The following is a 57,671-nucleotide window of genomic DNA, read 5'->3' on the forward strand; positions in this document are numbered from 1 at the left end:
GGAAAAAAATCCGTTTTTCACCGCCGGTCTGCGCACGCAGGGCGAGAAAAGCGGCTTCTTCTTCCACCCACACATCCGGGTTGGTGGTGTCGGAGAGAATGAACACATCAAACGCATCGACCTGACCTGTTTCACACAGGCTGGTATAAATGGCTTTCAGCCCCGCCATCACGCGGTGCGGGGGTTCATTATAAGTCGGTAGCAGCAGCGCTGTGCGGGAATGCAGGGTCGGGAGCGGGCCTGACCGCGTAATCCCCAAACCCAGACCACCGCGCGTTATCAGTGAGACAAAGCCAGCCAGGGATGACGTAAAGGCCAGCGCAATCCACAGGAACAGGGCGACGAACAGCACCAGCATCACCACCCCGAGGATGGAGGTGCCGTTGGCATCCAGCACCTTATGCGTGCGCCATGCGCCAAAGGCTGTCAGCGCGAGCGCTGACCCGATAACCAGAAACCGCCGCAACCCGATGGTTGCCGGAGAGGTTGAAGGCGTTCTGGCTCGTCCCTCCATGTCCGGCATGGCGTGCAGATCCTGCACCGGCATCGCCAGCGGAGCTTCCGGGGGAAGAGCCTGAAACGGCACGGCCTGCTGACCAGACTGCGTCATTACGGCGTCCAACGGTACACCCATTCTTCTGAAACCGGACCACTATCCGCTGCCAGAACACAGCGGAGCTCAACAACCTTTTCGTCACCGGGGACGAATTCAAAGGTTGTGCGCCAGCCATTGATATTCGGGTTTGGCTCCACCACCACATTCCGAATTTTGCCCGCCGAAGACTGGGGTTCCAGATGGAACTTCGTATCCTTCGGCAGCCGTTCAAACGGCACACCCATGAAGTCGATCGCGAAGAAGCGGGCGTTTTTATCATCGACCACCGCGCCAACACGGGTAGCCCCCACGCGGGCCAGCGGGGTGGGGAAGGGGGCATCCCACCCCCAATACATCCGGTAGGTAAAGTTGTATTCCTTCCCGGCTTCCAACGGTGTCTTTGGCCGCCAGAAGGAAACAATGTTGTCATTCACTTCATTAGGCGTCGGGATTTCCACCAGATCTACCCAGCCCTGACCCCAGTCGCCAATGGGTTCAATCCACAGAGACGGGCGTTTCTCATAATTCAGGGCCAGATCTTCAAAATCATGGAAATTCCGGCGGCGCTGCATCAGGCCGAAACCGCGCGGGGAATCATCTGAAAACGCCGAGAACTGCAAATCAAGCGGGTTACGCAGCGGGCGGAACAGTTCCTGCCCGGCTCCCGTCCACATTTGCAGGGCTTCACTGTCATGCGCGGCCGGACGCCAGTCATCCACATGGGTGCGGTCATTGGCGTCAAAATAGAACATGCCCGTCAGCGGCGCGATGCCGGACTGGTCAATTTTGGTGCGCGGGTAAAGGGTGGACTGCACGTCAAACACCGTTGCGTCACCGGGGCGGATGGTAAAGCGGAAGGCACCGGCAACAGAGGGACTGTCCAGCAGGGCATGCACGACCACAGCTTTCACACCCGGCTGCGGTTTTTCCAGCCAGAAGGCGCGGAAGAGTGCAAATTCCTCGCCTTTGGGGTCGCCTGTCCCATCTGCAAAGCCGCGTGCGGACAAGCCATAGCTCTGGCCCTTGGCAACGGCACGAAAATAAGATGCGCCCAGAAAGACGCAGAATTCTTCCATCACACCCGGCGTGTTGATGGGCGTGCGCAGACGCAACCCCGCAAAGCCGAGATTATCGTCCACCCTCAGAGACGGATCACCATAGGTGAACAAGTCCGGAGAGTAGGGAACAGCTTCAGACTTGCCGTCCGTTATTTCAAAAATCTCAATCCGGGGGCGGTAGAGGAACCCACGCGGAAAGAACGCGACATCAAAAGCCAGATTGTCGTCATGCCACAGGGTCTTGTCTTCCCGGTAGGCAATGCTGCGGAACTGATCAAAATTCAGATTATCCAGCGCCTTGGGCAAGGTCTGCGACGGGCCGTGGTACGGCGCACTGGCCAGACGACGGGCAATCTGCCGGACCGTCATATCGTCAAATGTACCCGTTGCCCCTTCAAGCCCCTCTGCTCTGGCCTGACGGGCAACGCCCCCGGCCAGAGTAGCGAGTGTCGCCCCCGCGCCAATCCGAATTAAGTCTCGTCGCTGTACAGATGAAGACACTCCAGACTCCCGAATTCCCATGAAGGGCTAAAAATTTCTTTAATGACAAAATTGCCGTGCGATACGGCTTTTTAAGGGCATTACACGATTTGTGGTGTTAAGAGTTTTTCAAGTTCTGCCAGACGGGTCTCTGCTGCCTGAGCTGCCTCTTTTTCGATCTCCCGATAGCAGCGCACTACAGCCTCGCCTTCGGCTGTCAGAAAAGCGCCGCCACCGCCGCCGGGACGGGTGACGACCAAAGGCTCCCGGAACAGCTGGTTCAGGCTATCCACCAACAACCATGTCCGGCGGTAGGACATGCCCATGGCGCGTCCCGCCGCTGAAATGGACCCTGTTTCTGCCAGTTGCTCAAGCAGGCGGATTTTCCCATGCCCAAGGGCGGGTTTTTTATCCGCATCCACCCGCAAGGTCAGTCTTAGCCGCTCTGTCATTCGCCTGCCCGCGTTCGCGTTGTCATTTTATGCGTGATATCATGAAAGCATCATGTCTCTTCTTACCAAGGGCCACGCCCCGGCGATGTTCTCATGACATACTCCACCGCAGATACCATCTGGCGTTCCATGAGGCCAGACGATCTTGCCGCCACGATAACACTGGCGGCGCGCATTCATCCCGATTATCCGGAAGATGACGACATTTTCAGAGAGCGGCTGACCTTAGCGCCGGAAGGATGCTTTGTGCTGGAGAATGCGCGGGGCGTTCATGGCTATCTGATCAGCCACCCATGGGCAGGGCACCTCTCCCCACGCCTGAACTGCCTTCTGGGCAGTCTGCCTGCCCAGCCAGACAGTTGGTATCTGCATGATCTTGCGCTGGATGAAACAGTAAGAGGGCAGGGCAGAGCCAAAGAGGCCATTGCGCTGGCCAATAATGCTGCCCGCGCAGCACATCTACCCGTAATCACCCTCACAGCGACGGGCCCCGCGCGCACCTTCTGGCTGCGGCAGGGATTTACCCCGGAGAACATTTCAGAGGCTGAAAAAGCTGTGCTGGCTTCGTACGATCCCGAAGCCAGCTTTCTCTCCCGACCCGTATCAGGCCGGGAGTAAGTCTTAGTCTTCTGTGTGGTGTTCGGGAGCCAGCATCATGGCTTCCGCCACAATTCCGGAATGCTCGCGCACCTTGCGTTCAATCTCGGCTGCCATTTCCGGGTGGTCGCGCAGGAACTGCTTGGAGTTTTCACGCCCCTGACCAATCCGCTGGCTGTCGTAAGAGAACCATGCGCCGGATTTCTCCACCACACCGGCCTTCACACCCAGATCAATCAGTTCCCCGACCTTGCTGATGCCTTCGCCATACATGATGTCGAACTCAACCTGACGGAACGGCGGGGCCATCTTGTTCTTGACCACTTTCACACGCGTCTGGTTGCCCACCACTTCATCCTTGTCCTTGATGGACCCGATGCGGCGGATGTCCAGACGGACAGAGGCGTAGAACTTCAGCGCGTTACCACCTGTCGTGGTTTCCGGGTTCCCAAACATCACGCCGATCTTCAGACGGATCTGGTTGAGGAAGATCATCATGGTGTTGGAGCGCGCAACGGAACCGGTCAGCTTACGCAGCGCCTGACTCATCAGACGGGCATGCAGGCCGACATGGCTATCGCCCATATCACCTTCGAGTTCCGCACGCGGCACCAGAGCGGCCACACTATCTACCACCAGCACATCAATCGCGCCGGAGCGCACCAGTGTGTCGGCAATTTCCAGCGCCTGCTCACCCGCATCGGGCTGGCTGATCAGCAGGTTATCAATATCAACGCCCAGCTTCTTGGCGTAACCGGGGTCCAGAGCGTGCTCGGCGTCAATAAACGCGCAGGTGCCGCCCCGCTTCTGGGCTTCTGCAATGGCGTGCAGGGCCAGCGTGGTTTTACCCGAGCTTTCCGGCCCGTAAATTTCAATCACACGGCCACGCGGCAGACCGCCAATCCCCAGAGCAATATCCAGCCCGAGAGAACCGGTGGGAACCACATCTGCCTGTTCCTTCGGCCGCTGCCCCAGCCGCATGACAGACCCTTTCCCAAAAGCCCGTTCAATCTGCCCGAGCGCGCCTTCAAGAGCTTTTGCCTTATCCATCATTCACCTTTCCTGTGGCCCTCGACTGAGGCCGGGAGTGCTGCACTGTTTCAAGACGTGCCATAAAAGCCGCGCGCCGGGCAATGACTGGCATCAAGCCCCAGAGTTCGCTCAGGCACCTTAAGAATTTGATTTCTGTTTGTTCTTATAGAAACAAAACAAGAACACTTCAAGCCGGAAACAGGCGGCCCGAAGCCGCCTTGCCTCCTGCCGCCAACGCGACAGACCTTATTTGGTATGCCCGGACGAGACCGCAAGGCCAGACCCGCGCGGATCGGTCCAGCCGAAGCATTTTCCTGAATCCCCCGGCAGACCCGCCGGGCAGGAAACAAAGTTGGCACGCCCCACACCCTCTGTCACCGTCGGGCGCTGGCCCGCAACAGCCGCCCGCAGCGCAACGGCAGCCGTATCGGCCGCCACGTTCTGGCCGGAAGCCGTAGCGGCCGCCCGGAACTGCGTGGTGCCCTGATGTGCGATAGCCGCCGTCAGCAAGGGCAGGGGACGACGAACCGGAGACGCCGCCAGCACAATGCCGGTCGAACCCGCAACACGCCCCGTGCCGAACAGGTTATTCATGGTCAGGCCACAGCTCACCGTCTCACCCGTACGATCCGTCACGACAAAGGAAGTCGAGGCAGGCAGGGGCGGCAGAGCAGACCCGGACGGGAGATGCCCGCTCTTCAGAAGAGCTTCCGCATCCGCAACACTCACAGCTGCCCCTTTGCCGGACTGCCGGGCGCGCCAGCCAGAGACAACTGCTTCCGCCCGGGCGCTGGCATGGCCATGCTCGTCCATAGACAGGTAAGAAGCCGCAGTGCCCAGCCCACCATCAGCCGGCGGCGGCAGGAAGCTGATATCCAGACCACCAGAACGCACCGTCAGAGGTTGTTCCGCCACAGCCAGACTGCCGCGCATGTCCGCTGGTGTCAGGCCAGCGCCCGCTGCCTGAGATGCCTGCGTAAAGCTTTGCGCCAGTGAACCGTTATAAAGATCGCCCACACCGGCAATACGCAGGCGCTCCAGCGCACCCGCCAGACGGGGCTGCACCATCAGGTCATTCGCTGCCAGCACGGAGCCATTGCTATTGGCAAAAATGGCGCGGGTTTTCTCGTCCGCCAGCAGGGGGGCCTGCACAGCGGCCAGATCGGACGCCAGAAGCCCGCCAACCGGCACACCATCGGTCGCCAGATTGCGGGCCGGGACAATCACGTCAGCAAAATCGACGCTGCCGTAGCGCAGCTGCATCAGATACAGGCCACGGGCCATCATAGGCACGGCAGCAGGACGGTCAGACTGCGCATCGGTCTGGCCTGCGCGCGGCAGGAAGAGGAAAGCCTGCCCCTGCGCATCACCCGGACGCCAGGCCAGACAAGCCCCGCCTGCGCCCAGAGATGCACGGGACGGCAGGGTGACAGACAGAGCCAGCCCCAGAGCCGCCGCAGCATCCGCCGCGTTCCCGCCCTGTGCCAGCACATCCCGCGCCACCAGAGCAGCCTGCGGTTCATCCGCCACAACCTCACCCACAAACCCCGTTACGACAGGCTGAGCAGGCCCCTCATGCTCGCTGCCACAGGCAGTCAGTGAACAGGCCATCAGCAGAGCTGCCATCCGGGCAGGACCTGAAAATAACGGCGCAAGCCGGGCTGAACAGGTCTTCATGAAATGCTCGGGCACGCCTTGATGTCTCCATTTCGCTGGTCTGCCCGCATACCGGGCGTCTGAATCTCTATTCTGAATTACCGCTCTTCCGGGCAGGCAGCAACACGCGCACGCCATTTCCATCCCAACGGTTCTGCTTTAGACATAATGGCACGATGAAAAAGCTGATAACCTTTTCTTTCAGGCGCGCCGCTCTGGCCGGAGCCGCAAGCCTCCTCCTGCTCTGCGGCGGGGCAGCTTCCGCCCATGCTGCGGACAGCAGTTTCAGCCCCGCACAACGGGCAGAAATTGTTGAAATCGTACGCAATGCGCTGAAGACAGACCCCACCATTCTGTCTGACGCCATCTCCTCCCTGCAGACGCAGGCAGCCGCCAGAAAAGCGTCCTCCGCGCTGGAGACTGTGCGCCACAACAAGGCGCAGTATGGGGAAAGCACGACGGACGTTGTGCTGGGCAATAAGAACGGCAAGCTGGAAGTGGTCGAGTTTTACGACCCCCGCTGCCAGTATTGCCGCAAGGTGCTGGGCGATGTGGACCACCTGATTGGCTCAGAACCCGACCTGCGACTGGTTGAAAAGGTCATCCCGGTTCTGGGGCCAAACAGCGTGATTGACGCTGAAGCCATTATGGCGGCGGGCCTTCAGGGCAAATACGTCCCGTTCCAGAAAGCGCTGATGACCGATTCCTCAGCCCCGTCACTGGATCGCATTCGTCGTCTTGCACAGAATGTCGGGCTGGATGCAGACCGCCTGCTGAAAGACATGAAAAGCCCGGCTGTTACCACAGCGCTGAGCAAGAATCTTGAACTGGCGAAGGCGATTGATCTGGAAGGTACGCCGACCTTCATTATTGGCGACCGTGAAATTATTCCCGGCGCGGCGTCTGAGAGTGACCTGAAAGCGGCCCTCGACCGGCTGCGCAAAGCACGCTGACCCCTCCGGCCACTCCCCGGTTCCATGAACCGGGGAGGGGCTGAGAGATCCGTTTTTCAGGCCGCGTCTTCGGTCTGGCGGGCAGGCATCACGCCTTCTTCCCGCAGCAGATGCGCCAGAGCGCGCACCATTTCATCCATCATCTCATCCGTATGGAACGGCCCCGGCGTCAGCCGCAGGCGCTCCGTGCCCTGCGGCACCGTGGGGTAATTGATGGGCGTGGCATACTGGCCGTATTCCACCAGCAGGCGGCGGCTGATGCGCTTGCAACGTTCCGCATCCCCAACCGGAATGGGCACGATGTGGCTGGGCGTCATGGTGAACGGCACCCCGGCAGCCCGCAGGCGGGCGCGGAAGGTATTCACCCGCTCGAACATTTTCTCACGGCGCCAGTTTTCAGCCCGTACTTTGCGCACACTGGTCAGCGCAGCGCCCACCACCGGCGGCGGCAGAGCTGTGGTGAAGATGAAGCCGGAGGCCGTGGACCGCAGGAAATCGACAATCTCGGCCGTGGCCGTGATGTAGCCGCCATGCACACCAAAGCCCTTGGCCAGCGTGCCTTCAATAATATCTACCTGATCGGCTACGCCATCACGCTGGGAAATCCCGCCGCCTTCCTCGCCATAGAGGCCGACCGCATGCACCTCATCCAGATAGGTCAGGGCATTATATTTACGGGCCAGCGCGCAGATCCCGGCGATGTCGGAAATATCGCCGTCCATGGAATAGACGCTCTCAAACGCGATAAGCTTGGGCGCATCCGCAGGAGCCGCCGCCAGTTTGGCCTCAAGGTCCGCCAGATCATTATGTTCAAAAATGACCGTCTGAGAGCCACGTGCACCCTTGATGCCCGCAATCATAGAGGCATGGTTCAGGCGATCTGAAAAACAGATCCAGCCGGGCATGGAGGTCAGAATAGTCTGGAGACTGGCCTGATTGGACACATAGCCGGAGACAAACAGAAGCCCCGCTTCCTTACCGTGCAGCGCGGCCAGCTCTGCCTCAAGCGCTGTATGCAGCGGGCTGGTTCCGGCAATATTGCGCGTGCCACCGGCACCAGCGCCATGCTCACGGATGGCAGCAATCGCGGCTTCCTGCACTTCCGGTACGACACCCATGCCCAGATAGTCATTGGTGGACCAGACAATCACTTCCCGGCCTTCCGGCAGGGCAGGCAGTTCTTCCTCATACAGAGGGAAACGGTCTGCAAGGCGTGCCAGCGGGGTAAATGTGCGGTAGCGCCCCTGCTGCCTGATATCATTCAACGCCGTGTGACAGTGCTCATAAAACGGATGCCGGGCGTTTTTGATTGATCCCACGCTTCTACTCTCCTCGCGTCGTCAGAAACGGTCGGGGCTCGGCACAGGGCCCGTCGGCCGTCTGGCCGGTCTTCACATAAACTTGTTAGAGTTACTTCACATACACTCTGATGACTGAGTTCGTCACGGTCGAATCCGGCATAGCGGCCATTTCCACCTGAGCGGGGGAGGCTCCATCCTTGATGATAGCCTGTGTTACAGCCTGCCCATCACCCTGTACCAACTGCACCAGCGCCTGCTGATCTGTCGCTGAGTCCCCACCCGGCGGGACCAGACACTGCACCACAAACAGAATGTCGGGCTTGCTGGCCAGCGCCTTGTGCACAATCTGCTCAACCGGTCCGCTCCACTCAGCCGGAGAGGTGCCCGCCACAAGCTCAATCAGCGGCGGCACCGGCGGCGGGCCGGGCGGCGGAGGCGGAATATAAGGCACGGGCGGTTTGCCAGCACGGGCATTGAACGTTTTCTGGTCCACCAGCTTGCACCCGCTCAGGCACAGCGCAACACTGGCCACAAACGCCACCCGAAAAAACGGCCCCTTCTCTATAAAACGGGAAACAGACAGCATAACGGGCAGATCTCCGGGTCAAACAGGATGTGGTGACTCTTGCCACCTTCTTTCGCGCTCCTTTACGGCAGACGCAAGGTTAAGCTCAGCGCAAGGCTCTCAAAACTTGCTCTCACCTCTGGCCGCCTTTATTGAGCAGGGCACGAGGATGAAGACCTGTCGCACGGGCAGGCCCATCACGGAAGGCAGGCGAATGGCAGCAGTCCCTTCGACAGACCCGACCGACCAGCGGGAAGAGACCCACCTCTCCGCCCAGCAAAGTGCCGTGGCCCGAATGAGCCACGCCGCGCGCCTGCTGCTGAATGAGGAAGCCCTCCCGCCCCACGCCCGCACGCTGCTTAACAGAATGTGCCTGCCAGTCACCGCGCTCTGGTGCCGTGTGCTGCGGTTTGACCCCAGCGCCCCCAACTGGCCGGACCGGGACCGGTTTGTGGTGCCCTCCACCACCATGCTGCCGCTGCTGCGCGCGATGCTGCGCCTGACCGGCTCCCCCACAGCGGACAACATTCCGCTGGAATATGGCCGCCACCCGGCGGTGGAAGTCGCACCCGGTCCGGCAGGGCAGGGCGTGGCCGCCGCAGTAGGCATGGCCTTTGCGGAACAGACACTTGCCCGGCGCTTTGGCCGCTCACTGGTCAACCACCGGACATGGGTTCTGGCACAGGATACGGATCTCGCGACCGGCGTCGCCATGGAGGCCGCACAGCTGGCCGGGCGCTTTGGGCTGGACAGACTGGCTGTGCTCGTCACCCCACCAGCAGGGCCGGATAACGACGATTTTGCCGATTCGCTCACTCGTTTTAGCGCCTCCGGGTGGACGGTGCGGCGAGTGGACGCAGGCAGTGCTGCGGCCATCAGCTCCGCCCTTGCAGCCACCCTCCGCGCCCGTAAACCCACCCTGATTGCCTGCCTGCCCTCCAGTGCTCATGAAGGTCTGCCCGGCCCCGAGCTTCCGCCGGAAGAAGAACTGACCGGCCCGTGGAGCCCAACCGCCCGACGCGGAGCGACCACCCGGCGGTCCTGGTTGCGCCGCTTCGCCCGTCATCGGTTGCGCAATGCCTTTGAGCGGGAAGTGCAGGGCCAGCGTCCCGCCCTGTTTGATGAGGACTGGCACCGCGCCTGCCGCTGGCAGATGCGCTCATCAAGGGGACACGCCACGCAGGATGCAGGCCTTGCCGGCCTCCGCGCCCTTTCCGACGTTCTGCCCGAACTGGTGTGCCTGACCGCCTCTTCCGCCTACCGGCAGGATCTGGCTGCTCCGGTCGCCCTGCCTGCCACGTTTCAGGCCCGCACGCGCCTGCTCCCGGCGGAGCAGTCCTGTGGGATTCAGGATCATGGCATGGCAGGTATGCTAAACGGTATTGCCTTGCATGGCGGCCTGCTCCCCTGCTGTGCCGCCAGCATGATGACGGTGGATCGCATGCGCTCCGCCCTGCGTATGGCGGCCCTGATGCGCCGCAAGGTGCTGTATCTGCTCACGGGTGACGGGCTGGCACTGGGCGATGGCGGCGGGGGCTGGCAGCCGGTGGAGCAACTGGCCAGCCTGCGCGCCATGCCACATCTGGCTGTTTTCCGCCCCTGTGACGCGCGTGAGACCACCGCCTGCTGGGAGGCCGCCCTTAACTGGCAGGGGGGACCGGCCATGCTGCTGCTTTGCCCGTATGAAAACCGGTACGGTCCGCTGCCTCCGCCCGCGTTCGGCACCCCCTCCCGCGGGGGGTATGTGGTGAAGCAGGAAGACAACCGGCAGGTGACGCTGATTGCGTCCGGCCCAGAGGTTGCCATCGCGCTGAAAGCATCGCACCATCTGGCCCGGCAGGATATTCGGGCCACCGTGGTCTCCATCCCCTGCTGGGAACTGTTTGCCGAACAGCCCGCCAGCTACCGCAGGACCGTGCTGGGCACGTCCGGACTGCGCGTGGGGGTCGAGGCCGCTTCCAGCTTTGGCTGGGAACGCTGGCTTGGTGAAGAAGGAGTTTTTGTTGGCATGGATGATTTCGGCACGTCCGCCCCGGCCAACGCATTGTATGAGCGCTTTGGCATTACTGTTGAAGCGATCTGCGAGAAGGTGCGCATGCGCCTTCAGACCTCAGGCGGTGAACGGGGGCCTTCCCTGCGCACGCCGGACCAGCCCCGGACCCGCGTTCGGGGACCGTTAACGACAAGACCATAGAATAAAAAAACGGAGCTTAAAAATCATGGCAGTCAAAATTGCAATCAACGGATTCGGGCGTATTGGCCGGCTTGTGCTGCGCGGTATTATTGAAAGCGGACGCACGGACGTTGTGCCGGTGGCCATTAACGATCTGGGCAGCGTGGCGGACAACGCCCACCTGCTGAGCTATGACAGCGTGCATGGCCGCCTGCCGGCTGACGTCAAGGTTGATGGCAACAAGCTGATCATCACCGCACATGGCCGCACGTGGGACCCGATTACCGTTTCTGCCGAGCGTGACCCCTCCAAGGTGCCGTTCCAGGGCGTGGATGTGGCCATGGAATGCACCGGCCTGTTCACCTCCAAGGAAAAAGCAGGCCAGCTTCTGGCTGCCGGCGCCCGCAAGGTGATCATCTCCGCTCCGGGCACGGATGCGGATGCCACCATCGTTTACGGTGTGAACCAGGATGTGCTGACGCCGGACATGACGGTGATCTCCAACGCCTCCTGCACCACCAACTGTCTGGCTCCGGTCGCCAAGGTGCTGGAAGACGCATTTGGCATTGAGCGCGGCTACATGGTCACCATCCACTCCTACACGGGTGACCAGCGCACGGTGGACACCCTGCATAAAGACCTGCGTCGCGCCCGCGCTGCCGGCCTGAACATGATCCCGACCTCCACGGGCGCTGCCCGCGCGGTCGGTCTGGTTCTGCCGCAGCTTAAAGGCAAGCTGGATGGCACGGCCATTCGTGTGCCGACGGCCAACGTCTCCCTCGTTTCGCTCGACTTCGTGCCGAAAAAGGTGCCGGGCTCCGTGGAAGAAGTGAATGCCGCCATCAAGACCGCATCCGAAGGCGCGCTGAAAGGCGTTCTGGCATATTCTGATGCGCCGCTGGTCAGCTCCGACTTTAACCATGCTCTGGCCTCCTCCACCTTTGACGCCACGCAGACCTCTCTGGTCGATGGCGGTAAGCTGGTGCGCATCTGCTCCTGGTATGACAATGAGTGGGGCTTCTCCAACCGCATGTCCGACACTGCGGCTCTGTTCGGCTCACTCTGATGGCCATTCTTCCCTTCAACACGCTGGATAAGCTTGACCCAAAGGGCAAGCGTATCCTGCTGAGAGCCGATCTGAACGTCCCGATGCAGGACGGGAAGATTTCGGACATGACGCGCATTGAGCGCATTGTGCCGACCATCCGGGAACTGGCGGACAAAGGCGGGCGCGTGATTGTGCTCAGCCATTTTGACCGCCCGAAGGGCAAGGTTGTGCCCGGCCTGTCTCTGGAACCCATGGCCGAGGCTCTGGCCACGGCACTGGGTAAGCCGGTCAGCTTCATGCATGACTGCATCGGCCCGCAGGCAGAAACCGCAGCTCGCTCCCTGAAAGACGGGGAAGTGCTGCTGCTGGAAAACACCCGCTTCTACCCGGGTGAGGAAGCCAATGCACCGGATCTGGCCGCTGAACTGGCAAGACTGGGTGATGTGTATGTGAACGATGCGTTCTCCGCAGCGCATCGGGCTCATGCCTCCACCGCCGGTGTGGCCGAGCATCTGCCTGCCTATGCCGGGCGTCTGATGGAAGCGGAACTGTCCGCGCTGGATGCCGCTCTGGAAAACCCCGAGCATCCGGTTGGCGCGATTGTGGGCGGGGCGAAAGTCTCCACCAAACTCGCCCTGCTGGAAAACATGCTGGAGCGCGTGGACGTTCTGGTTGTGGGTGGCGCTATGGCCAACACCTTCCTGGCCGCCAAAGGGCTGAGCGTCGGCAAGTCGCTCAAGGAAGAGGATATGCTGGACACGGCCCGGCAGATCATCGCCAAGGCGAAGGAAAAGAACTGCGATCTGGTTCTGCCGGTTGATGTTGTCCTTTCTGAGGACTTCATGGCCGGTGCGCCCACGCTGGTTGCTCCCGTGACGGAAATCCCGGATGGCTGGATGGCGCTGGATGTGGGGCCGGAAACGGTCAAACTGCTGAAAGCCAAACTGGCTGACCTGAAAACGCTGGTGTGGAACGGCCCTCTGGGCGTGTTCGAGCTGCCGCCATTTGATGAAGGCACCAATGCTGTCGCACAGGAAGCCGCTCGCCTGACAAAGGCGGGCAGCCTGAAAACCATTGCCGGAGGGGGGGACACTGTTTCCGCCCTGCGTCACGCCGGTGTGCTGCATGACATGACGTATGTCTCCACCGCAGGCGGCGCTTTTCTGGAATGGCTGGAAGGCAAGGTTCTGCCGGGCCTGACCGCGCTGAGTTCCACGCTGGAACGAACCATTCCCATCTGAAAAACACTCTGACTTCAGAGCCTTTTTTCTAAGAAGACAGAAGACGCCGGGGGTCTCAGACCGCCGGCGTTTTTTGTTGGACTGCCGGAGGTCTGACACGCCCCAGCGTATTCATCAGCCCCACACCCGCCAGAATAATAGCCCCCCCCACAAGCATACGCAGGCTCGGCACTTCAGCTGTAATCAGAAACGCCAGCAGCAAAGTTGCGGGGGAAAGCAGGTAGATAAAGCCGGAAGAGCGGGCCACGCCAATCCGGCCCACAACATGCGCCCACGCTGCGTAGCCCAGAATGGCGGGAAAGACCGCAAGCTGCACAACCAGAATCCAGCCGGTGACCGGGGCAGTCTGCAAGCTCTGCACCGCCTGCGGAAGCCAAGGCGTCAGCAATACAGCGCCAATAATCAGCACATAGGCCGTTGTTGCCAAAGCCCCATACACCGCCACAAGTTTTTTCTGAACAGCATTATAGACTGCGGCAGAAAAGGCCGCCCCCAGCACATCTGCGGCCCCGGAGCCAAACGTCAGGCCGCCCGGTTGCCCCTGTGCCACCAGCACAACACCACAAAAACTGACCAGCGACCCAACCCAGCCCCAGACAGACAGCCGCTCTCCCATCATCCCGACAGCAAGAAGTGCTGCAATCAGCGGAGAAAAGCTTATCAGCAGACTGGCCGCGCCGGCGGAAACAGTCTGTTCCCCCAGATTGAACAGAATATTATAAAGGGAAATACCGACAGCCCCGCACACCACAAAGCGCGGCAGATCCTGCACACGCGGCAAGCGGGGGCGCGTCCAGCTCACCCACGCCAGAGCAATCACCGCCGCTAACGCATAGCGTGCAGCAGCCAGCGGGACAGGGGGAAGAACCTGCAATGCCAGACGCACAACAGGGTATGCGCTGGCCCACGATAAAATTGCCAGCGCCGCCGCAAAAACTGGCACCGGCGGGTGGGATGCAGGCAACGAATGAACCGGCGAGGCCGGAGCAGGCTGTGCATCCATAGGTCTGTTACTCTCTGCGTAAAACCTGATCTGTCATGAACGAGGCAATTTTTCCGGCAACGAAGTCCCGCTTCAGCGCGGCTTCATCATACTCATCGCGCACCCAGTCAAGAAACGGGATGCGTCCTTCGGCCTCAGCCTGATAACGCAGGAAAAATGCATCCAGAATACCGGTGCGGGACTGCCGGAAATGCCCGTATCGCCAGGACAGTTCTTTCAACGCCCGCTCTGCTGTGCCCCCTTCAAACAGGATGACCAGCCCGGATGCCAGACCCGCCCGATCCGCGCCGGATTTGCAATGCATCAGCATGGGGAACGCAATCTGCTGATATAGCCCGGCAAAACGCAGAATACGGTCGCGGTGAGGTGCGCCCCGGCTTTCAAACGCCATATCCACATGCGCCAGCCCAAGCCGGGCAGCGGCATTGCGGGAAAGCGCATCCGACCCGCATTTCCGGTGCCCACGCAAATTGACCAGCGTACGCAGATTAAAACGCCGCATGGCCCATTTTAGCCGTGCGGGGGTTGGATGATTGCAGCGATAAACCTTGCCGGGCACCACAGCGTGAAAATTTGTCCAGACCAGCCGGAAAATGGCGTGGTCCACAAACAAACTGTCTGTCCATGCCCGCGTACGACCGGCTACGGAGGAAAGATGGCCGTCAAACACGAACTGCTCCCGTTCTCATAGAAAGGACTGGTGTCTCACCCTGCTTCCTCAGCGTCAATCTTTTCAGCAGGCGCCGGGCCGTTAAGGACGGGGGCGGGCATCCAGCGTCAGGCAGAAAAACGTCAGATCCAGCCAGCGCCCAAATTTGCAGCCAACCTCTTTCATCACACCTGTCGCTTCAAACCCCAGTTGCTGATGCAGCGCAACAGATCCGGTATTCTGAGCATCAATCCCGGCCACCATCACATGCTTTCCCTGCGCACGGGCCTGCTCGATCAGCGCCTTCATCAGAGTCAGCCCCACGCCCTGCCGCTGCGCATCAGGGTGCACATACACAGAATGTTCTACCGTATGCCGGTAACCATCAAATGCCCGCCACGGCCCAAAGGTGGCATACCCAGCGACCTCCCCCGCAGCCGAGACAGCCACCAGCACCGGATACCCGGCCTGCTGGCGCTCCCGTAACCACGCCAGACGGTTGGCCTCATCGACGACCGTCTCGTTCCAGATCGCCGTCGTGTGCAGCACGGCATGGTTATAAATACTGGTAATCCGGGGAATATCCGCAGGCCAGGCGTCACGAAGCATCATCATCCGTCTTTTATGCGAGATGCTGCATGCTCAAGGCAAACCGAAACGCATCCTTTACAGACCAGACGAAGGCTGCTGTTCAGACGGCTCCCGAAGTTTGTAGAGCGATAAAGAAAATTTATTCGGCCTGCTTTTGTGAATATGTCGGACATTCACCGCATAAGTCTGCGTGTAATGGTCATGCAGCCACTGGCAAACGGGGGCTTCAACCTCATGTCTTTCGCAACCCATATAAGGCGCGACAACATACAAGGGGTTTTGCGCAAGGTCCTGCATATAACGCTTCCACGCGTTTTGCCGGAAGAAAATGTCAATGTGGTCACTGAACAAATACACATCAAACGGCTTTAAATCAGACAGATAGAAAACCGCATGAAACGTTCTGATATCCAGAACTTTGGCCTGCCCGACCTGCCGGGCAATCTCTGTATAATCGACCCGTGAGGTGTAGAGAGCGATTGTCACATTCCTTTTCACCTCTGTCCCCATGAAAAACAGGGAGGAAAGCCAAAGAGGCATGAGAGCAAGACGGGAAGGGAACGCGCCCTCACGGAACAAAATCGCCAGCATGAGTGTGGCAGGCGCAAAGCAGAGAATGAAATAATGCTGATACGGGTGCCCGGAGAGCAGCGTTGCCGGGAAGGATGAAGCAAACCACACCGGCAAAATCATGGTGCGACGTGCGGCCTCATCTGCCAGATTAAACGGGAAACGCCTTATCCATCCAAGAAGAATGGGCAGCATCAGTCCCAGATAAAACGTCATCCAGAAGACGCACTGCAACCGCTCTGAAAGCGCACCACTATAGTTGTGCAGAAAACTTCTCTGCATGGAAAAATAGGACTGCAACGCCCCATGCCCAACAATCAGATAGGGCGAAAACAGAGCAACCAGACTGACGACACCGCCCAGCCCAGCCATCACGCACCGGGAAAGCCGGAACCAGCCGGGAGAAAACAGAAGCAAAGCCATTGGCCCCAGAAGGCACACGCCCGCCAGATAATTCACATTTACGGCCAGAGCAGAAAGACAGCCTGCCAGAAAAAACAGACCCGTTTTGTTTGTTTCTATCCCTTTGAGCATCAGCGCCAGAATCAGCGCCTCAGCCACCACCAGAACCAGCTCGGTGTTCCCGGAGAGCACGTCAAAAATCGCGCCACATACAGTCAGAAGACCAAAGGCCAGACCGCGATTGAATGACCCGAACGCTCGGCTGATGGTAACAAACGCACCGCTCAACAGCACAGCCAGAAGCGTAAATTTTCCCAAAGTAAAGGGCGCAATGAGGTCCCAAAGCCCATAAAACAGGTAAACGCCGAAAGGTTTGTGATCAAACGCATAGTTGTAGGGCAGAATATGGTCCCGCAGCAGACCGCGACCGATCAGCACATAATAAGCCGGATCCCCGTCCGAAAACGGGATGACGCAATAGCTCAGCGCATACACCACAACCAGAGCGATCAGGAGATACTTCAAACCCGCAGCAAGTGCCGGAGGAACCGCCTTAGGCATAATCTCTGAGAAAAACAGACTGATCCTGTTATCTCTCTCTTGCACACGTGTTTCCTTATAGTTTGCGTTTATTATTTAAATATCATCTCAAGTATCAATTTTGATACCACTTAAAAAGTGAGTGTCTGAATTAGCCTACTTTCAGAACCAGTCATAACAGTTCTTTTTAAAGGCATTTTTTAACCTTGAACGCAAAAAAACCCGGAACGCCTTTACGACGCACCGGGTTTCTCTTGTTTTTAAAAAACTCTTACAGGCCAGAAGACCAGTAGCCGATCAACACTAAAGACCGGTTTTCAGACTTTCCGTTCGATCTGCAACTCTTTAATCCGGCCAATCGCCTTGGCGGGGTTCAGACCTTTGGGGCAGGTCTGCGTGCAGTTCATGATCGTGCGGCAGGCATAGAGCTTGAAGGTATCTTCCAGCCCATCCAGCCGGTCACCCGTATGCTCATCACGGCTGTCCGCAATCCAGCGATATGCTGCCAGCAGCACAGCTGGGCCAAGATACTTGTCCCCGTTCCACCAGTAAGACGGGCAGGACGTTGTGCAGCAGAAGCACAGAATACATTCCCACATGCCATCCAGCTTGGCGCGCTCTTCAATACTCTGCTTACGCTCGGCGTCCGGCGGCGGTGCACTGTCTGACTGCAACCACGGGTTAATCGCCCGCAGCTGCGCATAGGCCCCATCAAGGTTGGACACCAGATCCTTGACAATCGGCATGTGCGGCAGCGGATAGATGCGCACATCCCCCTTGATGTCCTTGATCGGCTTCAAGCACGCCAGCGTGTTTTCACCGTCAATATTCATCGCGCAGGAGCCGCAAATCCCTTCACGGCAGGACCTGCGGAATGTCAGCGTCGGGTCCACATCGTTTTTGATGTGGATAATGGCGTCCAGCACCATTGGCCCGATGGTATCCAGATCCACTTCATAGGAATCCACTACCGGATTTTTGTCATCATCCGGCGTCCAGCGATAAACCCTGAACGTCCTGACGTTTTTAGCCCCGGCTGGCGCGGGATAGGTTTTGCCTTTCCCGATCTCGCTGTTGCGCGGCAGTCTGAGTTCGACCATGTTCGCCTCCCTTTTTCGCCCGTTCTTCCCGCCGGCTTAGTAAACGCGCTCTTTGGGTGGGAAGACCTGCACGTCATCCGTCAGGGTCTTCAAATGCACCGGACGATAGGTCAGCTTCACGCCGCCCTTTTCATCCAGCCAGGAAACGGAGTGCTTCATCCACTCCTTGTCATCACGTTTGGGGAAATCATCCCGTGCATGCGCGCCACGGCTTTCATGCCGGGCCAGCCCGCTTTCCAGCGTAACTGTTGCATTGGCCAGAAGATTTTCAAATTCCAGTGCTTCCATCAGGTCACTGTTCCAGATCAGTGACGAGTCAGAGACGGAAATGTCCCCAAGGTCGTCCCAGATCTGGTGAATTTTATCAACACCTTCCTGCAGGCTTTCCTGTGTGCGGAAAACAGCTGCATGCGTCTGCATGTCACGCTGCAGGCGGTCCCGCATGGCGGAGACTTTCGTGCCGCCCTTGGCATAACGCAGCTTGTCCAGACGGTCGAGCGCAGCATCCCCCGCGCCAGCAGGCAGCGGTTTGATGAAGTCGCTCGGTTTAACAATTTCCGCCGCACGTTTGGACGCAGCACGACCAAACACAATCAGATCCAGGAGGGAGTTTGTGCCCAGACGGTTCGCACCATGCACGGACACACAGGCTGCTTCACCCACCGCCATCAGGCCGGGCACAACCGCATCCGGGTTTTCCGGTGTCGGGCGAATAACTTCACCATGAATATTGGTCGGAATACCGCCCATATTGTAATGCACCGTCGGCAGAACCGGCACCGGCTCCTTGGTAACATCCACACCGGCAAAAATACGCGCCGTTTCAAGAATGCCCGGCAGGCGCTGGTGCAGAAGGTCAGACCCAAGATGCTCAAGATGCATCATGATATGGTCTTTCTTCGGCCCACAGCCACGGCCTTCCTTGATCTCAATCGTCATAGCGCGGGAGACCACGTCACGCGAGGCAAGATCCTTCGCCGTCGGTGCATAACGCTCCATGAAGCGCTCACCTTCGGAGTTGGTCAGATACCCGCCTTCACCACGGCAGCCTTCCGTCAGCAGGCAGCCTGCCGGATAAATGCCGGTCGGATGGAACTGCACAAATTCCATATCCTGTGTCGGCACACCGGCCCGCATGGCCATAGCGTTGCCATCACCCGTGCAGGTATGGGCAGAGGTGCAGGACTGATAGGCACGGCCATAGCCACCCGTTGCCAGCACCACCATCTTGGCGTTGAAGCGATGGATCGTGCCATCATCCTGACACCAGGCCATAACACCACGACACTCGCCTTTGTCGTCCATAATCAGATCAATGGCGAAGTATTCGACAAAGAATTCGACGTTATGCTTCAGGCACTGCTGATACAGCGTGTGCAGAATGGCATGGCCGGTCCGGTCCGCCGCAGCGCAGGCGCGGGGCACAGGAGCTTTGCCGTATTCGCTCATATGGCCGCCGAAGGGGCGCTGATAGATTTTGCCATCTTCCGTGCGGGAGAACGGCACACCGAAATGCTCCAGTTCCTGCACAGCGGGCACGGCCTCGCGGCACATGAATTCAATGGCGTCCTGATCGCCCAGCCAGTCTGACCCTTTTACGGTGTCATACATATGCCACCGCCAGTTATCCTCGGCCATGTTCCCCAAAGAGGCCCCGATGCCGCCCTGAGCGGCCACCGTGTGGCTTCGTGTGGGAAAAACCTTGGTTACGCAGGCAGTTTTGAGGCCAGCGGCCCCCATGCCCAGCGTGGCGCGCAGGCCGGAACCGCCTGCTCCAACAACCACGACATCATAAGCGTGATCGACAATCCGGTAAGCTCCCCGGGACGGAGAGGTATTGGCATTCATCGTGACGGCGCTCCCATGTGCGTTCGGCCTGTCATGTCTTCAGATTTCGTGCCGCCGCGACATGTGGCGCAAACAGGCGGCACAGAGTTTCAGGTCTGGTCTGGTCAGGACCGCCGGTTACCGGCAGCCACAAGCTTGATTACGGCAAACACGCCCAGAAGCCCCAGCAGGGAGGTAACGAGTTTGACCAGAATACGGGTTGGCAGATGCGCCTTGCCGTGAACGTAGTCATCCACAATGACCTGCAGCCCCAGCTGCGCGTGGTAAAAGGTCGTGATAATCAGCGCGGTCAGCATGGTGGCGTTCACCGGCTTGCCGCCCCACTTCACAACCTCTGCATGGTCTGCACCGCCAAGGCGGAACATCTGGACAATAAACCATGTTGAAAGCGGCAGAAGAGACGCCGCCGTTACGCGCTCGGCCCACCAGTGCCCCGTGCCGGAGCCACCGGCTCCAAGCCCGCGGGCTCGGCCCAGCTGTGAGCGCATCACCTCAATATGAGGAGCGGAATCAGTCATATCAGGATGCCTTTCCTGCTTTGGCCACAGCGCGCGCCCGTTTGGCGGCAACGCCCAGAAGGCCCGCGGCCAGCACGGTGCTGACACCGGCGGTCACACCCACGGCAACCGGGCCATCCTTGTTCAGCTCTTCCTTGTCGTAGCGTTTGCCGGAATCCCAGATGAGATGCCGGATGCCACCGACCGTGTGATACACAACGGAAGCCAGCCACCCCACCAGCAGCAACTGCCCTGCGGGGTTGCCTGTCACCTTGCGCGCTGTCGCAAACGCTTTCGGTCCTTTGGCGGCAGCAGCCAGCCAGAACACGCCAAGAGCAGCGCCGCCGGTTGCGGCAACGCCCGTCAGGCGGTTCGAAATTGAAAGAACCATGGACAGGCGATAGCGGTAAATTTGCAGATGCGGCGACATAGGCCGCTGAATGAGTCTGCCGTCACTTCGGGTCCCTACGTAGAGGGCCTTGCGGATATCCTGCATTGTCAGCCTCGTATCCTGTCCGTCTATCCCTTACACCGGCTCAGACCGGCGTTTCTGCATCGAAATTTGTCCTACGCCCCAACCCGCAGACCGGTCAATTCAACCAGCCAACACGAGCCCGCGAGCCGGGGTAACCTCACTCAGCCGTGTCTGGGCAGGAGGTCCAGGGCAATCATCGTCTCGGCAATCTGCACTGCGTTCAAAGCCGCACCTTTCCGCAGATTATCGGACACGCACCAGAAGGCGAGGCCGTTGGGAACCGTCGGATCGACACGAAGGCGTGAAACATAGGTTGCGTCTTCACCCACGCACTCAATCGGAGTCACATAGCCGCCATCTTCGCGTTCATCGCGCAGAATCACGCCTTCTGCTTCACGCAGAACTTCACGCGCACGGGCCAGATCCACAGGCTCGGCAAACTCCGCCACAACGGCTTCAGAATGGCCAATAAACACCGGTACGCGAACGCAGGTGGCAATCACGGACACGTCGGGGTCGAGAATTTTTCTCGTCTCCACGGCCATTTTCCATTCTTCCTTGGTCGCACCATCATCCATGAAGCGATCAATCTGCGGGATGCAGTTAAAGGCAATCTGCTTCTGAAACTGCTCGATCTTCGGCGGGTCATTCACAAAGCTGCCGCGCGTCTGGGCAAACAGCTCGTCCATCCCGTCTTTCCCGGCACCGGACACAGCCTGATAGGTGGAGACCACAACGCGCTTAAGCGTGAACAGGTCATGCAGCGGCTTGAGGGCCACAACCATCTGAATGGTTGAGCAATTCGGGTTGGCAATAATATTGCGCTTCATGCGCTTGAGCGCATCCGGGTTTACTTCCGGCACCACCAGCGGCACATCCGGGTCCATGCGGAAGTGGGAGGTGTTATCAATCACCACACAGCCCGCTTTGGCGGCAATGGGAGCATATTTGGCTGAGACCTCACCACCCGGGGAGAACAGACCAACATCCCAGCCTTTGAAATCAAAGGTTTCAAGATTCCGGACCTTGAGCGTACGATCCCCAAACGAGATTTCACGCCCGGCAGACCGTGGTGACGCCAGCGCAACAATATCGTCAACGGGGAACTCCCGCTCGGCCAGTGTCTTTAAAATTTCACGCCCTACTGCTCCGGTGGCGCCTACAACTGCAACCCGATACCCCATAACTCTATCCCTTACTCATTCCTGCCAAAGCCTGACCGGGCAGGAAACCTAGACCAAACCGGGTAAAAATGGAATTGCGGAGCATGCCCTTCCGTTGCGCAAGGAGAAATGAAATATGACTTCACCCCCCGCATCTCCCGCCATTCCCGCCCCGGTTGTTGCGCCCGCAGCCACCCATCCGGCTCCCGCCGGAACACTGGTGATCCTCGGTGCGGCGGGAGATCTGACCCACCGGCTGCTGGTCCCCGCACTGTATGACCTGACCTGCAATGGCTTTCTGCCAGATGATTTCCGGATTATCGGCGTCAGTCTTGAACAGGAGACCACAGAAAGCTGGGTCGCATCCCTGCGTGCCAAAATGGAAAGCTTCACGCAGGACAGACATGCTGAATTTTATACGGTCAGCATTAATGAGGATGCATGGTCCTGGCTGGCCAGCCGGATGACCTACCGCGCACTGGACTTCACGTCTGTTGACGCGTTGCGGGAACTGGCCCCGGATATCAGCGGGGGCAACGCCGTCTTCTACCTCGCCACGCCGCCGCGCTTTTTTGGCACCGCAGCGGAAAGTCTGGCACGGGCCGGACTGATGGAAGAAGCTCCTGACCGCTTCCGGCGGCTGGTGGTGGAAAAACCTTTTGGCACAGATCTGCACTCTGCTCAGGCGTTAAACGCGCATCTCCTGTCCTTCCTCAAGGAAACGCAGATTTACCGGGTGGACCATTTTCTGGGGAAGGAGACCGTGCAGAACCTGCTGGCACTCCGCTTCAGCAATCTGCTGTTCGACCCGCTCTGGCGGCGCGACTATATCGACCATATCCAGATTACCGCCGCAGAAACACTCTCCGTCGAAGGGCGAGGCGTTTTTTACGATGCCACAGGCGCACTGCGGGACATGGTGCCCAACCACCTGTTCCAGCTGCTCGCGCTGGTCGCCATGGAGCCGCCCTCATCCCTGAAGGCTGAAGCTATCCGGAATGCCAAGCAGCAGGTTTTTGACGCCATTCGCCCCATCACGCCGGAAAACGCTGTGCGCGGGCAGTATACCGCAGGCGCCGTGGCCGGACGCACTATCGAAGCCTATCGCGCCAGCCCCGGCGTCAACCCGAACAGCACCACGGAAACCTACGCGGCGCTGAAAATTGAAATTGATACCTGGCGCTGGGCCGGGGTGCCCTTCTATTTGCGCACCGGCAAAGCCCTGAGCTCCAACGTGACGGAAATAGTGGTGCAGTTCAAACAGACACCGCATCCCCTGTTCCACACGGCAGACGGCACACCGCAAGCGCCTAATCGGTTTGTTTATAATATCCGGCCGGAAAAAGGGGCGGACCTGCATTTCAACGCAAAGCATCCCGGCCCGGAAACCGTGGTGGAAGAAGTGGTGTCCCAGTTCCGCTACCAGAATGCCTTCGGGGCTATCCCCAATGTGGGGTATGAAACCCTGCTGTATGACTGCCTGCAAGGCAACGCCACACTCTTCCAGCGCGCCGATAATATTGAGGCTGGCTGGCGCGCCGTAGACCCGGTTCTGCAAGCCTGGAGCAAGGCGACCACCGCGCCGGAATTTTATGAAGCCGGCAGCACCGGTCCCGCTGGGGCAGACACTCTTCTGGCTCGTGATGGACGCTGCTGGGCACCCTTTGGCCAGCTTAAAAAAGACAGTTGATCTCAGGAAACTCTTTTAAAAGACAGTGCTCCCGTCTCCTGTCATGAAAACCCCGACAGGACAGAATTTTTTTGATGCATGTCAATGCGATTTTTCATCACACTCTGCCTAGTGAGAGGAGGAAATTCCTGATAACAGGGCCGCGCCACGCATATAAAAAAGACGGGGCTCTCTGGAACGTATTTCCAGCAACGAAAACAAAAAGGGACTGAGAGAATGTCAGGAAAAATGAAAGCCGCAGTGGTGCGCGAATTCGGCAAACCTCTGAGCATTGAAGAACTGGATATTCCTGATATCCGTCCGAACGAGATTCTGGTCAAAATGATTGCCTGCGGCGTCTGTCATACAGACCTGCATGCCGCTGAAGGGGACTGGCCGAAAAAACCCACCCTCCCGTTTATTCCGGGACATGAAGGCGTCGGCACTGTTGTGAAAGCGGGCAGTGCTGTCACCCATGTGAAGGTCGGCGACGACGTTGGCGTGCCCTGGCTGTATTCTGCCTGCGGCCATTGTGAACACTGCCTTGGTGGTTGGGAAACTTTGTGTGCTAAACAGGAAGATACCGGCTATTCCGTTAATGGCTGCTTTGCTGAATATGTGGTGGCAGACCCCAACTATGTTGCACTCCTCCCCAAAGGCATAGACCCTGTGCAGGTCGCCCCCGTGCTGTGCGCTGGCCTGACAGTCTATAAAGGTCTGAAAATGACCGACACAAAGGCGGGGAACTGGGTCGCCATTTCCGGCGTTGGCGGACTGGGGCAGATGGCGGTGCAATATGGCGTCGCCATGGGTCTGAACGTGGTGGCCGTTGACATTGATGATGAAAAACTTGCCATCGCCCGGAAACTCGGCGCGGCTTTGACCGTTAATGCCAGAGAGACAGACCCGGCGGCTTTTATGCAAAAGGAAGTTGGTGGTGTTCATGGCGGTCTGATTACTGCCGTTTCCACCAAGGCTTTTTCGCAGGCCATGGGGTATGTCCGGGCTGGGGGAACACTTGTTCTGAATGGCCTGCCACCGGGCGATTTTCCTATCTCGATCTTCGATATGGTGATGAATGGCACCACCATCCGCGGATCCATTGTCGGGACACGCCTTGATATGATTGAGGCCCTGTCCTTCTTTGCAGATGGGAAAGTAAAATCGGTAACGCAGACAGACCGGCTGGAGAATATAAACTCTATTTTTGAACGCCTCGAAGAAGGTAAGGTGGAAGGCCGGATCGTGATCGACTTTCGCGCCTGATACTTCCGAGGCATTCGGAAAGGCTCACGAATATGGCTTACAAGACTGTCAATCCGTACACCAACGAGACGATCGCCACTTTTCCTGACCTGAAAGATGCCGAACTGGATTCTCTGCTGTCACAGGCAGAGAAAACCTACAAAAGCTGGCGCAATACGTCCTTTGCTGACCGCGCCAGCATCCTGCACAAAGCTGCCAGCCTGCTACGCGAGCAAAGCGAAGAGTATGCAAAGCTGCTCACGCTGGAAATGGGCAAACTCAAGCGTGAAGCGTTAGGGGAAGTTGCCCTGTCTGCTGATATTCTTGATTATTATGCCGACAATGCAGAAAATTTTCTGGCACCCCAGAAAATCCCCGGCGGTAGTGAACGGGGTGATGACGCCATGCTTATCAGCCAGCCGCTTGGTATCCTGCTGGCTATTGAACCGTGGAACTTCCCCTACTATCAGCTGGCCCGCGTGGCCGGACCGCATCTGATGGCAGGGAATGTGGTTGTGGTAAAACATGCTTCCATTGTTCCTCAATGTGCCGCAGCGTTTGAAAAACTCTTCCATGATGCAGGGGCTCCGGCAGGACTCTACACAAACCTGTTCGCCACACGTCAGCAGTTGGAAAAACTGATTGATGACCCGCGCATTCAGGGTATCGCCCTGACGGGGAGCGAAGGGGCAGGGGCCACCGTCGCTGCTCAGGCTGGCAAGAACCTGAAAAAGACCACCATGGAACTGGGCGGCAGTGATGCCTTCATTGTTCTGGATGATGCTGATCTTGAAAAGTCCGTCAAATGGGCTGTCTGGGGCCGCATGAATAACGGTGGGCAATGCTGTGTGGCATCCAAGCGCATTATTGTGCAGGAAAACATTTCAGACCAGTTTTTCAAACGCTTTAGTGAAGAACTTGCAAAACTTGCTCCCGGGGATCCGTCTGATGACGCAACCGGCGTGCCGCCCATGTCCTCTCAGTCCGCCGCAGACCAGCTCAACCAGCAGGTTGAAGACGCCGTAAAAAATGGGGCTAAAGCGCACCGCGTTGGCCCAACGCCACCGAACAAGGGGGCCTTTGTTCAGACCACGATCCTGACTGACCTGACACGCGACAATCCGGCTTTCCATCAGGAATTTTTTGGACCCGTGGCACTCTTCTTTACCGTGAAGGATGAGAAGGAAGCCATTGAACTGGCTAACGATACCCCTTACGGGCTGGGTGGCTCTGTGTTTACGCAGGATACCAAGCGCGGTGTTGAGGTTGCCAAGCAGATTTACACCGGCATGGTGTATATCAACCACCCGACATGGACCCGGCCGGATCTGCCTTTTGGTGGCGTCAAACGCTCCGGCTATGGACGTGAACTCGCCATGCTGGGGATTGAAGAGTTCGTTAATAAGAAGCTCATCAATGTCGTGCCGATTGATGCTCCGGCCTGATTTCAGGCCTCAGTAAACACGCAAAAAGGCGACAGATTTTATTCTGTCGCCTTTTTTATCAGGCCTTTTGTCCATCCTGCTTCAACACATGCTCAACCAGTTTCACGCCGGTTTCCACCAGCTTTTCTGTCAGGCGCGCACCGGTTTCTGCTGAACAGAGGCGCGGGTCTCCCCGCCCAATCCCATTCGATGCCGTGCAATCACCTTCAAGCGGCACGGAAATCAGAGTACCATTCAGATCCAGTGTGCCAAAATCTGAAACATTTAGGCCCCACGCTGTTTTATCTGTATGGGTTCGCGGAATACGATCCTCCCGCACCAGATCAGGCAGCACATGCATCCCGATACTTGTCAGCGGATTTGCGCCATGCCCACCAGACTGCGCCGCCTGCTCTGCACCAACAAGCTGGGGCAAGAAACTGGCTGCAACACGCCACAGATAAAAGCTTGGAATCACAATACTATCCCGCAGCCAGATGCTGCGGGTAACATCATGAATCATAGTGCAGTTCCCACCATGCCCGTTCAGGATAATGATGCGGGTGAGACCATGCCGAAGCAGACTGTCCAGCATATCCCGCAACACAGCCTGCAATGTTGTTTGAGACAGGGCAATGCCACCCGGCATGTATCCAAAATAGTCAGCGCCACCAAACGGCAGAACAGGCGCAACGTAGACCTCATGCCCTGCGGCGGAGGCCTTTCTGGCAATTTGCTCTGCCATGGCATCTGCCAGAAGGTAGTCCCCCATCGGCATATGCGGTCCCTGATCTTCAAAACTGCCTAATGGCAAAAGAATAACAGGGGAGCGCGCAACAGCCTCCCGCATTTCAGATGCGGTCAGATGCGCCATCTGGAATTTGGTCTGCACCATGCTGGCCCCTTACTGTTTCACAACTGGAAGCAGGATGGAGGTCGCCTCCTTGCCGCCATGATGAATGCTCTGGGTCGCCACCGTATAATCTGCCGGTTTGGCATCAAAAATATTCGGCACGAACTTCTGAGGGTTCCGATCATAAAGCGGGAACCAGGAGGACTGGATCTGCACCATAATCCGATGCCCTTTTGCAAACACATGGTTCACAGCAGGAAGCGTGAAGTGATAATGCAGCGTTGCATCAGGCTGAAGCGCTTCCGGTTTGGCAAAGTCCCTCCGGTAACGGCCCCGGAAAATATCCATGGACACAGGCAGTTCATACCCGCCCATTTTCGGATCATCCGGTGTCATGGAAGGCTGTACGTCAATCAGCTTCACCACCCAGTCTGAATCCGTGCCGCTTGTCGCGGCAAACAGATCTGCCACCGGCACACCGCTCACGCGCACAGGCTCGTCCAGCACTTCCGTTTCATACGTCACGACATCCGGGCGAGATTCAGCTTCCCGCTGGTCCTGCACCAGCCAGGGCTTCCACCGGCTGCTCTGCGCAAAGGCGAAGGGGCGGGAGATGAACGGAACAGGATGCGCCGGGTCAGACACATAGCTATCCGCCCCGTCTGTTGTTGGGCGTGTAAAGCTCAGCCCGTGCCCGTCTGCCAGATAAAGCGGGGTCAGGCTGCCTGTGCAGTTGCTTTCACAAACAGAGGGCCAGGAACGGTAATAATCCCATTTCTGATCGCCTGTATTGTAAATGATTGCGTCAGGCAGATGCACAGAGGCACTGCCAGGCTTCAGATATTCATCAAAGAACGGTCGGAACACATCGCGCCGATACTGGTGTGCTGTATCCCCTTCAAATTCCAGCGGACCAAGAGTGGAACCGTTATAATTCACCCCACTATGCCGCCAGGGGCCCATCACCAGCGTGTTCGGCGCTTTGACATCCGCATCCTTCAGCGCCTGCCAGGCGTGAATGGCACCCCACATATCTTCCTGATCCCACAGGCCCTGTTCCCACAACATCGGAACGGTTGGCTTGCGCTGAGCCAGAATTTTATCCAGCGCCTGCCCCTGCCAGAACGCATCATACGCCGGGTGTGCGTGCATCCGCTGCCAGAACGGATACTGGTCGAGACCGACCTGTGTGGCAAAACTCCCTGCGGATCCTGCTTTTAGAAAATTTGTGTAATCATCAGCATCTCTGCGGGGAATGTCATTCCCTCCGCCACGCGCCGTCATCTGCCCGACAAAGTAATCAAATGAGCCCTGACGGAACGCACCGTAATGGAACCAGTCATCTCCCATCCAGCCATCCACCATCGGGCTTTCCGGCGCAGCCACTTTCAGGGCCGGGTGCGGGTCCAGCAGCGCCATGACAACTGTAAAGCCCTCGTAGGAAGACCCAGTCATACCAACGCGACCATTGGACTCCGGCACATTATGCACCAGCCAGTCCACTGTATCCCACGCATCAGTGGTTTCATCCGTTTTTGTGGGGTTTAGCGGGCCGTGCGGTGGGCGCGTCATCACATAATCGCCCTGAGAGCCATATTTCCCGCGGATATCCTGAAACACGCGGATATAGCCGCCCTCCACAAACACATCATCGCCCTGCGGCAGAATTTCCCGCATGGTCAGTGCGTTGGACACACGGTTGGCACGCCCTTTGGCGTTATAGGGGGTGCGTGTCAAAAGAATGGGGGCGTTACGGGCATTTTTCGGAATAACAATAACCGTATAAAGCTTCACGCCGTCCCGCATGGGAACCATAACCTCGCGCTTGATGTAATCACGCAGCTGGTCTGTTGGCATATGCACGCTGGCCGGAATATCGCTGCCGGTCTGCACGCTCAGCGGGTCATGCGCCGGTGCCGCTGCGGCGGTGGGGGCTGCGGCCTGCGCAGCAGGAAGGGTTGCCGCCAGCAACACCCCGGAGAGGGCAACTCCGGCCCACAGGCTCCTTTTTTTCAGAGCGGCGTTCTGTTTAAAAATGGTAATGTTTTTCACCATGATCCTGCGCTTTTATCTGGACTGTGCTTGTTAAGCTGGTGCTCAGACGATGCGTTGGATCAGGCGGTTCGTCCACCCTGTTTTTCTTAGAAAACGATTCTCAGGCGATACAGTCGGGGGAAAGGCAGCTTTCCCCCGGCTTCTCAAACGTCGGTCAAACTTACCGAAGTTCTTTAAAAAATGATGATATCAGGCCGGGCAGATTACAGGTGCAACCTGTGCAAACGCCCAGTCCAGCCAGGGCAGAAGCGCGCTGACATCGGACGCTTCTACCGTCGCACCACCCCAGATCCGCAGGCCAGGCGGGGCATCACGATAGCTGGCAATATCAAACGCCACGCCTTCCTTATCCAGCAAAGCGACCATCTGTTTGACAGTCTTCATCTGCTCGGTGCGCTCCAGTGCTAAAAACCACGGAGCCACAATGCGGAGGCAGATCGCGGTAGAGGAACGCTCTGACTCATTACGGGCCAGAAACTCCACCCAGTCCGTTTTGGCTTCCCAAGCCGTCACTGCGGCCAGATTGGCCTGACTACGAGCTTTCAACCCGGCAAGCCCACCAACGGACTCAGCCCATTTCAGGCTGTCCAGCGCATCTTCCACACACAGCATGGAGGGCGTGTTGATGGTGTCACCCCGGAAGATGCCTTCAATCAACTTGCCTTTGCCCATCAGACGGAAAATCTTGGGCAGAGGACGCGGGGCTTCAAAACTTTCCAGCCGCTCCACAGCGCGCGGGGAAAGAGCCAGCATCCCATGCGCAGCCTCGCCCCCCAGCGCTTTCTGCCAAGACCATGTGACAACATCCAGACGGTCCCACGGCAGATCCATCGCAAAGGCGGCAGACGTCGCATCGCAAATCACCAGCCCCTCATGGTCGGCCGGAATGGCGTCAGCAGACGGCAGACGCACACCGGACGTGGTGCCGTTCCAGGCCAGAACCACATCATGCGTCCAGTCCACCTGAGCAAGGTCGGGCAACTGACCGTATTCGGCTTTCAGAACCCGGGCATTGTCCAGCTTGAGCTGAGAGACAATGTCCTGCGCCCACAGAGAGGAGAAACTTTCAAACGCCAGCACATCCACAGGCCGGGCACCCAGCAGGGACCACAGAGCCATTTCCACCGCACCGGTATCGGAGGCCGGGACAATCCCCACACGCCAGCCTTCGGGAATACCCAGAATAGCTGCGGAACGGTCAATCACCTCCGCCAGTCTGGCCCGCCCCTCCGCAGAGCGATGGGAGCGGCCCGTCAGCGCATTGCTCAGCGCAGAGACATCCCACCCCGGGCGCTTGGCGCAGGGGCCGGAGGAAAAACACGGATTGGCAGGACGGCAAGCCGGACGGGAGGAATTTTCGGAATGTGTGGAGGTCATCACCCTGTCCGGTTTAAAGGAAGTGAGACAAATTGTGGTGCGAGAGAGGGGACTCGAACCCCTATGCCTTGCGGCGGTCGATTTTGAGCCGACTACGTCTACCGATTCCGTCACTCTCGCGGCAGGGCCCTCCCTACCAGCAAAAAGGCTGGCAGAAAAGGCCACTCAGGATTACCGGCAGACGCGGGCAGACCCGTCTGCGGCAATATAGGTGCCCGTCTGGGTATTAAAGCAGGCATTCTGCACGCAGCTGTTCCCGCTGGTGAGCGGCTGCGGATAGTTCTGCGTCGCCATGGCCTGACTTTCCCGCGCAGCCGTGCCGCACAACGGGGTGTTGGCCGGGGCGGAGGGATCGTTCGTCAGATGGCTTTCATCCACGGGATTCCCCTGCTGGATGGCCATGTTTGGCGGGAAGGTCTGTAACGGAACCTTCTGCTGTGCTGCGGGCTGGGCAGCACACCCGGCGAGCAGCCCCAGAGCAAGACAATAGCCCAGCGGGCGAAGAAAACGCGTAGACATGCGGACAGTCCCCTAAAAGCAGGTTGGGCCTCACAGCCCCCGTTTCTTTCCGTGCATTCTGCACTGCCTGACACCATAGGCAGGATCAGAATTCAACCTCAACCGGGCTTCTATAGCCCCTTACAGTTCCAAAGTCGTCTGTTCAGCCTTCGCTGGCTTTTTACGGGCAATTACAGCGTCACGCTGACCGTCACCAAAGGTCAGCACAACATCTTCTCCCACCTTCAGCTTGCGCGCAGATGTCACGGGCTGGCCACCAGCTGTCACCAGTGCATAGCCCCGCGCCAGCACCGCCTGTGGTGACACGGCTTCCAGTTGCCCGCCAGCACCCGCCAGTGCTGCGCGCCGTTCCCGCACCAGAGCCGCCAGCGGAGCCGGAGAAATCCGCAACCGCCCCAGCCGGGCTTCCCGCGTTTGCAGGCCATGCCGCAGACCTGTCTGCAAAGCACTCCCCAGCAAGGCCAGCCGGGTGCGGCGGCCCGAAAGCAGTGTTTCCACTGCGGGCATATGCCGCTCCACCGCCACCAGTGCCACACGCCGCCCCTGCACAAAGCCGGGCAGGGCAACATCCAGCCTGCGCCCCCGGTCATCCAGCATCATCCGCGCCGTGCCGAGCAAACCGGGCAGATCAGGCAGGGCCGCCGCTGCCCGGTCCAGCCGCAGCCGGGCCGTTTGCAGCATACGAGACAATGCCCCAAGCGCACGTGCCCCGCGATGCTCCAGCTGCGCCAGCATTTCCGTGCGCACCGGCACCGCCAGTTCTGCCGCAGCAGTCGGTGTGGGCGCACGGCGGTCCGAGGCAAAATCAATCAGCGTGGTGTCGGTCTCATGCCCCACGGCGGAAATCAGCGGGATGCTACTCGCTGCCGCGGCGCGCACCACGGCTTCATCATTAAACGCCATCAGGTCTTCCAGAGACCCGCCACCACGCGCCACAATCAGCACATCCGGGCGCGGCACGTTGCCGCTGCCATCCAGCGCAGAAAACCCGTTAATAGCCGCCGTAATCTGCGCGGCAGCGCCTTCCCCCTGCACAGCCACAGGCCACACCAGCACCGGGCGCGGGAAGCGACGCAAAAGGGTCGTGCAGATATCATGCAGCACAGCACCCTGCGCCGAGGTCACCACCCCAATCACACGCGGCAGCAAGGGCAGGGGGCGTTTACGCTCCGCGTCAAACAGCCCTTCTGCCGCCAGTTTCAGCCGCAGGCGTTCAATGCGGGCCAGCAGAGCGCCTTCCCCCGCATATTCCATCCGCTCCACGACGAGCTGATAGCTGGAGCGTTCGCCGTAAGCGGAGATCTTGCCGGTTGCGATAATTTCCAGCCCGTTTTCCGGCACCAGCCCAAGACGGGAGACTGAGCCGCGCCACACCACGCCGGAAATCTTGCCGCGCTCATCTTTGAGCGAGAAATAGAGGTGGCCGGAGGGGTAGCGCTTGAATTCGGTAATCTCACCGCGCACCCGCACACGGCCAAACGTGCCCTCAAGCGTGCGCCTGATAGCCCCGGAAATTTCGGAGACACTATATTCCGGCACATTCCCACCGGGAGGTGCCCCTGCTGCAAGCCCTTCGATCATTTGCCCAACCTATGCTACAGACGCTCGCCCTGAAAGAGCAGAGCTGACAGAGTGAGAGAGAAAAATATGCGGGTACTTCTGGTTGGATCCGGCGGCCGTGAACATGCACTGGCCGCAACACTTGCACGTTCCCCCAAACTGACGGCTTTGTTCATTGCCCCCGGCAACCCCGGCACGGCAGAGCTGGGCACCAACGTGGCCATTGGTGCAAGCGATGTGCCGGCCCTGATTACCTTTGCCAAAGAACAGCAGGTTGACCTGATTGTTCCGGGCCCGGAAGCCCCGCTGGTAGCGGGCCTGGCCGATGCCTGCGCTGCTGCCGGTCTGGCCTGTGCCGGCCCCACGCAGGCTGCCGCGCGTCTGGAAGGCAGCAAGAGCTTCAGCAAGGAAGTCTGCTACGCCGCAGGCGTACCCACCGCCCGTGGCGAACGCTTTACCAGTGCAGACGCCGCCATCACCTACATTGCAGAACGCGGGGCACCGATTGTGGTGAAGGCCGACGGTCTGGCCGCAGGCAAAGGCGTGGTGGTCGCGCAGACAGTGGCCGAAGCGCAGGATGCTGTGCGGGAGATGATGACGCAGGGCAGCATGGGCGATGCTGGCCGCAGCGTGGTGATTGAAGATTGCCTTGTGGGTGAGGAAGTTTCTCTCTTTGCCTTCTGCTCGGGTGAGACCGCCATGCTCATTGGGGCCGCACAGGACCACAAACGCATTGGCGACAATGACACCGGCCCCAACACCGGCGGCATGGGCGCAGTCTCCCCGCCGCGTGGATTTGACCGCGCCGCGCAGGAAGCCGCACTGGATCTGGTTGTGCGCCCCATGCTGAAAGAAATGGTCCGGCGGGGCACCCCCTTCCGAGGCGTGATTTTTGCAGGCCTGATGCTGACAGAAACCGGCCCACAGCTGATTGAATATAATGTTCGTTTTGGAGACCCGGAAGCACAGGCCCTGCTGCTCCGCCTGACCTCCGACCTGCTGCCCGCTCTGGCAGCCCTTGCGGAAGATACGCTGGATACAACCCCGGTCACATTCTCGGATCAGGCTGCCATCAGCGTCGTCATGGCAGCGCGTGGCTATCCTGCAAAACCGGAAACAGGCGCTGTCATTTCCGGCATTGCCGATGCAGAGGCGTTGGAAGGCGTGCGCGTTTTTCAGGCTGGCACCAAAGAAAATGCGTCGCGTGAACTGGTTGTGGCTGGCGGCCGCGTTCTGTCCGTCTGTGCGCTTGGAAACACCGTGCAGGAAGCACGGGACCGTGCCTATGCTGGCGTAAAAGCCATTACGTGGGATGGTGCCGCCTGGCGCACGGATATTGGTGCCCGCGCTCTTTAAGGCAGTCTGTTCTCAAAGCCCCTGAACGCACCGTCATCAGTCTTTGTCAGCAGGGGTGATGACGGATTTTCAGAAGAGTCTTTATGGCGATATGTGATGTGAGCGTCTTGCTCTGCATCACAGGCGTTTTTTAAGCCCCGATTTACATGCCCCAACTGCGCATCAGCACCAGAGCGTCTGAACCATCCGGGTAATAGGCGCGTCGCTTTCCAGCCTGCACAAACCCGGCGCAGGCATAGAGCGCCTGTGCCGCTGCGTTATGGACGGAAACTTCAAGAAACATGTGGTCTGCGCCCCGGTCCTGCGCTTCCATCACGCCCCATGCCAGCAGCTGTCTGGCAATACCTTGCTGGCGAAAGGCCTGGGCGACACAGAGTGTCAGAACTTCTGCCTCATCCGCCACGCAACGGATCATCAGGAACCCGGCAGGCTGGTCTCCCAGCATGGCAAGACCAGTGACCACGCCCGGCATGGGCAAAAGCTGCTTTAAGGCGGCCTCATCCCACAGGTCGTCTACGGAAAAGCTTTGCGCATGGAGGACAGCGAGCACCGCGCCATGCGCCTGACTGGCCTCAATAATGTCCACAGACACGGCCTGAGAGAGGGTCTGGCTCAAACCGGTGCAGACCGTAAACCAGCTGCCGGAAGCTTGGCTTCTGGAGGATCGACATACAAAGGCAGAGCATCACGCGGCGCAAGCTGACCTGTGAGCCGGGCAACGGCAGCTTCTGCGATCTGACTGGCAGTGGGTTGTGTCAGGTCAGAAAAGACCACCTCTGCCACGGGGAGCGACGCCGCAGCATCCCCCGCCACCAGCCAGCGACCGGGCAGGGGAGACCAGCTTGCAAGTGCTACAGCCTGCACCCCGTCGGCTCGTTCCACAAACACGCGCCCACGCCGCGCTGCCGTGACGAGTAGCCAGCCGTCCAGATTGCCATAGCGGGCACACTCGGCATCAAGCTGCGAGCGCAGCGCTTCACCCCGCGTTACCCCCACCAGAGGGCACCCAGCCCCAAGCGCATAGCCTGCGGCCATAGCGCAGGAAGCGCGCAGGCCGGTAAAGGAGCCGGGCCCCGTCACCACCGCCACCAGATCAGGCTGCACAGGCTGACCTGCCCCCCAGCCCACCTGTTGCAAGGCATCGGCAGCCAGAAGGCCAATGCTTTCTGCGGCCTGCTTTCCCGCTGCGCAGACGTGGGACAAAACCGTATAGCCCCCATCGGAAGAGGGCGTGACACAGGCTGCCATGCCAGATGCGGCCTCTCCGGCCGGGCTGCCATCCAGCACTAAAAGACGTTCAGGTTTCATCACAGAAAGCGGCACGCTTCATCAAAGCCCAGACGCGGTGCGCGGGGCGGCAGTTGCTCAATATCCCCGTACCCGAGACAGAGCAGGAAGTTCGCCCGCCAGCCGTCTTCGGCCAGAAAAGTATCTTCCACCATGTTCTGATCAAACCCGGAGATCGGCAACGCATCCAGCCCCAGCGCGCGGGCGGCCATAATCATATAGGCCCCTTCCAGCGTGCCATTCCGGAAAGCGGTTTCTTCCGCCAGCCCGACATCCGCCGCAAACCACGAGCGCAGTTCCTCATTGGGGGCCAGACGCGGCAGTTCATCAAAAAACAGGGGATCATACGCCACAATGGCAATGACGGGCGCACCCATCACGCGGTTTACATTGCCAGCGGAAAGGGCGGGGCGCAGGCGCTCCCGGCCTTCCGATGCGGTAATAAACACAAAGCGGGCCGGGCTACAGTTGCCGGAGGTCGGCCCGAGGCTCACCAGACTATACAGGCGGCGCAACAGGGCTGGCTCCACCGGGCGGGCCATCCAGCGCCGCGGCGTGCGCGCCTTTTGGAAAAGAAGATCCAGCCCGCTATCATCCAGCATTTCTGTCCTGCCTCCGCTGCCCCGCTTTTGCGGGGGCTACCCTGTGTCTGCTCCCCCTTTTAGGTCACAGACCCGGAGACGGGAAGATGCTGAGAGCTGCCTTAGTCTTCAACCTGCTCTACGGACACAACTTCCGGCACATAATGCCGCAGCATGTTTTCCACACCGTGCTTCAGTGTTGCGCGGGAGGACGGGCAGCCAGAACAGGCACCCTGCATGGTCAGGCGGACAATGCCGTCCTTGTAGCCACGGAACACGATGTCCCCGCCATCACCCGCAACAGCCGGGCGCACGCGGCTGTCCAGCAGTTCCTTGATCTGGGTGACGATCTCCTGATCTTCCGGCGCGATGGGCTCTTCCGTAATGCCAACGCCTTCAGACACCACGGGCGCACCCGCCACAAAATGGTCCATCAGGGCGGTAAGCACCAGCGGGCGCAGTTCTGCCCAGTCTTCCTGATCGGACTTGGTGACGGACACAAAGTCATTCCCCAGAAACACGCGGGACACACCGGGCAGCGCAAACAGCGCATCCGCCAGCGGGGAACGGCCGGAGACGGCATCGGCGTCAATAAAATCAATCGTGCCGGCATCGCCCATCACAGCGCGCCCCGGAAGGAATTTCAGCGTGGCGGGGTTAGGGGTGTCTTCAGTTTCAATAAACATGGCAACCTGATCCTGATCATCTGCTACGTGTCTTTCTGTGTCATCAGGTGGCACCACAATGCGGACAGGACAAGTCCTGTATTGTAAGAAACGCCGGGTTTTCAGAGAATTCACCCAGGTTTTTCTGCCTCGCATCCGGAAACTGGCTGACATCAAGCGGAAAAAGCCTTTACAAAGCAGTTCTGCCCCGGATGGGCCGGGCTGCCATGCAGGAGGCCTTACGCCACCTTCAGCCCCTATTTCGGCGCAGAATCCCGGCTGGCCTGCACCTGCTGGAGCCGTTTTCTCAGAGCAGGATCGCTCGCGTAAATAAACAGCCCATGCACAGCGCGCGTCATCAGCACATTGATGGCATTCAGCATGATGCGTTCTTTTGTACCTTCCGGGTCCTGAAGCCCGTCGCGGCCCGCAAAAGCCGCGCCATCTTCATACCGGGAGGTATCAATACGGATGCCGTCTGTTGCCGGATCATACAGCACGGAAGGGCCTAAAATCAGCCCGACATAATTCAGATCAAACCCCTGCACGGTGTAAACAGACCCGACTTCATCAATCGTGTCGGGCCGTTCGGCCCAGGGTAGCTTTTCATCCGGTTTGGAGCGGTCCCAGCGGAGGGTGAAGCGGCCCTCGTGAATAAAGTGATCCTCACCATCCAGCCGATAGGGATAGTCATACGTCGCAATCATGCGGGACAGGCCGTAGCGTGCGTTTTCCTTTTTGATGGTCTCATACAGATCCTGCGCATCCGCAAAAAACCGAAAATCAAACGCCTGTTTTTGCGGCATGGGGAGGATTTTTTTCTGACAAAACCCCTCAATCCAGTCGAGCACATCCTGATTGGCATGAACGCGAAACTGCTTTTTGAGATGATAGGTCTGGCACGGAAAATCTTTTACCAGAGCGTTCAGAAGCCCTCGGCTCCAGCAGCTCTTGAACTTCAGAACCTGCTTTTCATCAAACACAAGCACCGTAATTCTGGCCAGTTTGATCAGTTCTTCCAGATGGTTATCCTGTTTAAAATGGTTGTATTTATCGCTTTTTGTCAGAAGAAGATGAGCTTCATCCACAAAGATGATGTCTGCCTTTTTTCCTGACTTATGCATTCTGTTGATAAATGTTGTCGGGCGCTCAAAATCTTTCTTTTTCAGAGCCGGATAAGATTCTGAAATATTTTTATAGAGCTTCATCATTTCCGGATGATTGACAACAAGATAGTTGTCCGTTTTCCAGAAAGGACTGCTTTTATCAGACGAGCGTGAAAGAGACTGTATTTCGTTAAAAATTGAATTGATAACGATACTTTTCCCGGTCCCTGCATCCCCTTCAATCAGAAACACGGCATGCTCATCATGCTGATGCGCAACACAGAACGCCTTGATGGCGTTTTTCAGGTCCTGCTGTTCTGGAGAAAGCTTTTTTTCAGGAGATAATTTCTCCGCTGCATCGTTTTCATAACGATCAGGCAAACCAGACTCTTTCACACAACCTCCTCGCGGGTAGCTGGAAGAGATCTTTTGTAAAACCTCTTCCAGCCCTTATGCATCAGATTATTTCCCCGCTGCAGACCCAGCGGCATCCTTCTGCCCACCCAACGGTGCCAGCATCGTATCCAGAAGCTGCGTATTACCTTCCAGATGCGGGTAACGCAGGCCCCCATGATAGGTGACAGACACCGTATGATAGCGCTCACCATCCCGCAGCAGCAACTCTATCGGGGCAGCATCCTTGTTTTTGGCATTGGTGATCTCATCCTGTAGCGCATCAGGATCATACGACACGCCATTTACAGCCAGAAGATCCTGATCACGCGTGATCCCGGCCTGCCAGGCCGGGCTGCCCCACAGTACCTCACTCACTGTGCCTTTTTTGCTCACAATCAGCCCCAGAGAGAACATGAAGTCTGAAACATGCCTTAGGTCAGAATAAGATTTCACATAGTCTGAGGGCTTTTCAGTATAGACGACACTCGCACCACCACGCGTAAACCCATCCAGCGGCGCATGTGTGCTGGTATTGTACAGACGATCAAGCAGGAACTTTGCCCAGTCATAGGGCTGCACGCCATTCAGCGTTTTAACAACATCATCAAAGTTATAGGTGCTGGTGATCGTACTGCCGTTGTTGGTGCCAAAAAAGGCCTTGGCAAAATCATTCAGGCTCTTTGTATTACCAGAAAGTTTCCGGATGAGCGTATCCGCATCCAGCCAGATCAGCTGCCCTTCGGAATAGTAATCCTCGCTGCGCTGCCAGCTTCTCCAGGATTCAGGGGAACGCTGGGCAATAATCGGATCATTGGTCGTATCAATCAGCGGACGCCACTGCCGCCCCTGCCGGTTATCATACACAGCCGCCACTTCGGCCAGTGCATCCTTCACCTGCGGCACCGTCATCAGCCCTGCGCGGGCAGCCAGAATATAACCCCAGTATTGGGTCTGCCCTTCATACACCCACAGACCCGTGCCACGCTGCGGCGTATTGAAATCCGGTGCCCACAATCCATCGGGGCGGCGATATTTCCCGTTCCATGAATGGGTGAATTCATGCGCCAGAAGGTCACGCATCCCGAAGGTCTTATCCCAATGCGTAAAATAGCCTCTGGGACCGCTATTTTCACTGGACTGATGATGTTCCAGCCCGATGCCACCCAGCTTATTGGTCAGAGCCAGAAGAAAGTCATAATGCGCGTAATGATGTGATCCAAAAAGGAGGTTTGCTTGCTTTACCAGATTTTTATGCGCCTGAATCTGCGCATCTGTAGCGGCCAGATCTTCCGGCTGATCCGCCATGACGTTCAGCGTGACGGAAACCTTGTCATCCTGTGTCAGATCAAACTTACGGAAATACTTCCCTGCAAAAATAGGAGAATCCACCAGCGTATTGAACGAAACCGGCTGGAAGGAGACCTTGCTGCCAGCCCCTGTGCCATCAGACCGTAACGCCGTACCGTAAGACCAGCCTGCCGGGAAGGTCACGCTCGGATGCACCATAATCTGCCGGGTGAAATACCCTGCCGGATAGAGAGAAACAGCAGACCACTGCACGTTCTCCATCGTATCCGTCATGACGACACGCCCCACTTTGGGGGAAACGGGCGTGAGCAGCTGATAAGAGACTTCAAGCTGCTTTGTCCCCTGCGGCACATCAATGTGGAACGCGCTGACTGTTACCGTATCCCGCAGCCAGGGGATAATCTTGCCATCTGCTTTTACGGTCAGGCCGCCCAGCTGATCAATCGTGCCGCTGGGAGAGTGGTTACCCGGCAGCCACATGGGGTAGAGCAAAACAAAATCACCACCCTTTTGCGCGATACGCGTAGGAAGAGGGATTGTCTCCTTCATGCTCAGAATATGCCGGGCAAGGTCGGTGCCATCCACAGCCAGAGCAATCGTGCTGCCAAAGGGCACATCCTGCGGCGCAGGCACAGCAGGGGGAAGCGGCAGCGGCATGGGCTGCGGCTGAGCAGAAGCCTCAGCAGCTAGCCCCTGTGGCGCACACGCCAGCGCCATCAGGGCAAGGCAGGGGGCTGTCAGCCCAACGCTGGATAAAAAGCGGTTCCGTAGCGACATAGCCAGTTCTCCAAACAGATGCATCACACCCTGACGGCCTTTTTGACGCCAGACCGGACGCATATTTCATTACGTTTATGAAGCACTCTGGCCGGCCTCTGTCGAGGCCTGAAAAGCCTCTCTTTGCGCACCTATCTGCCTCTCCCTTGTGCCATTTCAATAAATGTCTCGATGATCTGAATTTTTGCGTGTTTTCTCCAGACAAAATACACATCCGTCGGCCCCATGCCGTCCAGTCTGAACGTCTTGAGCGGCTGCCCTCTTTCACGGAATTGCCGGATAACGCTTTCCGGCATGCAGGAGAGGCCTGATCCCGTATTGAGACACTGGATAATCAGATCATAAGACTCCAGCGTCAGGATTGAATGGGGATGATAGCCTTTATCCTCCAGCCACTGTTCCGCACAGCGTCTGTAAAAGCAGTCTTTGTTGAACAGATAAATATCCGATTGTTCTATCAGTTCTGGTGTAATTTTCCTGACATGCTCCGGCACCACAAGGTGCAGCGTCTCGGAAAAGGCAAAGGTACCTTCAAGCAGCGTATTTTCAACAGGGCCGTCTGTCAGCGCCAGATCAATTTCTTCACTGACCAGCATTCTTTCCAGACTAAAGCTGGGTTTTTGCAGGATATTGAGCTGAATGCCCGGATGCTCACGCATGAAGCGGGGCACACATTGCGGTAACAGACTGAGAAACGCCACATCCAGCGCCCCCACATTCAGAATGCCGCGTGGCTGCCCCTGAGACCACAACGCGGGCAGACGATCTGCCCGGGAGACAATATCTTTTGCTTCCTTATAGAAAAGCCGCCCTGCTGGTGTGATCAGCAGTTTTTTACGGTCACGAATAAAAAGATCCTGCCCAAGATCAGCTTCCAGCTCCTTCAGCCGCATGGTGAGGTTGGACGCAACGCAGTGCATACGGCGCGCTGCCGCAGCAATGGAGCCTGCTTCGACAATGGCACAGAAAAACCGGAGATGAGAGAGCTTGGGTGCATACATGATATCCTCACTTTATGTGAGTATTTCACTCTTTCATAATCACTTTTCATTGCATGATGACCTGTGGAAGGATGGAACCATCAACAGCACAGACGTTTTCATCAGTAACTTCTGGAAACAGGATGAACTGAGCGCCTGATGTTTCCAACTGCTTCAAAAAGGTGATTTTCAATGCCAACTTCACAAAACACGCCGCATTATAATCTGTTTATCAATGGTGCATGGACCAAAGCCAGCGGTGGTGAGACGCTGGACATTCGCAACCCGGCGACCGGAGAGCTTGTCGCGGTTGTCGCCAATGGTGCGGAACAGGATGTAAAAGCTGCCGTTGCAGCAGCCTCCAAAGCCTTTCCCGCATGGAGCCGCAAAACGGCGGAAGAACGGGCCGATGCGCTTTATGCCTTTAAGGCGCTGATTGAAAAAAATGCTGATCGTCTTGCACATCTTATTACCAGTGAGATGGGCAAGCCACTCAAAGAAGCCAAAACGGAAGTTGGCTTTGCTGCCGGGCTGCTCCGCTTTGCCGCAGAAAATACCCGCCGGCTGGAAGGGGACATTATTCCGGGTAGCCGTCCGGGTGAGAAAATCCTGATTGAGAAAATTCCGCACGGTGTCATTGGCGGTATTTCAGCATGGAACTTCCCTCTGGCCCTGTTCGCCCGCAAGGTTGGCCCGGCTTTGGCAGCTGGGAATACCATCGTCATCAAACCGCATGAACTGGCACCTCTGGCAGCCCTCGAAGCTACCCGTCTGGCAGAAGAAGCCGGGATTTTTCCGGCAGGTGTTCTTAACGTTGTACCGGGTGACGGCAAAGGTGTTGGCACCCCGCTGGTGGAACATCCGGACGTGCGGCTGATCACCATGACCGGCAGCACAGCAACCGGTAAGAAAATCATGGCAGCCGCAGCCGATACGTTGAAAGAAGTGCGGCTGGAGCTGGGCGGCAAGGCACCGTTTATTGTCATGGATGATGCTGATCTGGACAAAGCCGCGACAGCCGCTGTTCTGGCGCGCTTTACCAACGGCGGCCAGGTCTGCACCAGTAATGAACGCACCTACGTGCATGCTGCCGTTTACGACAAGTTTGTCGATCTGGTCAGCAAGAAGGTTGCCGCTCTGAAAGTCGGGAACCCACTGGACGCAGAAACTGATATGGGCCCCAAAGTCAGTGAGCAGGAACTGGAAAAAGTTCATGCCATGGTTGAAAAAGCTGTCTCTCAGGGTGCCAGACTGGAAACCGGTGGCGAGCGCCTGAAGGGGGGCGTGTATGACAAAGGCTTCTTCTACGCCCCAACCCTGCTGACCAACGTCAAGGAAGGCATGGATATTGTGCAGAATGAAGTTTTCGGCCCGGTCATGCTGCTGACGAAGGTAGCAGACTTTGAAGATGCACTGCGTCAGGCCAATGACTGCCGCTATGGCCTGTCGGCTTATGTCTTCACGCAGGATCTGAAAAAGATCATGCGCATCAGCACGGATCTGAACTTCGGTGAGGTCTATGTGAACCGTGAAGGCGGGGAAGCACCGCAGGGCTTCCACCACGGCTACAAGGACAGTGGCCTTGGCGGTGAAGATGGTAAATACGGTCTTGAGGCCTACGCGCAGACCAAGACAATCTATCTGAACGCCTGATGCCTGAACGCTCTTAATAAAAAAGCCCTTCCTCATATCGGGGAAGGGCTTTTTTTATGCTGTCATCAGCATATTTCAGGCTTAGCGGAGAATCCCGGTATGCCCGATGGAATAACGGCCCGGCTGCGGCCAGACGGTCAGACCGTGCGGTTCTGCGCCAACCGGAATTTTCTTCATGGAGCCATCTTCCGTGTTGATCTGATAGGCAACATCGTCAAAACGGCCTGAGAGCCACAGGGTTTTACCATCTGCGCTCACATTGCCCATATCCGGGCTGCCACCTTCCGGAATGGGCCAGTTGGCCACAATCTTGTTGGTTGCAAAATCAATGACCGTCACGCCACCCGCCTTGCTGTGCGGTTTACCGTGAATTTTATGAGACCCACGGTTGGCAACATACATTTTCGTGCCGTCACGGCTGGGATACAGACCATGCGTGCCGACACCCGTCGGGATAAAGCCGATTTCCTTAAAGCTTTCGCCATCCACCATGAAGACGCCGTCAGCCATCATATCGGCCACATAGAACGTCTTACCGTTGGGGGAGATCAGAATATCCTGCGGCATGCCACCACTGGACAGCTTCAGGTAGCCCATTACCGTTTTGTTGACAGTATCGACCTTCACCAGATGGCCGCCAAATTCACAGGTGAAAATGGCGTAGCGTCCATCAATGGAGAAGTCTGCGTGGTTCACACCTTTACAGTCCGGCGTTTCTACTGACTGCTGGAGCGCCATGGTGTGCGGGTCACGGAAGTCCAGCCGTTTGCGCGCCTCAGCCACCACAATGGCGGACTTACCATCGGGCGTGAAATACATGTTGTAGGGGTCATCCACCGCAACCGCCGGACCGGGTTTGCCGGTGCGGGCATCAATGGGGGTCAGGCTGCCATTTGTGGTGCCTTCCGCATTGTTCGTCACCCACAGGGTGCGCAGGTCCCAGGACGGCACCACATGCTGCGGGCTTTTGCCAACCGGAAAGCGATCCACAACTTTGGATGTCGCCGGGTCAATCACCGAGACATCGTTAGAGCGCAGGTTGGGCACGTAAACACGGGCCGGGTCCTGTGCCACTTCCGGATTGATATGGTCCGGTGCGGTCTCGCTATACAGATTGGCCGGGTTGATAACCGGCGGCATGCCCGGAATGGTCTGCACGGCAGAAGGTGCGGCAGGAGCAGACACAACCGGCTGAGTGGAAGAACCCTGCGAAGCAGGCACCTGCGCCGGAGCGAGCTGCGGGGCAGCAGACGGCGCTGTTGTCTGCACAGGGGACTGACTGGCTTCCTGCGCAACGGCCAGACTGGTCCCCGCGCCTAAAGCGACAAACACAGCCGTAGCGGCTGCCAGATGTCTTTTTACTACCATAATATTACAGCCCATCCCTTTCTTGTGCTGTCATCGTCACGTGATGAGGCTTTAGCATATGGGCGATTAGGCGTCTATTTTCAGATTTCTGGCAACTCGGCTTTTTTTATTGAGACTTATTCTTAGAGATTTTCTTCAAAACCCTCTGGCCGACTGAATAGCCTGCACTGCGGCATTGATCTGCATCGCAAGGCCAGGCTGCCCAAGTGCAGCAGAAGCCTTGCGCGGATCCCCCCCATAGATGCCTTCCTGCGCAGAAGGAGTTCCTGAATGACGCAGCGCATCCTGCCGCACCATGGAAGGGTCAACCGCCAGCATCAGCGAGGTATCGCTAATGTCTGCATGCTGCCCCACATCCTTCCCGTAGCCCTGCTGCTTCAGCCAGTCCGCATACTGGTGCGCGATAACGGTATAAAATCCACTCACATAGAGCGCCTGCGCGCCCGTGCCGTGCCATTTCTGGTTGAGCACCGCAGCGGCTTTTTCCATATATTTTTGATAGCCCCCATGATCCCCTACAAAGACGATCAGACGGAACCCCTGCACCTGAAAACTCTCCCCGGCAGAAACAAGGAGTTTTTCAAAAACATCCGGTGGCACCGTAATGGTGCCGGGAAAGCGCATATGGGAGGAACGGGGGGATGTGCCCCCCTCCGGCACATAGGCCACAACAGGCGCCACCAGTGTTTTTCCGGTCTTCTCGGCAATCTGTTCTGCCAGATGCGTGGCGCGCTCATTATGCTTGCCAACAGCAATATACGGGCCACTCTGTTCCGTGCCACCCACAGGGATGATGATGGTCGTCACGCCTGCGGCCACACCGGACTGAATTTCTGTCCAGGTGTGTTTTTCAAACAGAACCGCATTACCTGCATTATCAGACTGCACCCCTGCCACACTCTGCGCAAAGGCTGGCGCAGACACCAAGCCTCCTCCCAAAACAAGGGCTGAAAAAACTGACCGGAAAACCATGCTTTTTTTCTTTTTTACGGACACAGTTTTACTTCTTCTTTTTTTTGGTTTTTGCCGGAGCAGGTTTGAGCAACGGGGCCAGAAACTGGCCTGTATAGCTTTCCTTACAGGCCGCAATATCTTCCGGCGTTCCTTCGGCAACAATACGGCCACCGCCATCGCCGCCTTCGGGGCCAACGTCCACAATCCAGTCAGCAGTTTTGATCACTTCCAGATTATGTTCAATGACAATCACCGTATTGCCCTGATCAACCAACGCATGCAGAACTTCCAGAAGTTTTCTGACATCTTCCGTATGCAGACCGGTTGTTGGCTCGTCCAGAATATACACCGTACGCCCGGTTGCACGGCGCGCCAGTTCCTTGGAAAGCTTCACACGCTGTGCTTCCCCACCCGACAGGGTTGTCGCCTGCTGGCCGAGAGCCACATAGCCAAGGCCAACCTTTTGCAAAATGGCCAGTCTGTCCCGGATACGCGTCTGCGCTGAGAAGTAAGGCAGGGCTTCATCCACGCTCATAGCCAGCACATCGGCAATGGATTTGCCGCGGAACTTGATGTCCAGCGTCTCGCGGTTATAGCGCGTACCCTTACAGGTATCACAGGTGACAAACACATCCGGCAGGAAGTGCATCTCGATCTTGAGAACACCATCCCCCTGACAGGCCTCGCACCGTCCGCCCTTCACGTTAAAGGAGAACCGCCCCGGCTTGTAGCCGCGCGCCTTGCTCTCCGGCAGCTCCGCAAACCAGTCCCGGATAGGGGTAAACAGGTCCGTATAGGTCGCCGGGTTGGAACGGGGCGTGCGCCCAATGGGAGACTGATCGATATCAATAATCTTATCGAGCAGCTCTATCCCTTTGATCGCTTTATAAGCTTCGGGAGACTGGGAGGACCCCATCAACTGGCGGGACAACGCTTTATAGAGCGTATCAATCACCAGTGTGGATTTGCCACTCCCGGAAACACCTGTCACGCACGTAAACGTCCCCAGCGGGAAATGCGCCGTGACGTTTTTCAGGTTATGCCCGGTCGCCCCTTCCACCGTCAGGACTTTTTTCTTGTCATACGGGCGTCTGTGTTCCGGCACGGGAATGCTCTTGCGCCCGGACAGGTATGCGCCTGTCAGGCTTTCCGGCACTTTAGCGACCTCTTCCGGCGTTCCAACGGCAATGACCTTACCGCCATTTACACCGGCTCCCGGCCCCATATCGACCAGCCAGTCAGCACTTCTGATAGCATCCTCATCATGTTCAACAACAATCAGAGTATTCCCAAGCTTTTTTAAACGCTCCAGCGTTCCAAGCAGCCGTTCATTATCGCGCTGATGCAGACCAATAGATGGCTCATCCAGAACATACAGGACCCCGGTCAGGCCAGACCCAATCTGGCTGGCCAGCCGGATACGCTGGCTTTCACCACCAGACAGTGTGGCGGAACTGCGGGAGAGGGTCAGGTAATCCAGACCGACATCATCCAGAAAGGTCAGACGTTCCTGAATTTCTCGCAAAATACGCCGGGCTATCTCGGCTTTTTGCGGGGTCAGGGTCGGCATAACAGTCTCAAACCAGTCCAGCGCCTTGCCAATGGGCAGGTCACAGGCCTGAGCGATGGTTTTATCCGCCACGCGGACAGACAGCGCCTCTGGCCGCAAACGCGCGCCATGGCAAACGTGGCAGGGTTTTTCAGACTGATAGCGGGAGAGTTCTTCTCTTACCCACATGCTGTCCGTATTAGCCAGACGCCGCGCCAGACTGGCCAGAACACCTTCAAACGGTTTGCTGACCGTATAGCTTTTCCGGCCATCCTGATAAGTAAACTCGATGTTTTCATCAACACCATTCAGGATTCCGTCCTGAGCCGCTTCCGGCAGATCTTTCCAGGGCGTGTCCATGCTGACGCCAAAATGCGCGGCCAGACTGGTCAGGGTCTGTTCCAGCAGGGGAGATTTTGCATCTTTCCAGGGGGCAATAGCCCCTTTGCGCAGAGACTTTGACTCATCCGGCACCACCAGCGCCGGATTGAAGAAAGTTTCAGACCCCAGACCATCACAGGACGGACAGGCCCCCTGTGGCGCGTTGAAGGAAAACAGGCGCGGTTCAATTTCTTCCAGCGTAAACCCGCTCACCGGGCAGGAAAAGCGTGAGGAAAACACCAGCCGTTCCGGTTCAGCGTCTTTGTCCTTCAACACTTCTTCCGTGTAGGCAATGCCGTCAGAAAGGCCGAGAGCTGTTTCAAAACTGTCCGCCAGACGGCTTTCAATACCCTCTTTAACCACCACGCGGTCCACCACAACTTCCACCGTATGGCGTAACTTGCGGTTCAGGGCCGGGACGTCAGCAATTTCATACAGCTCACCATCCACCTTCACACGGGTGAAGCCCTTGCGCTGGAGTTCCGCCAGTTCCTTGCGGTATTCGCCCTTGCGATCACGGATAACAGGGGAGAGCAGCAACAGACGCGTGCCCTCCGGGAGCGCCATCACACGGTCCACCATCTGGCTGACGGTCTGGGCTTCAATCGGCAACCCTGTGGCAGGAGAATAGGGAACACCCGCCCGCGCCCAGAGCAGACGCATATAGTCGTAGATCTCCGTCACCGTGCCCACGGTCGAACGCGGGTTTTTGGACGTCGTCTTCTGCTCGATGGAAATGGCGGGGGAAAGCCCCTCAATGGAATCCACATCCGGCTTGCCCATCAGTTCCAGAAACTGGCGGGCATAGGCGGACAGGCTTTCCACATACCGGCGCTGGCCTTCGGCGTAGATGGTATCAAACGCCAGTGACGACTTGCCGGAGCCGGAAAGGCCCGTCACCACCGTCAGACAGTCACGCGGGATATCGATATCAACATTTTTGAGGTTGTGCGCCCGTGCCCCGCGCACACTGAGTTTCTGAGCACTGGGAAAAGATGGATTGTCCATAAAATACCGCTGCCGTTCCTGTTTTGTCCTGTATGCCGCCTTTGCCGCCCTTCATGCAATCAAGGAATGGCCGCCCGACACCTCTTCCATGATGATATGGGACGTCTCTCGCCAATTCCCATTGCACCGCGGCACATCATTGACCATTTAGAAAGATAATGCGGTGTGTGCCGCCGGGTGGTCCCCACGCCATCCACCATCGTTTTGAGCTAAGGATGACACCAGATGGACCATATTATTGGCCAGCCCGACGCCCTGAAACCCGGTCAGGCAAACGGCCCGCAGGCGGACGCGCCCCTGATTATGGATGGCTCACAGGCCACCTTCATGCAGGATGTGATTGAAGCCAGCCGCTCCATTCCCGTTCTGGTTGATTTCTGGGCAGACTGGTGTGGCCCGTGCAAGCAGCTGGCCCCGGTGCTGGAAAAGGTCGTCACGGCTGCGCGCGGCAAGGTTCGGCTTGTTAAAATTGATATTGAAGCCAACCGCGCTCTCGCTGCCCAGCTGACGCAGATTGGCCTGCCGCTCCAGTCCATCCCGATGGTAGCCGTGTTCTGGAAAGGTCAGATTCTGGATCTGTTCCAGGGAGCGTTGCCAGAAAGCGAAATCAAGAAATTTGTTGAAGGCGTGCTAAAAGCCGCTGGTGGTGGCCCGCTGCCCGCAACAGAACTGTTGCAGGAAGCCGCTGTGGCCATGGAAACCAACCAGCCCGCACACGCTGCGGAACTGTTCTCTGGTGTTCTGGGGGAAGAGCCGGAAAACCCGAAGGCGTGGGGCGGGCTGATCCGCGCCATGCTGGCTCTGGATGATGAAGAGGCCGCAGATGCCGCCCTTGCTGACGTGCCTGAAAAAATCAAGGACGCCCCGGAAGTAGCTGGCGCACGCGCAGCCCTTGAACTCAAGAAGGAAGGCCGCAAAGCCGCACAGGAAATGGAAGAGGTCCGCGCCCGCCTTGCTGCCAACCCGGATGATTACGCCGCACGGTGTGAACTGGCGACAGGCCTGAACGTGGCCGGCAAGCGGGAAGAGGCAGCCGACGAACTGCTCCGTGTGATCAAAGCCGACCCGAACTGGAATGAGGGTGCCGCAAAACAGCAGCTTTTCCGCTTTTTTGAAGCCTGGGGCCATGATGACCCCGCCACGCTGGCGGCCCGCCGTCGCCTCTCCTCTCTCCTCTTTTCCTGATCCGTCCGCTCTTGGCGTCTTACCTGCCTGACGACGAGATTCTGCGGCACGTCCCCAGAGTTTCAGACCTCACCATGGCCGATATCCCTGCGGAAATCGGCCTGTTTCCCCTGAGCGGCGTTTTGCTGCTGCCCCGGGGCAAACTCCCGCTGAACGTGTTTGAACCGCGTTACGTGGCGCTGGTGGAAGATGCTCTGGCGTCCCAGAGGCTGATCGGCATGATCCAGCCTCTGTGGGGGGAAGAGGATGAAGAGGAGGAAGGCAAGATCCCGCCTCTCTACTCCATCGGGTGTCTGGGCCGCATTACCTCCTTTACGGAGCGGGCTGATGGCACATTTGCCGTCACCCTGAGTGGCGTGGCCCGGTTCCGGGTGCTGCGGGAAACAGGTCTGCACAGAGGGTATCGCCAGGCGCGGATTGATGTCTCATCCTTTGTGGGTGATCTGAGCGAAATTCCTTCAGAACCGTTCGACCGCGGAAAACTGCTGGACTCACTGCGTCGCTATTTCCGGCAAAAGGGGTTGTCAGCCCGCTGGTCCATCATTGAACAGATGGAAGATGACACCCTGCTGGTCACTCTCCCCATGATCTGTCCTTTTCCTCCGGCAGAAAAACAGGCATTGCTTGACGCAGGCAGCCTGACAGACCGTGTGCGTGTGCTGCAGATGCTGCTAGACCTGTCTGGTCCTGAAGAGGAAGGCCCGCCTTCCTGAACAATTTTTATGGGTGACGCTCATGTCTGGTGCTGACATTTCTCCTCCGCTCGACCCGCGACTTCTTTCCGTTCTGGTTTGCCCGGTGACCAAAGGCCCGCTGACCTATGATGCCACCACTAATGAGCTGATCAGCGCGCAGGCCAAACTGGCCTTCCCCATCCGTGACGGCATTCCCATCATGCTGCCGGAAGAAGCCCGCCATCTCGAAGGCTGAGTTCTCAGCATAGCAAGGCCTGGATAACGCTCTGCCGTGAAACGCTGCGCCCCTCAGCTCAAAACCAGACAGCGCCCCCGCATCATGCTGGGAGCGCTGGTTCTGGCCGCCCCTCTGCTGGCCGGGTGCCATGTGGATATTGAGGGCGAGAATATCGATATTCCGCCAGAAAGACCGGGCCGCTTTCTGCCCGAAGCCGCCCCGGCGGAAGCCCGTGCGGCACAGGAGCAGGAACGGCGTGAGGATATGGCCCGCAATAACGGCCAGAATCCTGACAAAAACCAGCTTAAAGACCGCTATGAGCCGCTGGCTCCGTCCGATGCGGCAACCGGCCCGCTGGAAGCAGGCGACGGCCACAGCGTTATTCCGGAAACACAGGCCATTTATGGCAAGCGGGAACAACCTCAGCAGGCTGCCCCGCAACAGCATTAAGCAGGTGTTAGCGTGGCACCAGCGGCCCTGCGGCCCGCACACCGCCACGCCAGACTGCTGCGATCTGATCCACGGCCGCAATGTTTTCAGCCGGATCCGCTTCCAGAACCACAAAATCCGCCCGTTTTCCGGCTGCAATCACCCCGCGATCTGACAAGTTCAGCAGAGCCGCGGCCTGACTGGTGGCCAGTGTCAGCGCCTGCAAGGGTGTCAGCCCTGCTTCCACCAGAAGGCGTAATTCCCTGTGTTCCGCAAAACCGGGAATACGGACGGGAGCAGCACCGGAATCCGTACCAAAACCAATTTTCACACCAGCCTGATAGAGCGTGAGCAGATTTTTCTGGTTCATGGCGACGGCAGCGTGAGAGGCTTTAGCCAGAGGAGACGTCGCGACTTTCTGCCGCCATGCGGGGTCTGAAAACTGTTTTTGCAGGTCCGCATTCAGGCCTGCTTTCAGAACCGGATCGTTCAGAATCTCGGGCTGTTCGGCAAACAGATAGGTCGCCTCATCCAGACTGATGGTGGGAATATACCACACACTCCGGTCTTTCATGGCGCTAATGAACGGCGCATCCACCGGCTCATCCCGCACACCATGCGCGATAATATCTGCTCCGGCCGCTACAAGCCGTTTGCCGTAATCCAGATCATGAATATGCACCGCCACACGCAGATTCTGGCTATGTGCTTCCGTAATCACCGCCTGCCAGATTTCCGGCTTCATTACGGGCAGGGGCTTCTGGCTGGCCACGCCATTGCGGAAATCGTCCACCCAGAGCTTCACGAGGTCGGTATGTTCACTGGCCATGGTGCGCACAGCCTGCTGCGCCTCCGCAACGGAGGCTGGGCGGAAGATCTGATCTTTCCCGACCTTGACCATCCCCTCCGGCGGCATCCCGCCCGGCACGCCAATCCCCTGATCAACCCCGAACAGATCCGCACCCGTCGCTCCATCCGCATGCTGCGCACGGCGGAGGTCATCAAACAGAGGAGATTTGGTCAGACCCAGCGCGGTGACAGTCGTCACACCATAGCGTTCATACTGGTCCAGTGCGGCCTTGATGACAGGCACTGTAAAGTTTTCAGCCCCAACGGAGGTGCCGGAAACAACACCGACATGGCTGTGGTCGGTAATCAGACCGGGGATAAGCGTTTTACCGGACAGATCAATCCGCTGCGCGCCTTTAGGGGCCTTAACGTGCCCGCTGTGCCCGACCGAGACAATCCGTGGCCCCTGCACCAGAACAGCCATATCGTCCTGTTCTGCCGCCCCTGTGCCATCAAACAGACGCACATGCTCCAGCAAAACGGCGGAGGGGGTCTGCGCATGCGCCTGAGCCCCTAAGAACCCCAGACTGACAACACCCCCCGCAACACTTGCCCGCAGCAGGCGGGAAAGCCCCCGCACCGCCTGTTTCTTCTCTAAACGCCACGCCATGACCCGTCCTTTTCTATCAGACGGTGCTTAGTCCTCGTCGGCGCCAATTTCCGGTGCATGCCGCCGCATGAGGTCCGCACCTGCCATCCCCAGAATGCCCACCATCATGCCAATGGCAGTTGGTATTGCGCTGCCACCGGGCAGCAGACCCACCAGAACACTACTCAGAGAACCAATTCCAAACTGCATGGTTCCCAGCAGAGCCGATGCGCTGCCAGCGTGCTGGCCGTGATGGTAGAAGGACATCACCGTAGCATTCGGCCCAATAAAGCCCAACGCTCCGGTAATGCTGGCAATCAACGCACAGGTCAGAAGAGCGTGATGTTCGCCGGCAATGCCGGTCAGAGCCAACACTGTGAACAGTGCCCCGGCACCCAACGCCCAGAACAGACCTGTTTCCAGCAGGACCGGCATGGCAACCCGATGCACCAGTCGACCATTGATCTGCGTGCCCAGAATAAAGGCCGCGGCATTCACACCGAAAAATGCGCCGAACTGACCGGGGGTAAAATGGAGCACCTGCTCGAACAGCACAGGGGCGCTCCCGAGATAGGCAAACATCACAAAGGTTGAGAACGTGGCGATCAGCGCATTGGAGAGGAAAAGCGGTTCCTGACTGATTGTGATGTAACGGGCCAGAATTTTGACAGGGAAGAGGGCAACGCGCCGTTCTGGCCGAAGGGTATCCGGCAGGGAAAAGAACAACCCGACAATGGCGGCCAGCGCATAGAGCGTGCCGATCCAGAAGATCCACCGCCAGTTGCCAAACTGCAAAACCAGACTCCCAAAGCTGGGAGCCAGCACCGGCATGACGCCAAAAACCAGTGTGAGCTGAGACATCAGCTTCGCACCTTTTTTGCCCGTTGCCACATCACGCACAATCGCGCGCGGAATCACCGCACTGGCAGAACCACCAACAGCCGCCACAAACCGGCACACACAAAACAGGTGGTAATCCTGCACAATTGCACAGCCCGCCGAGGCAATGGCAAAAATCAGCAGGCCAAGCATGAGCGGCATACGCCGCCCAAACCGGTCAGACAGCGGCCCCTGAGAAAACTGCCCCAGCGCCAGCCCTAAAAACCACGCGGCCAGCGTAAACTGGGCTGAGCCTTTCCCGCCACCCAGATCCTGCTCCACCTCCGGGAAGGCCGGGAGATACATATCCGTGGCCACTGGCCCGATAGCTGTCACCAGACCAAGCAGAACGATCAGCCAGGGCGTAAAGCCGGTTCCCGGCACAAAAGGGGCAGGCGAAAAACGCGGCATATTTTGTACAATCCCAGCCTGTTAAATTCCCAGCCAGCCAGAAAACATCCAGAGGCCAGCAATCAGCAGCGCCCCTGCTATCAGAACGGGGAGGAGGATCGTTAGCAGAAAACTGCCTTTTGGCTCAGCTGGTTCAGCAATGCCGGCTTGTTGAAAAAGCTGGTCTGCCCGGGCATCCGCTTCCGCGTCCTCGGGGCTTTGTTCCGTCCAGTTATCCTCGGCCATGCTTCACTCCTGCTGACACGCTGACTGATGCGCCTGTCTCAAGAGCACTGGCACATACTGCGAGAACACTGTGCTTACAGCACAAATACAAGAATGCTCAGACAATTTAGCCTGAAGCAGAATTGAATTAAGGAGATTTTTGAAGGAGAAGGGAACTGGTGGAGCCAATCTCCACCAATTTTCTGTGCCTGACTGGTTCTCTCCGTCTCTAATATGTTGTATTATATCAATATATTAGAGGTTCAAGCGTCCCCCACTGTGTCTGACTGTTCCTGTGCAGCGCTGTTTTTAAGAGGGGTCTCAAGAGGGGTTCTCCGGTTATGAGTCGGGTTTCACCACATCAGCTCACGGCAAGACAGGTCAGCGCTCTGAAGAATGGCACACTGAGCGATGGTGGCGGTCTTTGGCTGGTCGCGCAAGGCACTGCAAAATCATGGTTTTTCCGCTTCACAAGCCCCATTTCCGGCTCTCGGAGAGAGATGGGGCTAGGCTCTGTTCATGACCTGAGTTTGGTGGAGGTACGGCGGAAAGCGGCTGAAGCACGACATCAGCTTTCAGACGGCCTCGACCCAATTGAAGAGCGCCGGAAATTGAAAACCCAACGAAAAAAGGAATCAGGCCTAACCTTTTCTGATATCGCCAGACGCTATGTGAAGGAGATGGCTCCCGGCTGGCGCAGTGACCGCTCGACAACCATCTGGACCAGTTCCTTGGAGCGGCTGGTCTTTCCCCTCATAGGTAAGAAGCCAATCGCAGAGATCGAGACAGATGATGTGTTGGCTGTCTTGCGCCCTATCTGGGAAACAACGACTGAGACCGCAGATCGGCTACGCGGTCGGATTGAGCGGATTCTGGACTATGCCCGCACCCATGGCTGGCGAGACGGCGAGAACCCGGCCCGCTGGCGTGGGCATCTAGCCAATATCCTTCCCAAGCCATCGGCTGTCATGAAAGTGCGACACTACCCAGCCGTGGACCGAAAGAACATTGGCGCGGTTATACTCAAGCTGACCGAGGCCGAGGGCATCTCTCCCAAGGCCGTAAGATTTGCTTGCCTGACCGCTGCCCGGTCTGGCGAAGTCCGAAATGCTGTCTGGTCTGAAATTGATATGAAAGCCCAGATATGGACCATCCCTGCGCATAAGATGAAGGCCGGGAAGGAACACCGCGTGCCGTTATCCGTAGGAGCAATGGCCGTGCTGCAGGAAGTCCTGCCCTTCCGTGACCGACTAGCTGGCGATCTGGTCTTTCCTGGGGGGAAGCGTGGCAGGCCGCTGTCAGACGTGGCTCTGTCCAAAGTTCTTCACAATGCGGCCGGCACAAAAGACGTAACCGTTCATGGCCTGCGTTCCACCTTCCGGGACTGGGCTGCAGAAGAGACTGATTATCCGCGGGAAGTAGCCGAGATGGCGCTAGCACACACCATCAGTGATAAGGTGGAAGCTGCCTATCGGCGTGGGGATCTGTTCGATAAGCGGCGGGAGATGATGACTGAATGGTGTAACAAACTGTCATCTTCTCCGCCTTGACGCACAGCGTGGCATATACAATATCTGCAGGTGTCCGGTGAGGTGAGAACGGCTACCTCACGCACCAGTCTGTTTTACAGACGGGTAACTAAGTCACATGTAAGCCTGTCGCGCGGGGCTTTTTGTGACCCAAGAGATCGGGGATTGCATCCCGCCCGGACAAAAAGAGACCGGCTTGCCCGGTCTTTTTTTATGCCCCTTTGGTGAGATGTAGGCGTCCTGCAGACCGACGGGCCGTTATCGTCCTTTCTGGCAAACGATAAGCAGTCTTGATGCGATACAAGCCATCCTCATCGACCTCCAGTCCCACAGCAATCAAAACATATTCCTGCTCTGGACTCTTCGACCGGAAACGAATGACGAGTTCAAAATTATCAGAATGGTTCGGAGCCTGGCCAATCAGCCCGGGCGACTGCCCGACGCGATGTAAGGCGGACATACACGCGTCATAATCATCGGGGTGGTCTTTGGCGATGTGCCAATGGGCCTGCCTACTCAGATATAATTCACCCGGTAGCAATTCACACTGAAGCGTACGATTGACCAACTCAACGTCCAGCACACCCAGCCTTAAAGCAACGCATTGGGACTTGTGACGAGGGGCTGGCATTACGAGGTTGAGACCATTCGATTCTTAAATTGCCCGAATGTAATGCCTCATCTTGCTGATACTTTAAAGAGGCGCCTGCACTCAACGCAGCCTTATGAATCAATCACACCAAACAAGAGGCTTTGGTCCAAACCGTTCTTTCAAATGCTCAACCATTTTTTTGTCTTCAGATATCCAGCTTACCTCAATTGTTGGTTTTGAGGGTGTCCAAGAACCTGCATATTCTCGTCTCACAAGAGTAAGATATCTGTCCGCAGGGGGATCTCGAAAAATGGGGTTAAAATCCCAACGCTCTGTTCCCTTTTCCCACCCCCGAGAAGTGAGATGGAACTCGAACCATTCTTCTCCATTACCCATTTTTTCTCTGCCTTAATTTTTTTAAGAGTACGACCCTTTTGCTCTAGTCACTCCATAATCTGCAAGTATGTTCATTTATTGGAATATTAATTTTTACCAAAAAATAGGGCGTTTCCAAATTCCGAAAATCGTTACTATTTTTTGACGTATGCGTTTCCAAAATTCAGATCATCCGTTCCTTTTTGTCGGAAGTTATGGGGGGACAGGTCTAACGGAGTAGGAAACAAAAAATATTTGATGCCAATAGTTAACGATCTCGGTCCTTATTTCGGCTCCAAATTTCGCAATGAAAACTGAATTTATATACGAGCCCCAACACGCGCACTTTGTACGACATCAGGTGTTTGTATGTGTTGGCTTATTATTTTTTGTGTTCGTTATTTTGTGTACTTGTTTCCGAATTAGTACTACGTTTCCGGCATGGAACTTGCCTCCCCAACATCCCCGATTTACCGCATCACCATCCCCGGCCTGCTGAGGGCTAAAGGCCGCCCGCGCTTCGGCAATGGCCGGACCTTCACGGATGCAAAGACTGTGCAGGCCGAGAAGCATATACAGCGCCACGCCGTGGAACAGATCGGCAAGCCATGCCTGAGTGGCCCGCTGCATGTTTCCCTGACAATAAACATTGCCCCTCCGCCGTCATGGAGCAGGAAGAAGACAGCGGATGCGCTGGCAGGCCGAATACTGCCGACCAGCAGGCCAGACATAGACAATCAGATGAAGACTGCCGCTGATGCTCTGAATGGTATCGCGTGGAAGGATGATGCCCAGATTGTGGACGCCCGGCTGTCGCGCCGCTATGGGCCGGAGAGTGCAACCGTGATCGAGGTGCGCCCGCTATGACCGGCAAGGATTACCCACCTATGCAGAATTGCACAGGTTCAGAAACTACCGGGGTGCCGGGGGTAAGGCCCCACAATAGGGGAATTAAAGAGCGGAGCAGGAATTCCTGCTTACCCCACAAGAGACGCATCCCCCGCAAGCCAAGCCCTGCCCAGATTGAGCGGTTTGAAGCCCTCCGTGCGCGGGTGATGAGGATACCGGGAAGCCGGTAGGCAGAATCTTCGAAAAACCCCGAAAAAATAAGCAATCTCGTCGTTGACCATTTGTGTGCTTACTCTTCGCATGCGCGCCAGAGGTTCCACAACATCGCTCTACGGAAACCTGCCTGCCCCGTCTTTAGTCTATAAGTAAATAATATAAATAAATTATTCTAAAAAATAATAGTATCTAAAGTCTATAATTATTCTTGATAAGATCATTAATTTCATCATTGTAAAATGTTCTACTTGCTAAAACTAACCCCAATGATGATCTAAGAGTTAACATGACTGCATCATTTCTATGTTCAAACGCTATTACATATGAGTCTATTCTTTTTATTCTTCCAAATAATGGATTTTTTTCGTTCAAACCTGCAAGAGAAGCTATCTCGTTTTTAATATCCTTTTCCACTTTCAATAAAAAATCCCCAGTAAGATATTCCACAAAAAACATTTTCAACACTTCCTCAACCTCACCCCGGCCCCACCACCATTCTCTTCAATAAACTCAACGCCGGCAGTTTCTAGGGCGGAGCGGATGGCGGTGAGGGTGGATTGGCGGGGTGTAACCGCATTGCTTTCAACACGGA

52 protein-coding genes, 1 tRNA gene and 1 pseudogene (1 of these 54 running past the window's edge) are annotated in these 57,671 nt (G+C 57.5%); 16 read left to right on the top strand and 38 right to left on the bottom strand.

Annotation, left to right across the window (positions count from 1 at the left end; all coding sequences use genetic code 11):
* The 3 genes and pseudogenes from HK23_RS08035 to HK23_RS08045 all read right to left on the bottom strand — a co-directional run.
* A pseudogene (locus HK23_RS08035) lies at positions 1-634 on the bottom strand (glucans biosynthesis glucosyltransferase MdoH); the annotation flags it as partial.
* Positions 610-2,154 carry an OpgD/OpgG family glucan biosynthesis protein gene (locus tag HK23_RS08040; RefSeq protein ID WP_179193846.1) on the bottom strand — a complete coding sequence of 515 codons (1,545 nt, stop codon included), beginning with the start codon at positions 2,152-2,154 and terminating at the stop codon, positions 610-612. The gene HK23_RS08040 and the pseudogene HK23_RS08035, both read right to left, overlap by 25 nt.
* 80 nt (positions 2,155-2,234) lie before the next feature.
* A complete protein-coding gene (locus HK23_RS08045) occupies positions 2,235-2,585 on the bottom strand; it encodes a winged helix-turn-helix domain-containing protein (protein WP_063907321.1) in 351 nt (116 codons plus the stop codon).
* A 93-nt stretch (positions 2,586-2,678) separates the two neighbouring features.
* On the opposite strand from HK23_RS08045, the gene HK23_RS08050 reads away from it, so the two are divergent.
* Positions 2,679-3,203: a GNAT family N-acetyltransferase gene (locus HK23_RS08050; protein ID WP_086653574.1), complete on the top strand. Its 525-nt coding sequence runs from the start codon at positions 2,679-2,681 to the stop codon at positions 3,201-3,203.
* A 3-nt stretch (positions 3,204-3,206) separates the two neighbouring features.
* Here HK23_RS08050 and recA read toward each other — a convergent pair whose 3' ends face one another.
* The gene (gene recA, locus HK23_RS08055; RefSeq protein ID WP_231888271.1) at positions 3,207-4,232 is read right to left on the bottom strand and encodes a recombinase RecA; all 1,026 of its coding nucleotides are present in this window, start codon (positions 4,230-4,232) and stop codon (positions 3,207-3,209) included.
* Between the two features lie 228 nt (positions 4,233-4,460).
* On the bottom strand, positions 4,461-5,891 hold the full coding sequence (locus HK23_RS08060) for a gamma-glutamyltransferase (RefSeq protein WP_086653575.1): 1,431 nt from the start codon (positions 5,889-5,891) through the stop codon (positions 4,461-4,463).
* A 155-nt stretch (positions 5,892-6,046) separates the two neighbouring features.
* Between HK23_RS08060 and HK23_RS08065 the strand changes: the two genes are divergently transcribed.
* Positions 6,047-6,823 carry a DsbA family protein gene (locus HK23_RS08065; RefSeq protein WP_086653576.1) on the top strand — a complete coding sequence of 259 codons (777 nt, stop codon included), beginning with the start codon at positions 6,047-6,049 and terminating at the stop codon, positions 6,821-6,823.
* Between the two features lie 56 nt (positions 6,824-6,879).
* On the opposite strand, the gene hemA is transcribed toward HK23_RS08065, so the two are convergent.
* Together hemA and HK23_RS08075 are read right to left on the bottom strand one after the other, a co-directional pair.
* A complete protein-coding gene (hemA, locus tag HK23_RS08070) occupies positions 6,880-8,142 on the bottom strand; it encodes a 5-aminolevulinate synthase (RefSeq protein ID WP_063907318.1) in 1,263 nt (420 codons plus the stop codon).
* Positions 8,143-8,233: 91 nt separating this feature from the next.
* Entirely contained in the window at positions 8,234-8,710 is a 477-nt protein-coding gene (locus tag HK23_RS08075) for a hypothetical protein (RefSeq protein ID WP_086653577.1), read from the bottom strand.
* 193 nt (positions 8,711-8,903) lie between these two features.
* On the opposite strand from HK23_RS08075, the gene HK23_RS08080 reads away from it, so the two are divergent.
* Genes HK23_RS08080 through HK23_RS08090 form a run of 3 tightly spaced genes read left to right on the top strand, consistent with a single transcriptional unit; the run spans position 8,904 to position 13,151 of the window.
* On the top strand, positions 8,904-10,883 hold the full coding sequence (locus tag HK23_RS08080) for a transketolase-like TK C-terminal-containing protein (RefSeq protein ID WP_086653578.1): 1,980 nt from the start codon (positions 8,904-8,906) through the stop codon (positions 10,881-10,883).
* A gap of 25 nt (positions 10,884-10,908) precedes the next feature.
* Positions 10,909-11,928, top strand: a complete 1,020-nt coding sequence (gap, locus tag HK23_RS08085) for a type I glyceraldehyde-3-phosphate dehydrogenase (RefSeq protein WP_086653579.1) — start codon at positions 10,909-10,911, stop codon at positions 11,926-11,928.
* Positions 11,928-13,151: a phosphoglycerate kinase gene (locus HK23_RS08090; protein WP_086653580.1), complete on the top strand. Its 1,224-nt coding sequence runs from the start codon at positions 11,928-11,930 to the stop codon at positions 13,149-13,151. Before gap ends, HK23_RS08090 begins: the two co-directional genes overlap by 1 nt.
* Before the next feature lie 55 nt (positions 13,152-13,206).
* Here the strand turns inward: HK23_RS08090 and HK23_RS08095 are convergent, their stop codons facing one another.
* The 9 genes from HK23_RS08095 to HK23_RS08135 all read right to left on the bottom strand — a co-directional run bounded on the left by HK23_RS08095 (position 13,207) and on the right by HK23_RS08135 (position 22,010).
* Positions 13,207-14,154, bottom strand: coding sequence for a DMT family transporter (locus HK23_RS08095; protein WP_086653581.1), 948 nt, complete (start codon positions 14,152-14,154; stop codon positions 13,207-13,209).
* Positions 14,155-14,161: 7 nt separating this feature from the next.
* Positions 14,162-14,824, bottom strand: coding sequence for a fused DSP-PTPase phosphatase/NAD kinase-like protein (locus tag HK23_RS08100; protein WP_043550401.1), 663 nt, complete (start codon positions 14,822-14,824; stop codon positions 14,162-14,164).
* An 81-nt stretch (positions 14,825-14,905) separates the two neighbouring features.
* On the bottom strand, positions 14,906-15,415 hold the full coding sequence (locus HK23_RS08105) for a GNAT family N-acetyltransferase (protein WP_086653670.1): 510 nt from the start codon (positions 15,413-15,415) through the stop codon (positions 14,906-14,908).
* Positions 15,416-15,469: 54 nt separating this feature from the next.
* Positions 15,470-16,972, bottom strand: a complete 1,503-nt coding sequence (locus HK23_RS08110) for a glycosyltransferase family protein (protein ID WP_143217519.1) — start codon at positions 16,970-16,972, stop codon at positions 15,470-15,472.
* A gap of 251 nt (positions 16,973-17,223) precedes the next feature.
* On the bottom strand, positions 17,224-18,006 hold the full coding sequence (locus HK23_RS08115; protein WP_063907313.1) for a succinate dehydrogenase iron-sulfur subunit: 783 nt from the start codon (positions 18,004-18,006) through the stop codon (positions 17,224-17,226).
* Between the two features lie 36 nt (positions 18,007-18,042).
* Entirely contained in the window at positions 18,043-19,854 is a 1,812-nt protein-coding gene (gene sdhA, locus HK23_RS08120) for a succinate dehydrogenase flavoprotein subunit (protein ID WP_086653583.1), read from the bottom strand.
* A 104-nt stretch (positions 19,855-19,958) separates the two neighbouring features.
* The gene (gene sdhD, locus HK23_RS08125; protein WP_086653584.1) at positions 19,959-20,372 is read right to left on the bottom strand and encodes a succinate dehydrogenase, hydrophobic membrane anchor protein; all 414 of its coding nucleotides are present in this window, start codon (positions 20,370-20,372) and stop codon (positions 19,959-19,961) included.
* 1 nt (position 20,373) lies between these two features.
* Entirely contained in the window at positions 20,374-20,847 is a 474-nt protein-coding gene (gene sdhC, locus HK23_RS08130) for a succinate dehydrogenase, cytochrome b556 subunit (RefSeq protein WP_063907311.1), read from the bottom strand.
* Positions 20,848-20,987: 140 nt separating this feature from the next.
* On the bottom strand, positions 20,988-22,010 hold the full coding sequence (locus HK23_RS08135) for an aspartate-semialdehyde dehydrogenase (RefSeq protein ID WP_063907310.1): 1,023 nt from the start codon (positions 22,008-22,010) through the stop codon (positions 20,988-20,990).
* A 115-nt stretch (positions 22,011-22,125) separates the two neighbouring features.
* Between HK23_RS08135 and zwf the strand changes: the two genes are divergently transcribed.
* The 3 genes from zwf (at position 22,126) to HK23_RS08150 (ending at position 26,348) form a co-directional block, all read left to right on the top strand.
* Positions 22,126-23,679, top strand: coding sequence for a glucose-6-phosphate dehydrogenase (gene zwf / locus HK23_RS08140; RefSeq protein WP_086653585.1), 1,554 nt, complete (start codon positions 22,126-22,128; stop codon positions 23,677-23,679).
* Positions 23,680-23,895: 216 nt separating this feature from the next.
* The gene (gene adhP / locus HK23_RS08145) at positions 23,896-24,924 is read left to right on the top strand and encodes an alcohol dehydrogenase AdhP (RefSeq protein ID WP_063907308.1); all 1,029 of its coding nucleotides are present in this window, start codon (positions 23,896-23,898) and stop codon (positions 24,922-24,924) included.
* 32 nt (positions 24,925-24,956) lie between these two features.
* A complete protein-coding gene (locus tag HK23_RS08150) occupies positions 24,957-26,348 on the top strand; it encodes an NAD-dependent succinate-semialdehyde dehydrogenase (protein WP_086653586.1) in 1,392 nt (463 codons plus the stop codon).
* Positions 26,349-26,406: 58 nt separating this feature from the next.
* On the opposite strand, the gene HK23_RS08155 is transcribed toward HK23_RS08150, so the two are convergent.
* The 6 genes from HK23_RS08155 to xseA form a co-directional block, all read right to left on the bottom strand.
* A complete protein-coding gene (locus HK23_RS08155) occupies positions 26,407-27,222 on the bottom strand; it encodes a creatininase family protein (protein ID WP_256940117.1) in 816 nt (271 codons plus the stop codon).
* 9 nt (positions 27,223-27,231) lie between these two features.
* On the bottom strand, positions 27,232-29,235 hold the full coding sequence (locus HK23_RS08160) for a CocE/NonD family hydrolase (protein WP_086653587.1): 2,004 nt from the start codon (positions 29,233-29,235) through the stop codon (positions 27,232-27,234).
* Positions 29,236-29,424: 189 nt separating this feature from the next.
* On the bottom strand, positions 29,425-30,612 hold the full coding sequence (locus tag HK23_RS08165; RefSeq protein ID WP_086653588.1) for a phosphoserine transaminase: 1,188 nt from the start codon (positions 30,610-30,612) through the stop codon (positions 29,425-29,427).
* Positions 30,613-30,647: 35 nt separating this feature from the next.
* Positions 30,648-30,732 (bottom strand) — tRNA-Leu (locus tag HK23_RS08170).
* 51 nt (positions 30,733-30,783) lie between these two features.
* On the bottom strand, positions 30,784-31,131 hold the full coding sequence (locus HK23_RS08175) for a hypothetical protein (protein WP_062250383.1): 348 nt from the start codon (positions 31,129-31,131) through the stop codon (positions 30,784-30,786).
* A gap of 120 nt (positions 31,132-31,251) precedes the next feature.
* Complete coding sequence (gene xseA, locus HK23_RS08180; RefSeq protein WP_086653589.1) at positions 31,252-32,712, bottom strand: exodeoxyribonuclease VII large subunit; 1,461 nt, start codon at positions 32,710-32,712, stop codon at positions 31,252-31,254.
* 66 nt (positions 32,713-32,778) lie between these two features.
* Between xseA and purD the strand changes: the two genes are divergently transcribed.
* The gene (gene purD, locus HK23_RS08185; RefSeq protein WP_063907304.1) at positions 32,779-34,047 is read left to right on the top strand and encodes a phosphoribosylamine--glycine ligase; all 1,269 of its coding nucleotides are present in this window, start codon (positions 32,779-32,781) and stop codon (positions 34,045-34,047) included.
* 142 nt (positions 34,048-34,189) lie between these two features.
* Here the strand turns inward: purD and rimI are convergent, their stop codons facing one another.
* The 7 genes from rimI to HK23_RS08220 all read right to left on the bottom strand — a co-directional run bounded on the left by rimI (position 34,190) and on the right by HK23_RS08220 (position 41,168).
* Positions 34,190-34,663: a ribosomal protein S18-alanine N-acetyltransferase gene (gene rimI / locus HK23_RS08190; RefSeq protein WP_306300686.1), complete on the bottom strand. Its 474-nt coding sequence runs from the start codon at positions 34,661-34,663 to the stop codon at positions 34,190-34,192.
* Positions 34,660-35,355, bottom strand: a complete 696-nt coding sequence (gene tsaB, locus HK23_RS08195) for a tRNA (adenosine(37)-N6)-threonylcarbamoyltransferase complex dimerization subunit type 1 TsaB (protein ID WP_086653590.1) — start codon at positions 35,353-35,355, stop codon at positions 34,660-34,662. The genes rimI and tsaB overlap by 4 nt, the downstream gene beginning before the upstream one ends.
* Entirely contained in the window at positions 35,355-35,936 is a 582-nt protein-coding gene (locus HK23_RS08200; protein ID WP_043550384.1) for a malonic semialdehyde reductase, read from the bottom strand. The genes tsaB and HK23_RS08200 overlap by 1 nt, the downstream gene beginning before the upstream one ends.
* A 101-nt stretch (positions 35,937-36,037) precedes the next feature.
* The gene (locus HK23_RS08205; RefSeq protein ID WP_086653673.1) at positions 36,038-36,601 is read right to left on the bottom strand and encodes a NifU family protein; all 564 of its coding nucleotides are present in this window, start codon (positions 36,599-36,601) and stop codon (positions 36,038-36,040) included.
* 236 nt (positions 36,602-36,837) lie between these two features.
* Positions 36,838-38,067 (bottom strand): DUF2075 domain-containing protein, encoded by a 1,230-nt coding sequence (locus HK23_RS08210; RefSeq protein ID WP_086653591.1) that lies wholly within the window; start codon positions 38,065-38,067, stop codon positions 36,838-36,840.
* 81 nt (positions 38,068-38,148) lie between these two features.
* A complete protein-coding gene (locus HK23_RS08215) occupies positions 38,149-40,167 on the bottom strand; it encodes a M61 family metallopeptidase (RefSeq protein ID WP_086653674.1) in 2,019 nt (672 codons plus the stop codon).
* A 131-nt stretch (positions 40,168-40,298) separates the two neighbouring features.
* On the bottom strand, positions 40,299-41,168 hold the full coding sequence (locus HK23_RS08220) for a LysR family transcriptional regulator (RefSeq protein WP_086653592.1): 870 nt from the start codon (positions 41,166-41,168) through the stop codon (positions 40,299-40,301).
* A 171-nt stretch (positions 41,169-41,339) separates the two neighbouring features.
* On the opposite strand from HK23_RS08220, the gene aldA reads away from it, so the two are divergent.
* Complete coding sequence (gene aldA / locus HK23_RS08225) at positions 41,340-42,800, top strand: aldehyde dehydrogenase (protein WP_086653593.1); 1,461 nt, start codon at positions 41,340-41,342, stop codon at positions 42,798-42,800.
* Between the two features lie 81 nt (positions 42,801-42,881).
* Here aldA and HK23_RS08230 read toward each other — a convergent pair whose 3' ends face one another.
* The 3 genes from HK23_RS08230 to uvrA form a co-directional block, all read right to left on the bottom strand.
* Positions 42,882-44,168 carry a YncE family protein gene (locus HK23_RS08230; protein ID WP_086653675.1) on the bottom strand — a complete coding sequence of 429 codons (1,287 nt, stop codon included), beginning with the start codon at positions 44,166-44,168 and terminating at the stop codon, positions 42,882-42,884.
* A gap of 135 nt (positions 44,169-44,303) precedes the next feature.
* Positions 44,304-45,140, bottom strand: a complete 837-nt coding sequence (locus HK23_RS08235; protein ID WP_086653676.1) for a creatininase family protein — start codon at positions 45,138-45,140, stop codon at positions 44,304-44,306.
* 28 nt (positions 45,141-45,168) lie between these two features.
* A complete protein-coding gene (gene uvrA / locus HK23_RS08240) occupies positions 45,169-48,060 on the bottom strand; it encodes an excinuclease ABC subunit UvrA (RefSeq protein ID WP_086653594.1) in 2,892 nt (963 codons plus the stop codon).
* 225 nt (positions 48,061-48,285) lie between these two features.
* Here uvrA and HK23_RS08245 point away from each other — a divergent pair, with 225 nt between their 5' ends.
* From HK23_RS08245 to HK23_RS08260, 4 genes are all read left to right on the top strand, one after another.
* Positions 48,286-49,245, top strand: a complete 960-nt coding sequence (locus HK23_RS08245; protein WP_086653595.1) for a tetratricopeptide repeat protein — start codon at positions 48,286-48,288, stop codon at positions 49,243-49,245.
* A 74-nt stretch (positions 49,246-49,319) separates the two neighbouring features.
* Complete coding sequence (locus HK23_RS08250; protein WP_086653596.1) at positions 49,320-49,958, top strand: LON peptidase substrate-binding domain-containing protein; 639 nt, start codon at positions 49,320-49,322, stop codon at positions 49,956-49,958.
* Between the two features lie 22 nt (positions 49,959-49,980).
* Entirely contained in the window at positions 49,981-50,175 is a 195-nt protein-coding gene (locus HK23_RS08255; protein WP_043550377.1) for a Trm112 family protein, read from the top strand.
* A gap of 36 nt (positions 50,176-50,211) precedes the next feature.
* Entirely contained in the window at positions 50,212-50,607 is a 396-nt protein-coding gene (locus HK23_RS08260) for a hypothetical protein (protein ID WP_231888261.1), read from the top strand.
* Positions 50,608-50,614: 7 nt separating this feature from the next.
* Here the strand turns inward: HK23_RS08260 and HK23_RS08265 are convergent, their stop codons facing one another.
* From HK23_RS08265 to HK23_RS08275, 3 genes are read right to left on the bottom strand one after another with little or no spacing between them, the layout of a single operon-like run.
* Entirely contained in the window at positions 50,615-52,045 is a 1,431-nt protein-coding gene (locus tag HK23_RS08265) for an amidohydrolase family protein (RefSeq protein WP_086653597.1), read from the bottom strand.
* 27 nt (positions 52,046-52,072) lie between these two features.
* Positions 52,073-53,314 (bottom strand): multidrug effflux MFS transporter, encoded by a 1,242-nt coding sequence (locus tag HK23_RS08270; RefSeq protein ID WP_086653598.1) that lies wholly within the window; start codon positions 53,312-53,314, stop codon positions 52,073-52,075.
* A 21-nt stretch (positions 53,315-53,335) separates the two neighbouring features.
* Positions 53,336-53,539 carry a hypothetical protein gene (locus tag HK23_RS08275; RefSeq protein WP_043550376.1) on the bottom strand — a complete coding sequence of 68 codons (204 nt, stop codon included), beginning with the start codon at positions 53,537-53,539 and terminating at the stop codon, positions 53,336-53,338.
* Between the two features lie 320 nt (positions 53,540-53,859).
* Here HK23_RS08275 and HK23_RS08280 point away from each other — a divergent pair, with 320 nt between their 5' ends.
* Positions 53,860-55,068: a tyrosine-type recombinase/integrase gene (locus HK23_RS08280; RefSeq protein WP_086653599.1), complete on the top strand. Its 1,209-nt coding sequence runs from the start codon at positions 53,860-53,862 to the stop codon at positions 55,066-55,068.
* A 190-nt stretch (positions 55,069-55,258) separates the two neighbouring features.
* On the opposite strand, the gene HK23_RS08285 is transcribed toward HK23_RS08280, so the two are convergent.
* Positions 55,259-55,630 carry a hypothetical protein gene (locus HK23_RS08285; RefSeq protein WP_143217520.1) on the bottom strand — a complete coding sequence of 124 codons (372 nt, stop codon included), beginning with the start codon at positions 55,628-55,630 and terminating at the stop codon, positions 55,259-55,261.
* 825 nt (positions 55,631-56,455) lie between these two features.
* Here HK23_RS08285 and HK23_RS08290 point away from each other — a divergent pair.
* Entirely contained in the window at positions 56,456-56,881 is a 426-nt protein-coding gene (locus HK23_RS08290; protein ID WP_086653601.1) for a RusA family crossover junction endodeoxyribonuclease, read from the top strand.
* A 387-nt stretch (positions 56,882-57,268) separates the two neighbouring features.
* Here HK23_RS08290 and HK23_RS14310 read toward each other — a convergent pair whose 3' ends face one another.
* A complete protein-coding gene (locus tag HK23_RS14310; RefSeq protein ID WP_143217521.1) occupies positions 57,269-57,535 on the bottom strand; it encodes a hypothetical protein in 267 nt (88 codons plus the stop codon).
* Between the two features lie 2 nt (positions 57,536-57,537).
* A protein-coding gene (locus HK23_RS08295; protein WP_086653602.1) for a helix-turn-helix domain-containing protein crosses the window boundary here: on the bottom strand, positions 57,538-57,671 show its 3' portion. 103 nt of this gene lie beyond the right edge of the window; the window shows 134 of its 237 coding nt (coding positions 104-237); the start codon falls outside the window, past its right edge — the gene reads right to left on this strand; the stop codon is at positions 57,538-57,540.

The sequence above is a fragment of the Acetobacter malorum genome, assembly GCF_002153605.1.
GTDB classification, from domain to species: domain Bacteria; phylum Pseudomonadota; class Alphaproteobacteria; order Acetobacterales; family Acetobacteraceae; genus Acetobacter; species Acetobacter malorum_A.

What these genes read in the sequence shown, in the direction of transcription:
- HK23_RS08290 (WP_086653601.1), top strand. Translation starts at nt 56,456, where the DNA reads ATGGAACTTGCCTCCCCAACATCCCCGATTTACCGCATCACCATCCCC.
- HK23_RS08200 (WP_043550384.1), bottom strand. Translation starts at nt 35,936, where the DNA reads ATGCTGGATGATAGCGGGCTGGATCTTCTTTTCCAAAAGGCGCGCACG.
- HK23_RS08060 (WP_086653575.1), bottom strand. Translation starts at nt 5,891, where the DNA reads ATGAAGACCTGTTCAGCCCGGCTTGCGCCGTTATTTTCAGGTCCTGCC.
- HK23_RS08270 (WP_086653598.1), bottom strand. Translation starts at nt 53,314, where the DNA reads ATGCCGCGTTTTTCGCCTGCCCCTTTTGTGCCGGGAACCGGCTTTACG.
- HK23_RS08250 (WP_086653596.1), top strand. Translation starts at nt 49,320, where the DNA reads ATGGCCGATATCCCTGCGGAAATCGGCCTGTTTCCCCTGAGCGGCGTT.
- HK23_RS08175 (WP_062250383.1), bottom strand. Translation starts at nt 31,131, where the DNA reads ATGTCTACGCGTTTTCTTCGCCCGCTGGGCTATTGTCTTGCTCTGGGG.
- HK23_RS08265 (WP_086653597.1), bottom strand. Translation starts at nt 52,045, where the DNA reads ATGGCGTGGCGTTTAGAGAAGAAACAGGCGGTGCGGGGGCTTTCCCGC.
- tsaB (WP_086653590.1), bottom strand. Translation starts at nt 35,355, where the DNA reads ATGAAACCTGAACGTCTTTTAGTGCTGGATGGCAGCCCGGCCGGAGAG.
- HK23_RS08155 (WP_256940117.1), bottom strand. Translation starts at nt 27,222, where the DNA reads ATGGTGCAGACCAAATTCCAGATGGCGCATCTGACCGCATCTGAAATG.
- xseA (WP_086653589.1), bottom strand. Translation starts at nt 32,712, where the DNA reads ATGATCGAAGGGCTTGCAGCAGGGGCACCTCCCGGTGGGAATGTGCCG.
- HK23_RS08280 (WP_086653599.1), top strand. Translation starts at nt 53,860, where the DNA reads ATGAGTCGGGTTTCACCACATCAGCTCACGGCAAGACAGGTCAGCGCT.
- HK23_RS08045 (WP_063907321.1), bottom strand. Translation starts at nt 2,585, where the DNA reads ATGACAGAGCGGCTAAGACTGACCTTGCGGGTGGATGCGGATAAAAAA.
- recA (WP_231888271.1), bottom strand. Translation starts at nt 4,232, where the DNA reads ATGGATAAGGCAAAAGCTCTTGAAGGCGCGCTCGGGCAGATTGAACGG.
- HK23_RS08135 (WP_063907310.1), bottom strand. Translation starts at nt 22,010, where the DNA reads ATGGGGTATCGGGTTGCAGTTGTAGGCGCCACCGGAGCAGTAGGGCGT.
- uvrA (WP_086653594.1), bottom strand. Translation starts at nt 48,060, where the DNA reads ATGGACAATCCATCTTTTCCCAGTGCTCAGAAACTCAGTGTGCGCGGG.
- HK23_RS08075 (WP_086653577.1), bottom strand. Translation starts at nt 8,710, where the DNA reads ATGCTGTCTGTTTCCCGTTTTATAGAGAAGGGGCCGTTTTTTCGGGTG.
- HK23_RS08165 (WP_086653588.1), bottom strand. Translation starts at nt 30,612, where the DNA reads ATGACCTCCACACATTCCGAAAATTCCTCCCGTCCGGCTTGCCGTCCT.
- HK23_RS08230 (WP_086653675.1), bottom strand. Translation starts at nt 44,168, where the DNA reads ATGGTAGTAAAAAGACATCTGGCAGCCGCTACGGCTGTGTTTGTCGCT.
- HK23_RS08235 (WP_086653676.1), bottom strand. Translation starts at nt 45,140, where the DNA reads ATGGTTTTCCGGTCAGTTTTTTCAGCCCTTGTTTTGGGAGGAGGCTTG.
- adhP (WP_063907308.1), top strand. Translation starts at nt 23,896, where the DNA reads ATGTCAGGAAAAATGAAAGCCGCAGTGGTGCGCGAATTCGGCAAACCT.
- HK23_RS08255 (WP_043550377.1), top strand. Translation starts at nt 49,981, where the DNA reads ATGTCTGGTGCTGACATTTCTCCTCCGCTCGACCCGCGACTTCTTTCC.
- HK23_RS08105 (WP_086653670.1), bottom strand. Translation starts at nt 15,415, where the DNA reads ATGATGCTTCGTGACGCCTGGCCTGCGGATATTCCCCGGATTACCAGT.
- HK23_RS08205 (WP_086653673.1), bottom strand. Translation starts at nt 36,601, where the DNA reads ATGTTTATTGAAACTGAAGACACCCCTAACCCCGCCACGCTGAAATTC.
- HK23_RS08080 (WP_086653578.1), top strand. Translation starts at nt 8,904, where the DNA reads ATGGCAGCAGTCCCTTCGACAGACCCGACCGACCAGCGGGAAGAGACC.
- HK23_RS08160 (WP_086653587.1), bottom strand. Translation starts at nt 29,235, where the DNA reads ATGGTGAAAAACATTACCATTTTTAAACAGAACGCCGCTCTGAAAAAA.
- sdhD (WP_086653584.1), bottom strand. Translation starts at nt 20,372, where the DNA reads ATGACTGATTCCGCTCCTCATATTGAGGTGATGCGCTCACAGCTGGGC.
- HK23_RS08065 (WP_086653576.1), top strand. Translation starts at nt 6,047, where the DNA reads ATGAAAAAGCTGATAACCTTTTCTTTCAGGCGCGCCGCTCTGGCCGGA.
- HK23_RS14310 (WP_143217521.1), bottom strand. Translation starts at nt 57,535, where the DNA reads ATGTTTTTTGTGGAATATCTTACTGGGGATTTTTTATTGAAAGTGGAA.
- zwf (WP_086653585.1), top strand. Translation starts at nt 22,126, where the DNA reads ATGACTTCACCCCCCGCATCTCCCGCCATTCCCGCCCCGGTTGTTGCG.
- sdhC (WP_063907311.1), bottom strand. Translation starts at nt 20,847, where the DNA reads ATGCAGGATATCCGCAAGGCCCTCTACGTAGGGACCCGAAGTGACGGC.
- HK23_RS08050 (WP_086653574.1), top strand. Translation starts at nt 2,679, where the DNA reads ATGACATACTCCACCGCAGATACCATCTGGCGTTCCATGAGGCCAGAC.
- HK23_RS08215 (WP_086653674.1), bottom strand. Translation starts at nt 40,167, where the DNA reads ATGTCGCTACGGAACCGCTTTTTATCCAGCGTTGGGCTGACAGCCCCC.
- sdhA (WP_086653583.1), bottom strand. Translation starts at nt 19,854, where the DNA reads ATGAATGCCAATACCTCTCCGTCCCGGGGAGCTTACCGGATTGTCGAT.
- aldA (WP_086653593.1), top strand. Translation starts at nt 41,340, where the DNA reads ATGCCAACTTCACAAAACACGCCGCATTATAATCTGTTTATCAATGGT.
- HK23_RS08115 (WP_063907313.1), bottom strand. Translation starts at nt 18,006, where the DNA reads ATGGTCGAACTCAGACTGCCGCGCAACAGCGAGATCGGGAAAGGCAAA.
- HK23_RS08245 (WP_086653595.1), top strand. Translation starts at nt 48,286, where the DNA reads ATGGACCATATTATTGGCCAGCCCGACGCCCTGAAACCCGGTCAGGCA.
- HK23_RS08090 (WP_086653580.1), top strand. Translation starts at nt 11,928, where the DNA reads ATGGCCATTCTTCCCTTCAACACGCTGGATAAGCTTGACCCAAAGGGC.
- purD (WP_063907304.1), top strand. Translation starts at nt 32,779, where the DNA reads ATGCGGGTACTTCTGGTTGGATCCGGCGGCCGTGAACATGCACTGGCC.
- HK23_RS08220 (WP_086653592.1), bottom strand. Translation starts at nt 41,168, where the DNA reads ATGTATGCACCCAAGCTCTCTCATCTCCGGTTTTTCTGTGCCATTGTC.
- HK23_RS08150 (WP_086653586.1), top strand. Translation starts at nt 24,957, where the DNA reads ATGGCTTACAAGACTGTCAATCCGTACACCAACGAGACGATCGCCACT.
- HK23_RS08275 (WP_043550376.1), bottom strand. Translation starts at nt 53,539, where the DNA reads ATGGCCGAGGATAACTGGACGGAACAAAGCCCCGAGGACGCGGAAGCG.
- gap (WP_086653579.1), top strand. Translation starts at nt 10,909, where the DNA reads ATGGCAGTCAAAATTGCAATCAACGGATTCGGGCGTATTGGCCGGCTT.
- HK23_RS08095 (WP_086653581.1), bottom strand. Translation starts at nt 14,154, where the DNA reads ATGGATGCACAGCCTGCTCCGGCCTCGCCGGTTCATTCGTTGCCTGCA.